The following is a 57,671-nucleotide window of genomic DNA, read 5'->3' as shown; positions in this document are numbered from 1 at the left end:
GTTGGGCATGGGATAACGGTATATACAAAATTCGGATGAAAAATTACAAAAAAAATAAACAAGTAGTTGAGAATCTTCTCATAGAAGATTTTGCAGCAGAAGGAAAATGTATCGGACGCCACAATGGCGCGGTGGTTTTTATCGAAGGCAATGCCGCCCCCGGTGACGTAGTAGATGTAGAAATTCTCAATTTTAAAAAAAAGAAGTTTTACGAAGCAAAAGTCATTCAAACCCACTCGTATTCGGACAAAAGAGCGGAAGCCTTTTGTGATTATTTCGGGACTTGTGGTGGCTGCAAATGGCAACATATCAAATATGAAGAACAACTTCAATTCAAATGGCAGCAAGTAAGCGATCATTTGCACCGTATTGCCAAGGTAGCTCTTCCTCCTATCGAGCCGATTTTACCTTCCGACAAAACTACTTTCTACCGTAATAAATTAGAGTTTACTTTCTCTAATCTGCGCTGGTTTACGCTCAATGAAATCAATTCGGGATCTGAGTTGGAGCGTAATGCTTTGGGCTTTCATATCCCTAAACGCTTCGACCGCATTCTTGACATTGAAAAATGCTATCTCCAACCTGACCCTTCCAACGAAATCCGTAATCAATTGAGAAGCTTTGCACTCCAAAAGGGTTTTCGGTTTTATGACCAAAAAAATAACGTAGGCTTTGTAAGAAACGTAATCTTGCGAACCGCCAATACGGGCGACGTAATGGTAATTGTGCAATTTGCCGAACCTAACCAGTCAGATATTGAGGCTACAATGGCATTTTTGGCCGAGACTTTTCCGCAAATCTCTTCTCTACAATACATCGTCAATACCAAAGGAAACGACTCTTATTATGACCAAGATGTGGTTTTATATGCTGGTAAGCCGTACATTGAGGAGCGTATGGAGGATTTAGTTTTTAGGGTAGGTCCCAAATCATTCTACCAAACCAACTCCGACCAAGCCTATGAATTGTATAAAGTAGCGCGGGAGTTTGCTCAACTGACAGGCCAAGAACACGTATATGACCTTTATACGGGAACAGGAACGATTGCTAATTTTGTGGCCAAACAAGCCAAAGCCGTCGTGGGTGTAGAATACGTTCCTGAGGCGATTGAAGATGCCAAAATCAATTCTGAAATCAATGGCATTCATAATACTAAGTTTTATGCGGGCGATATGAAAAATGTCTTAAATGAAGCATTTATTGCCGAAAACGGCCACCCAGATGTCGTGATTACAGACCCGCCACGCGCAGGTATGGACGAGCCTGTAGTGCGTACGCTTCTGCGTATGGAACCTACGAAAATTGTATATGTAAGCTGTAATTCAGCCACTCAAGCACGCGATTTGGCATGGCTAGATGAAAAATACGCCGTGAAGCGTGTGCGCCCCGTAGACATGTTTCCCCATACGCATCACGTCGAAAATGTGGTGGTGCTCGAGAAAAAATAAACTACAGAAGCTAACCCCGGCAACGTTTGGAACGTTGCCGGGGTTAAAACAACAAATCCCCGACACAATGGTATCGGGGATTAATGTGAATCAAACCTATCGTTATCAAACCTTAAAATTATCTTACTCTCTGTTGAAAATTAAGGCGAACGCTGGCAACGTTCCAAACGTTGCCAGCGTTTAGTTTAAGCGTTTAGTTTAGGGTTTAGTCTAGCCCACTACTGATACATCAACCAAGCCGTAGCCTCACAAGCTTTATTAGCCTTGAAACGAATCCAACGAGCCTGAAAATCTTTACCAAAAGTATGCTCAAAGGTTTCACCGGGTTTTACCGTTACTTCTTTGTAAGTCATCCAAGGACCATGCCCAATCGGTTCTACTTCGATGGTGAAAGTGATTGCTTCGGTAGCTTTATGCGAAAGCTTGAGGCTTTTTTTATCATAGAAACCAATCAAATAAGGGTCTGAAGGTGTATTGGCCGTTACTTGACTATTTTTCCAAGGCCCACCTTGTCCAGTAGGTTTGCCCAATTTCCAAAGATCATCGATAGTTCCTGCCCATACTTTGGCTTTTCCATCAGCTGAGGCAATGATGTGATTGCTGTTGGGGGTTTGAGCATCCAAGCCCGTCAAAACAAACAGCCCTCGATAAGAAGCATAATCGTGAATCGTCAATGAGTGAGACGCCACAGGGCGCATTTTAGCAAAACCATCGGCATTTTCGGCGGGAAGTTCGTAAAAAGTACCGTGTACATTCATCAAGTCACGCTCCGTAGCTACTTCCCGACAAATCCGCAAAGAGGCACTCTTTGTTTTGGCAGTAAATGCCTCATTCCCTTTAGGTAAACGCCAGCGACGCCCTGCATCATCTACTATCAACACAGAAGCCTCATCTATGGTGACTACATCTCTGGGAATCGCAAATTCTTTGCGGATAAACTGAGCCGTAGCAGCGTCTTCTTTACGAATCAGATTGAGCGCACTATCCAATTCATAATAGCCGCTTTCGCTAAATTGTCCATTCACAAAATCTCCGGCCAAAATACCCAATTGACGGCGATTTTTTCCCAAACCATACAAGAGCCCCGCTTTGTAATTGGCACTATTGATATTGCTCAGTCCGTCAAATATTTTGTCTTTAGCAGTAGTAAAACGGCTTTCATCGGTGTAATTAAAATTAACGGTAGCCGTGGTAGCTTTGTTGGTTTTTACCCGAATCCATTCCCCTACTTCAGAGGCCGCAAAAGAAACAGAGGTAGCTTGTCCTGCTTTTACGGAAGCTGTTTTTAAAGATTTCCAACTTCCTTTGCCGTTGGTATCTACTTCAAAAGTAAAAGTCACGTCTTCAGTACCAGCATTGCTCATCCAAGCGATGCGCTGCTTCCAGCCTGCAAACAAAAACGGATCAGAAGCCACATTTGCCTCTACTTTGTCGTTGAGCCAAATCGCACCTTGGGCCGTATTGGGACCTAATTGGTCAGGCATATTAATAGATGTAAACCAGAGATTAGAATTTGATTGCCCCGGCCCTTCGATGTTACCTTTCGCTTTGCGTTTGTTCAAAAACTCCTTTTGAGCCGAGTCGTCACAACCAAACACGAGGCCATTTTGCCAACGGGTATAGTCTCCGATTACTTTCAAATAAGCCGAACGTGGGCGAATGCCTGCGGTGTTTTTAGAAGAAAATGTTTGAGGGAAACGCCAAAACATTCCGTGCATCGTCATCAAGTAGTCAGGGGCTTGGGCTGTACCAATGTCTCTGATACGTGGCCATTCGGTGTTCCACCCATGCGCCCCGTCATAGCTATGACTTGCCTTAGGAAGCCTAAAAAATGCCCATTTGCCACTATCACGTACCGCCAAAAGTACCGAACGGTGGTCCCAACCTGTAGCCCAAATAGGGTCGGTTTCGGGATTTTTGTTGCCATAAATTCCCCCCGGTCCTGTTACCTCTACAAACTGATTGCGACGCACTACTTTCCAATCTTTTCCGTTCCATTCGGCTAAGACACCCGCTTCAATGTCAAATTGTTTCAATGCCTGTGGGCCAGGTTCGCCGTTGTTTGAATATACCATTACTCCCTGCCCCGAATACAAACCCTTCCCATGCGCTCCGGGCAGGAGGGCTCCGTTATGATTGTTGGCGACATCGTTTTCTTTCTTGTTTTTAACGTTTCCGTCTTGGTACAAAAGCTTGGATTCTAAGGTTTTGACATCTACCTCATAAAATCCTTCTTCCATAGTACCATAATAAATCTTGGAAGCCGGCGAAAAAAGGTGGCGAGCATTGCCCGTATGGCGCCCCGGCATTTGGGTATAAGGAATCGTCCGCACGTTTCCGTTGCTACCAATGGCATAAGGGCCAATAAAAAGTTGATTGCTTTCGGCATGAACCATCCGATTGGCAGGCGTGCCGCCGATGCTTTCCGAGCGAATGGTTTTGTGCAAATCAGGGGTGATTTCGTAAAGCTTATCCGAAGACCCAAAGGGTAAATGCGGCCCATAGGTAATGACCCAAAGCTTTCCGGCCCAAGGGACGACTGCACCTGTGCCGCATTCTCCTTCGTTGTTATAATAAGCAAGGTGTGGATAAATACCGCTGATTTGTCGGTAAGATGATTTGGGCTGGGCTTGCGCCAAGCCACAAGCCAAAACGGCCGTTGCCATTCCTACCGTAAGAGATTTGAAGTCTAATTTGTACATATTAAAGATGAGTTATTTAAAAGTAAAATAAGCTGTTCCGACACAATCTTTATCGCTCACCAATCTTACCCATTTAGGGTTAAATGATTCGGGCAAATCAATACTTTTACTTTCTTTTGGATTGACGATTATCGTTTGAAATCTGCGATAATTCCCGTCTCCCACGATATCCGCTTCAAGGTCAAATTTGACTGAAAGGCTGCTATTGTGCCACAAATTCAGCGATTTGTTGTTGAAGTTAAAAGTAAAAAATGGATCCGAAGGTTGACCTTTTTTGATTTCTGAATCTAGCCATACACCGCCTTCTCCTTGCAATTTACCAAAACTCCAAAGGTCGTCAGTCTTGCCAAACCATAGACCCGCCTGGGGTTGACCCGCCAAGGGATTGTTGTCAATGCCGCTATTAAAACGCATGGGAGTGGCTTGATTCCCTCCCAATACCAGCATTCCGCGCCAACTGCAAAAGTCAGGAATGATACGAAGGTGGGAAGAAATAGGCTTGATAGCCCAAAGCTGATTGCCGTAAGTGTGGTATCCAATTTCGTAAAACAATCCGTGGCAATCCATCAAGGCGCGTTCGGTCTCTACTTCGCGGATTCGCATCCATTCGGTACAACTCGTTTCGTCAAAAGTACGGCTTCCCTTAGGCAATCGGTAGCGTTTCCATTCTTTAGTAGAAGGGAAATAGACATTCATCAACACCGAGGCTTTGTCCCAGCCCGTCGCAATCATAGGTTGACCAAAAGAGCCGGCACTCCATACTTCCGTAAAAGCCGTTTTTTCCAGAATTTTCCAAGTGTTTCCGTCCCATTCGGCCAGCCGCCCCGCCGCCCAAGAGCCGTTGTAGTCTTTTTCGTTGTAGCTATTGTTGGTCACTACTACTCTTCCATGTTTGGTAAAACCCGACTTAAAATGGGGTTTTGAACCGACAGGTTCGTCTAGCTCTTTCATAAGATTGAAAAGCTGTTTTGTTTCTAAGGTAGTCACATCCGTTTCAAAAAACTCACCTTCCATCGACAAAAAATAAACCTTTTTGGTGGGTTCTGTCAAGTGTGCCATCGTAGCAGCCAAGCGGTATTTTTTTACGCCTTCAATGAGTCTTACATTGCCAAGTGTATCAACCACATACGGCCCAATGATCAACTGATATGTAGAAGCATGAATGAAACGATTGGCATACGTACCTACGATACTTTCGGCTCGTTTTTTCAATTCCATTTTATCATTGATTTCATACAACCCTGTTCCTGAACCAGTGGGAGTCATATGGGCTACATAAGTAATAATCCACAATCGATTGGCCCAAGGCATCAGGCCTCCCGTACCGGCTTCAGTACGCGGGCTATGATTGGCAACCATCGCTAAGTTTGGAAAGACGCCACTCACTGAAGGCGCATTTTGGGCGTAGGTTTGCAAGGCACAAAACGACCCTACAACAAAATATTTGAAAAAATTTTGTTTCATTTTCTTAAACGATATGGAGAAGGAATAGACAAGTAAAACGAGCCTGCGAAAAGCAGAGGCAGGCTCGCTAAAAAGCAAAATCAATAGCCGTCGTTTTGCTTCATATTGGAATTGATTTGAATCTCAGCCGTAGGAATAGGCCATAAGTACTGCCGGTCGTTCCAAGTAGTAGGAACCAAGTTTTTGATAAGACCTGTTTTTTCCATTTCACTAAAATCAGGAGTACCGTCTTCATCAATTCTAGGCGTACCCGGAAAAAACCACAGATTTTTATCCACCACTTTACTACGTAAATCTACGGGATCGAGCATACCATAAATGGGACGATTGAGGACTTTGCCCGCAATCCGCCAGCGCACAATGTCCATATAGCGAAGCCCTTCAAAGGCCAACTCCATCCGTCGCTCCATGCGCAATTCACGCCGTAGCTCAGCTTGGTTGGTAGTAGTGATAGCAGGGTAAGATGTAGTAGCCGTAAGCGCCACTTTGTAGGCTCTTGCTCTTACAGAGTTGATGGCATCCAATACCGATTTGTCGATTTGATTTTGTTCAATTTTTGCCTCAGCATACATTAAAAGTACATCGGCGTACCGAACGATAATTTGCTCAGGCTCAATCAAACGACCATTGAGCAGCCACGAATCATCGACTCCTTTTTTCCAAATCAATCCGTTAAAAGAAGCAAATTGAGCATTGGCGCGGTTGTCGTTGTTAGTGACTTTGGTATTGGTGCTCAGGCGGGTAACTTGCAGCGCGTTGGGGTGTGGGTCATAGATAAATCCTAAGTGAGGCTGCCCAAACTCAACAATGGTAGCCGTACAACGAGGGTCGCGGTTTTTGAAGGGGTTACGTGGGTCATAAAGCGGCGACTTGTCAATGGTTTTACCATCAATGCAGAGATATGAGCAAAACAAATCCCATGAAGGATTAGCTGCGGCAAACCCGCCTGAATTGCGACTAATAATATCCGAAGTTGGCCCTGTAGTTACTTTTAATTCTAGCGAACGAGGAACGGAAAAAATGACCTCCCGTGAGTTTTTTGTACTTTGCAAAAACAAATTGGCATAGTCCGAATGCAAAACGTATTGGTTTAAGTCCATGCAGGCTTTAGCAGCATCGCTAGCTACTTTATAGTCTTTTTCATAAAGAGCAAAACGCGCTTTCAAAGCCATTGCCACGCCTTTAGTAGCACGCTTTACCGCCGAGGCAGCATAACTCGCGGGCAAATTGGCAATGGCATAATCAAAATCTTCGTAGATTTTGGCACTTACTGTTTTTTTATCGGTACGGCCTTTGGTATAGGCTTCTTCGATGCTGATTACATTGTCACTGTAAACTACATCTCCAAATTTGTTTACTAATTTGGCATATTGGGCCGCACGATGCAGCCGCGCTTCTGCTAAGTACACATCCAATTTTGCTTGGTTTACTTTGGCCTTGGTCTCGGGGCTATTTAAGGCTACAATGGCTCTGTTGGCACGAGCAATGGCTTTATAAGAGTTGCGCCAAAGCGTGGTCGAAAATGCCCATTGGCTCGTCACGGTGCCAGCTTTGACAGGTGTAAGGGTTTGACGATAAAAACCATCATCCGAAATGTAATTGACGCTCGTTCCGTCTTCGTCCCATTGCCAAAACTCAATCCGATAGAGGTCGTTGAGAGCTAGTTGGATTTCGGTTTCGTTGGAATACCACTTTTCAGCCGACGGCTCCGCAAGTGGATAAAGGTCAAGGGAATTTTGGCAGGAAGCTAGCAATAGTATGCTAAGGGCTGCGATATATATATTTTTTTTCATTGCAAATCAAAGGGTTACATTAAAAACCAATCGTAAATCCACCCAATACGGTTGTCACTATCCCAAAACCTTCTGGGTCCCAACCTTTAGGGTATTTGTTGAGAGTAAACACGTCGGTAGCATTGAGATATACCCGAATGTTGTTGGAGAGAATCTTACGCGAAATCCGCTGCGGAATGGTATAGCCCAAGGTGATATTTTTGAGACGAAAATACCCTCCATTAAACAACCAAAAATCAGACATAGCACGGTTCAGTCCCTTATTGGTTTCGGTAAATCTTGGGTATTTAGCAGCTAAGTTTTGTTCAGTTGTATTGTTAGCACTCCAAGTAGCTCCGTCTAAATACACAGGAAATACCCCCCAGTTTTCGGCATTATAATCAGTATAAGGCAACAGCGAAGTATTTTGATAACCAATGCCTTGGAAAGTCAGTCCCAAATCGAAGCCGTTGTAATCTAGCTTGATATTGCCACCATACATCCATTGTGGTTGAGAGTTACCTAACAATACACGGTCATACTCTGGCGAAATTTTACCATCCGGGACACCGTTAGGGCCGCTGATGTCGGTATATTTCATATCACCTACTTTTACGTTGGCGTTGATTTTGGGAGAATTATTGACATCTTCTTGGGTTTGGTAAATTCCTTCTGAACGATAGCCGTACCACTCATCAAACTGACTTCCCAACTTTTTGATACGGTCACCCAAAAATTCGGTTCCGCCCAAATCACCCATAACAGACTTAAATTGAGACAGATTGAACGAGGCCGAGTAGCGCAGCTTGCCGATATTGTCGCTCCAGCCCAAATCCAAATCAATACCTTTGGTAGTCATGACGCCCGTATTTTGGTTAGGATTTTCAAACCCTACAAAAATCGGAATCTGCAATGCCAACAACATATCTTTGGTTTGTTTGTAATACACATCGGTAGTGAAGCGCAACCGATTTTTCAAGAAGTAAGCATCCAAACCCAAGTCGGTAGAAGTGGTCTTTTCCCACGAAATATCTTTGATAGCATACTGCACTTGCGCGGCGGTTTGTTGAGCTACTGGTATGTTGTTTTGGAAAAACAGTGCATTGCTAAAGTTCATGATACCTACCGACGGGTAGTTTCCGATACGTTCGTTGCCAAGATTCCCCCAAGATGCGCGCAGTTTCATAAACGACACCACGTTTTGTCTTTTGAAGAAATCCTCTTCGCTCACTACCCAGCCTGCCGATATCGACGGGAAAGTACCCCAACGGTAGTTAGCATTGAAACGCGACGAGCCGTCGCGGCGTACATTGGCCTGAATCAAGTATTTATCTTTGAAACTATACGTCAAACGTCCAAAATAAGAGCGATAAGCCGTTTCGAATGCCGACCCGAAGTTGTCTCTAAAAGCAGCAGGACCTTGGTTGAGATAGGGATAAGTATCAAACAAATATTGGTCGCGCGAAGCCCCCATAGACTCTCCTTTGAAATAATAGTTTTCGTAACCCGCCAAAACCGTAAAATCATGATTGCCAATGGTTTTTAGATAATTACCCAAAAACTGCGTGGTAATGCTGTAGTTATTTGTGCGGTTTTCGTCCAAACGAGTAGTGATACCGCCTCCAATCAGCGATACGATGTATTGATTCGGGTCGTTGGCAGCATATACATCCACTTGACGATTGAACCGTTTTTGGACATTAAAATCAAAAATAGGCGCGATAATTCCTGAAAACTTCAATCCTTCAACTGGCTTTAAATCAAGGGCTAAACGACCACCAACTTGATTGTAAGTGTTACGATCAGTGCCCCCATATTTTACTTTGGCATACACATTTTCGCCCGCTTTGCCGTCAGCGATCCGCCCGTCGGCCCAGATAGCAGGATAAATAGGTGACGAAATCCGCGTGCGGTACAAAGGGTCATTGGCAGTAGGGTCAAGTGCATTCGTTCTTTTAAAATTAAAATCGACGGTTCCTCCAATAAGTTTATTGATCGTAAAATCATTATTGGAACGAACAAAAATCCGATTATAGTTTTTGTTATCGTAAAAACCACCCACCTTCTCAAATCGAACTGAGGCATTTGATTTTACAAATTTTGAGCCACCCACTACGCTAATGCTGTGAGCTTCTCTAGGTGCTATTTTATTGAGAGTCAATGCCATCCAGTCTGTATCGGGGTATCTGTCAGGGTCAGACAGGTGTTTTTGATTATAATCCGTCAACAAATCTTGGCTAAAAGTAGGAAAGCGATTGGCACCGTTTCCGGCATCGTTCCAGCGGAGTTCGTTGACAAGCTCCATATAGCGCTGCGCTCGCATATAGTCGGGTAGCTGCGTAGGCTTATCAAACCCATTTTCATAGCTATATTGAATAGAAGCTTGGTCTGTTTTAGCTCTTTTGGTAGTAATCAAAATCACCCCAGCCGCCGCGCGCGACCCATAAATAGAAGCCGAGGCTGCATCTTTCAATACAGTCAGGTTTTCGATATCGTTGGGGTTTACTTGGTTAACATCACTTACAGGTACGCCATCCACAATCACCAAAGGGTCGGAGCTACCAATCGTCGTAATCCCCCGAATGCGAATCGTTGCCCCCCCCATAGCTCCACTCGAAGCATTACGCGTCACCATCACACCCGACATAGCCCCTTGCAGTGCTTGTGCCACCTGCGTTTCTTTGCGCTCCTTAAACATATCAGCGCCAACAGTAGACACCGCTCCCGTCAAATCTTTCTTTTTCTGAACACCATAGCCTACCACTACCACTTCTTCCAGCGATTTGGTATCAGGTTTGAGCGAAATATTCAAGGAAGTTTGATTGGCAATACTTACCTCTTGACTCAAATATCCTACAAATGAAAAAACAAGGATGATATTGTCGTCAGGAATCGAAAGGCGGAAGTTTCCATTTCCGTCGGTGTTTGAACCACGCTGCGTGCCTTTTACCAAAATACTCACCCCGGGCAATCCTACGCCCTTTTCGTCCACAACTGTCCCCGTGATATTTCTATCCACATTTCGGAATAGTTCAAGACTTGACGCTTCGCCGTTTGGGACTACTTCTTTTTCATTTTTTACTTTTTTGAGGAGTATCCGATTTTCTATTACTTCATAAGTGACTTCAATCGGCTTGAGGATTTGGTCGAGTACGGCTGAGAGGCGGCGATTGTTGAGACTAACAGTCAGGCGTTGACTAGATTTGATTTTGGTGCTATACACAAACTTAACGTGGGCCTGTTTTTCGATTTCGTTGAGAATTCTACTTAGCTCTAATCCTTCTCCAGATACCGAAATAGGGCGATTGAGCACCTCTTGGGCTTGACTATCGTAAGCCCAAGCAATACTGCCACACAACACAAATAGGAGCAGTTGTGAAAAAGTAATTTTCATGAGCTTCCACCAGATTTTGGGAATTGGTAACGGTTTTTGCATACATTTACTTGTTTTTTGATTGGACAAATTAGAAAACACTCCCCTCCCACAGATTGGCGTTTGTAGAGGGGGTAATCAATGGCCGAAAATGTTCGCAGCATTTTCGGCTTTTTCTTTAACATCCGTCTCCATTAATGAAGACTACTGTACCGCGTTTTTCGTAGGTAGCGTCTATTGATTTACAGATAAGTTCAAGCTGCGTAAACATCGAAAGCCCGTTGAGGTCGGCTGTGATTTTACAATCCTTGGCGCTAGGATTGGCGATCACAAACTCTACTCCATACCGCAACGAAAGCGCATCTAGCACTTCTTGCAAACAGGTTTCTTTAAAAACAAAAGGAAGGTTTACTACCTCAGGTGCTACAATAGGAACTGGATTTTCGACAATGCCGGGTACTATATTTTTGGAAACTACATCGTACAAAACTTTTTGATTGGGGGTCAAAATCACTCCGTTTTTTTCCGATTTTTGGTTGGGTTTTTCGGTATAAACTGACACTTTTCCGGTAGTAACGGACACTTCTATGGTATTGGATTTTTCGTGGTGACTTACCCAAAAACTCGTCCCTAGCACTTCGGTTGTCAAATCTCCGGTATGAACGACAAAGGGCTTTTTTACATCTCGTTTTACTTTGAAGAAGGCCTGTCCTTTGAGATAAACGGTGCGTTTGGTTCGGTTGAAAGTTTTGTCATAAACAATACTGCTATTTTGTTTGAGTAGCACCACTGTACCATCTTCGAGGCGTACCTCTTGTTCTAGTTCTGTTGTATTTTTTACTTCAATACCTGTGTTTTCTACCTTAATTGGTAGAGAGGGTTCTACTGTGCTTGCCACTTGAGGCGGTGGCTCCAACGAATGCCACCACAGCACTCCTACTAGTAAACAAGCCGCCGCTCCCGAAACCCACGTCAGAGGCATTTGGATGATATGACCCAAGGGGCGAATTTGGGCATGAATTTGTCGCCATATTCGCTTTTCAAGGTTTTTACGCTGGTTTTCGGGTACATTCACCGGATACTGAGTAGGTTGGTTTTGAAACCATTCTTCCAAAAAACGCTCTTCTTCTTCGGTCGTTTTTCCTTCCAAGTATCGCTTAGATATATCGTTAAATTCTTGCTGAGTCATTTCTGTATGGGTGTGTTTATAGTCTAGTTGTAAGATTGATAAGACTTCAAGTTTTCTTTTAAAAACTTCAGGGATTTTGTGATATGATACTCCACAGCTTTTTCGCTAAGATTGAGGCTAGTGGCGATTTCCCTGACCGATTGGTTTTCGAAACGACTCCGTTTGAAGACCTCCGCACTTTTTTCGGGCAAAAGATTAAGAATCTTATCTACAGCTTCGGCTAGTTCTACAAAATTGACAATCTCATCGGTCGCATAGTTTTGGTGGATTTCTTGAAATATGAGGTATTCTTGGTACTTACGATAGCTTACTTGCGACTTGATATAATCATACACTTGGTTTTTGATAGCAATGGTGAGATACAAATCCAAATGCCGAATCACGACTTCTGCACGCCGATTCCACACATTTAGAAATACCTCCTGCACTAATTCTTCGGCTTCTTCACGCACGCCTGTTTGATGATACGCTATACCAAAAAGCTTATACCAATACCTACGGTATATCTCTTCAAAGGCAGAAATTTTCCCTTCTCTCAAAAACTCCACCAAACGTGCATCATCCCATTGCTTAATACCCATGCGTTTTCGCTATTTACATGTACAGTAGAACAACTACCTCAAATCCCTAAATAATTTTGAAAAATATTTGAATAATATTGTTTTTGTATACTTAAGACCTTTTTAGAAGGCCAAAAACAAAAAAGGAGGTCACATATAGCAACCTCCTTTGGTGGATGTATCAGGCTGATTTATTGATACACCCTTACATAATCCACTTCCATTTTGGCAGGAAATACCGTTTCATCAATGCCTTTTGCGCCACCCCAATTGCCTCCAACGGCGATATTGAGTAGCAAATAATGTGGCTTATCAAAAGGCCATTCATTCGTAGTTTTGTGTTCGTTTGGAATACTTAAATATACTTTACCGTCAAGCAAGAAATCCATTTTTTCGGACGTCCAGTCGATAGCATAAATGTGAAATTCCGTGTAAGGGTTTTTGATAAAAATCTTTTTTGATTTTTGGGTACCCTTCACGTGGTTGTAGGCTTGCGTATGAATCGTCCCCACCAAAGTATCAGGGTCATAGCCTACGTGCTCCATGATGTCGATTTCACCACATTTAGGCCAACCTACCTGCTTGATGTCGTTGCCAAGCATCCAAATAGCCGGCCAAGTTCCCCGTCCTTTGGGAAGTTTGGCTTTTATCTCAATGCGCCCGTACTTCCACTCACCCTTGTCGCGTGTGACCAAACGAGCAGAAGTATAGTCTCGATTTTCGTGTTTTTGTTTACGAGCCGTAATGGTCAATATACCATTTTTCACGACGGCATTGCTGGTATCGGCTTCGGTATAAAACTGTAGTTCATTATTACCCCAGCCATTGCCGCCTACATCATAGCCCCACTTAGCGGCATTGGGCAATCCTGCATAGTTAAACTCATCTCCCCCCACCAATTTCCACTTTGTTTTGGCAAAAAGCGCATCATGCTTGAGGGCTTTTTCGGGCTCGTCGGTAGTGATATAGTCTATGCCTCTTCCCAAGAAGTAATCAATAAGCGTAGTATCATTGACCGTCCAAGCATTGGTCGTAATCCCTTCTTGTTGGGCTTTGGTAAGCCATTCTTCATCTTTCTGAAATACACTAAAATGGTAATCAGCCCCGCCGATATTGTCGGCTTTGAGCTGCGCTGCCGAGATATTTCCATTCAAATACTGAAGCTTGGCCTTGGTATCTAGCTCTCTTACCTTTTTCAGAATATCATAATCAAAACTGATATAGACCACCCATTTTTGGGCTTTGAGCTTGTGCACGGTTTTTACCACTTTTTCGGCCAAAAGCGCGGCCCGTTCTTTGCCAGCCGGCGATGGTTTGATTTCCGCCACCAGCATGGTTTTCTTTTGTTTTTTACCAGCTTTCAAATATTCTTCCAAAGTAGGCAGCTGTTCGCCGTTTTTGAGTGGCTTTTTGCGTAACTCCGCAAAATCCGTCTGCTCAATGTCCATGCCTTCATAATGAGCGTCATGGTTGATGACGAGTACCTCGTCTTTGGTCATTCGGATATCAAACTCCGAGCCTACACAACCCAGCTTAATAGCCTCTTGAAGTGAAGCGAGGGAGTTTTGAGGGGCACCAGTGTGCTTCCATGCTCCTCGATGCGCCACAATTTTGTTGGAATGAAAGGATTGAGCCCAAGCGATATTGAGACCCAGCATGCTCCACAGGAGGAAAAGAAAAAAAGTTGTTTGTTTATTCATTAGTAATTATTGTTTTTCAAAAATTAGCTTTGTCACGCAGTTGACGTTGTATTGCTTTAAAAGGCACATGATGGCACTTTTTCCCCCTACAAACTTTCACAAAAGTAATATTCAAATTTCGTTATCATTTTCCCCAAATATTTTCTATCCAAACCGTAAAGTAACTTTTAAATAATATCGTCTTTGTATTTCCAAACAAAATAACTTAATTGCCAGCAAAAGCCACGTGAGTACAATTTACTAATGAATATACCCACAAAATACCTTCTTCTTTGCCAGAGAAATTCTGCCTATCTCTCCCTCAGATGGTAAATGTTCTGACTTATTTGCATTACTAGCTATTCAAATTTTACCTCCTTGAAACCGACAGACATTCAAAATCCCGAGTACTTCCACAAGGTAGTGGATTGTCAGTACGCATGTCCTGCGCATACTCCCGTGCCAGAATACATCCGACTGATAGCAGCTGAGCGCTACACCGAAGCGTATATGGTAAACTGGGAATCAAACGTATTTCCAGGTGTACTAGGTCGTACATGCGACCGCCCTTGCGAACCCGCCTGCCGACGCGGCCGCGTAGAAGAAGAGCCTGTGGCTATCTGCCGCCTCAAGCGCGTTGCGGCCGACAACAAAGGCGATGTAAAAAGCATGATGCCCCAAGGCCCTTTTGCGCCCAATGGGAAAAAAATAGCGCTCATTGGTGGAGGCCCTGCTGCGCTCACCGTGGCGCGCGATTTGACACCGCTAGGCTATGAGGTTCATCTTTATGACGACCAAAACAAAGGGGGTGGAATGATGCGTAGTCAAATCCCTTCTTTCCGCTTGCCCGACAGCGTGCTTTCGGAAGAAGTAGGCTTTATCCTTGATTTGGGTATTCATACGCATTTCAATACCCGTGTCGAAAGCTTGAAAGACATCCTGAGCCAAGGTTATGATGCGGTTTTTGTGGGCACAGGAGCACCTAAAGGTAAAGATTTGGCCGATTTGCCGGGTCGTTGGGACGCCCAAGCCAATATTCACATCGGAATTGAATGGCTTGCCAATGTAGCTTTTGAGCATACTAGCAAAATCGGCAAAAAAGTAATTGTATTAGGTGGTGGAAATACCGCTATGGATTGCTGCCGTACTTCTCGCCGCTTGGGTGGTGAAGATGTAAAAGTAGTGGTCAGAAGCCCTCGCAAAGAAATGAAAGCGTCGCCTTGGGAAATCGAAGACGCCCTTCACGAAGATATTCCTATTTTAGAAAATCACGTTCCTAAATCATTCGTATCCGAAAATGGCGTTCTAAAAGGAATGTATTTCGAAAAAGTAGAAGCTATCTACGACAACGGAAAACGGAAACTCGTGCCTACTGGTGAGCCAGATATATTCATAGAAGCGGATGATGTGCTTGTGGCGATTGGTCAAGAAAACTCTTTCCCATGGATTGAACGTGATTTAGGGCTTGAATTCAATAAATGGGGCTTACCCGTATTGGATGAAAAAACCTTCCAATCTACCCTTCCCAAGGTGTTTTTTGGAGGAGATGCCGCTTTAGGTCCCAAAAACGTCATTACGGCCGTAGCCCAAGGTCATCAGGCTGCGGTATCGATTGATTTGTATTGCAACCAACAATCCCTCTACGAACGTCCTTCGCCCTATACCAATCTGATTAGTCAGAAAATGGGGATTCACGAATGGATTTACGACAGCGATGTCACGACCGACATTCGTTATAAAGTACCTCATGCCGACAAAAGTCTGACCCTGAAAGATCGTAAAAAAGAAGTCGAACTGGGTTTTAGCCAAGATACTGGTTTTAAAGAAGCTCAACGCTGCCTCAATTGCGATGTACAGACGGTATTTACCGAAGATAAATGTATCGAATGTGATGCTTGTGCTGACATCTGCCCTACTACTTGTATCACCTTTACGATTAATGGCGAAGAAGACGACCTCCGCTCTCGACTCAATGCCCCCGCTCACAATGTAGAGCAGGAACTGTACGTATCTGATACCTTGAAAACAGGCCGAGTGATGATCAAAGACGAAAACGTGTGTCTCCACTGTGGACTTTGTGCCGAGCGTTGTCCAACTTCGGCTTGGGATATGCAAAAATATTTGTATTCAGTAACAAAAGCTGGCTGCCAAAGCAGCATATTAGAAACCATTTAACCTCTTTGTTTAAAGCATTAAAAAAAAGAGGCATAACCAAGTCTATCAATGCAACAACTTACCGCAATTAACGACTTAGTAGTACGATTTGCCAACGTCAATGGAACTGGTTCGGCAAGTGCCAACAATATGTTTGCAATGTCTATTTTTAGAATGGGCATTCCTGTTACTGCCAAAAATATTTTTCCTTCCAATATCCAAGGTTTACCTACATGGTATGAAGTAAGGGTAAGCGAAAAAGGCTACCTTGGCCGCCGCGAAGGAGTGGACTTACTCGTGTGTGTCAATCCGCAAAGCATGAAGCAAGACATCGCTTCTGTGAAATCAGGAGGTTATTTTATTTATGACAACACCAAAAATCTCCACAAAGACTTTATCCGAGAAGATATCAATTATATCGGTATTCCGATGATTGGTATCTGTATGCGTTTGTACCAAGATGCGCGTCAACGTCAATTGTTCAAAAACATGATTTATGTAGGCGCTTTGGCCGCCCTACTCGACATCGAACTTGACGTAGTGAAGGGCATCATCGCCGACGAATTCAAGAAAAAGCCCAAACTCATCGAGCCAAACGTCCAAGCGATGATGGAAGGGGTAAAATATGTACAAGAAAACTACGATAGCCCACTAGGTCTCCGCGTTGAGCGTCGCGACCTTGTGGGAGATAGCATCGTCATAGACGGCAATACCGCCTGTGGACTCGGAGCAGTGTATGCGGGTGCCACCGTAGCCGGATGGTATCCTATCACGCCGTCGACATCGTTAGTAGAAGCGTTTGCCAAATACGCCAACCGTCTGCGCACCGACCCCGAAACAGGCCTTAAAAAAGTCGCGATTGTACAAGCAGAAGACGAACTAGCCGCCCTTGGGATGGTGCTAGGTGCAAGCTGGAATGGTGCGCGGGCTTTTACGGCAACTAGTGGCCCGGGGGTATCTTTGATGAATGAATTTTTGGGGTTGGCTTATTTTGCCGAAATCCCTGCGGTACTAGTAGATGTACAACGAGGCGGCCCTTCGACAGGGATGCCTACCCGCACCCAGCAGTCAGATTTGTTATTGGCCGCTTATGCCTCGCATGGCGATACCAAGCATGTTTTGCTGATTCCGAGCACGCCTACCGAGTGTTTTAATTTCATGGCAGATGCCTTCGACTTAGCCGAGCGTCTCCAAACTCCCGTCATCGTAATGACGGACTTAGACTTAGGCATGAACGACCACCTCACCGCCCCTCTCAAATGGGACGACTCCCGTCGCTACGACCGAGGTAAGGTCTACACTGCCCAGGATTTGGATGCGTTAAGTGCGATGGGCAAACAATTTGGTCGCTATCTTGATGTAGACGGAGACGGAATTCCTTACCGTACCCTTCCCGCCACGCACCCTACCAAAGGATCGTTTTTTACGCGTGGTACATCGCACGACGAATACGCTCGCTATACCGAGGATGGTGTCAAAAACGCTGAAGTACTCGATCGTCTGCTCAAAAAATGGGACACCGCCAAAGACATCACGCCTAAGCCCGAGTTTTACCAAACTGCCAACCAAAGCAATATTGGAGTGGTATTTTTTGGTACCACCACTTACGCCGCCCTTGAAGCACTCGACTTATTGAAACAGGAGGAAGATATAGTAATCGATGCTATGCGTGCAACGGCCTTTCCGTTTCATGAGTCGGTGGAGCAGTTTATCGAAGCTCACGACCACGTATTTGTGATTGAGCAAAATCGCGATGCACAGTTCCGTACCCTTTTGATTAATGAATTGGAAATCAACCCCAAAAAATTAATCAAAATCCTCAATTATGACGGAATGCCTATTACAGCCGAAGCAATCCGCCGCCAAATTGTGGGCGTCTTGGCTACGGTTTAAGAATGATTTTGGTTGGTTTGCCCTGAAATATTCAAGTCAAACCAACCAAAAATTTGCTTAACGTGAGATAACAACTTTAACTTTTATAACTCAATGACAAAAAAACAAGTAATCAAATACTCACTTCTTTTTGTAGTTTACATTGTTTTATTTGTTTTGATAGTTGTGGGCGACATAGTACCTTCTCGTATTTCAAGGTTTCTGATACCAATCATGTTTGCAATACCAATGATAAGCGTCATCGTACTCACAATCACTGCAAAAAACAAATAAGTCAATACTTTTGTATTTAAGATATGGTGAAAGTAGGATGTAAATTCTTCAATATCAAAAATATCCGTAACCTCCCAACCATAATTTAGACATCACACATTTAAAATGACTTACATAAAACCCAAATTCCGTCATCCCGAAATGCCCAAAAATCGCGTAGGATATGCCAAAAGCGATTATGAAGGGGTAATTTCGACCTTGTGCGCTGGCTGCGGCCACGATTCTATCAGCGGGTCTATTGTGCAGGCTTGTTATGAAATGGATATTGAGCCGCACCGCGTTGCCAAACTGTCGGGTATTGGATGCTCGTCCAAAACTCCCAATTATTTCCTCAACAACTCCCACGGCTTCAACTCCGTGCATGGTCGGATGCCGTCGGTGGCTACGGGTGCCAACATGGCCAATCGCGACTTGATTTATCTAGGAGTATCGGGCGATGGTGATACTGCTTCGATTGGGATGGGGCAGTTTGTACACGCAATTCGTCGCAATCTCAATATGCTTTATATTGTGATGAACAATGGTTGCTATGGACTTACCAAAGGGCAAGATTCTGCCACTGCCGATGCTGGCTCCGTCAGCAAAAGTGGCTCTGTCAATCCCTTTGAAGGTATCGATTTAGTCGGAATGGCACTTGAATTGGGGGCAACTTTTGTAGCAAGAAGCTTTTCGGGCGACAAAACTCAACTTGTACCTCTCATCAAAGCCGCCCTCTCTCACAATGGGTTTGCTCTGATTGATGTCCTTTCGCCTTGTGTAACATTCAACAACAATCCGGGTTCTACCAAATCGTATGACTATGTACGTGACCACATCGAAGCGCTTGCTCAGATTGGTTATGTACCAGAAAAAGAGGAGATTACCGTATCTTACGAAGAAGGTAGTACCGTAGGTGTAGAACTGCATGATGGCTCGGTAGTACACCTTCAAAAATTGGCCGACGGCTGGGATCCACGCGACCGTCAAGCAGCAATGCGGCGCTTGCAGCAGGCCAAGGCTGATGGCGAAATCTTGACCGGATTGGTATATGTAAATCCAGAAAGCAAAGACCTGCACGAAGTAATCAAATCTGACCTTCGTCCTCTCAATAGTCTTAAAGAAGAAGATCTTTGTCCGGGGGCTAGTACATTGGAAATCTTAAACGAAGAGTTTAGATAAAGTTTTATTCCTAACAAAAAAGCCTTTTACTGTACAGTAAAAGGCTTTTTTGTTAGTGGCACACTCTCGCAAATTTACGCTCATTGGTTTCTCCTTCTTTTCCAAACACAATACTAAGTACCAATTCGCGCGTGGTGAGACTACGCACTTTAACATTTTTATACCATGTAGCTCCTCCCAAAATTTGCTCCTGAAGTTTGACTTCTTTTCCGTCAAAATCATACTGAGTGGATAGTTGAGCAGGTGAAGAAGGCGCCACTCCATTGCTCCCCGACAACGCATTTCTTACTTTTACTTCTCCATTAGAAAAGAATTCTACAAGATAAGAATCAGCAGGGGCTTTTTTCCAAGTAGTATCTGCAATAGGTGGGCAGCAACCTCCCAAATAACGAAACTCTGTCAATGTCCATTTCCCCACGAGCGTGGGCTGATCTGAAACACAGGATTCAAGGCTCAACAACTCCTCGCTTGAAGACTTGCATTGCATCCCAATCATGGCAATTAATCCATATAAAATCAGCTTTTTCATAAATATCAATCTCTAAATTTACTGATATTATGACGCCCGCTCTTTCCAAAAGGTTGGAAACTTCTATTCCACAATCCACTTATTTTGGGTATTGTATTTGCCTTCAAACACAATTTTGTAAAGTTGAGAAGGAAGCTTGCTTACATCAATAGATACTCGTTCTTCTTCGACGGGTACTTCGTCCATCAGTAAGTAAGAATCTCTTTTTCCCTCTTCAAAGTGATTGGTAGTAGCCAACCAAATTTTGACTTTTCCTTCTTTCTCCAACGCTTTCCAAGTCGACTCTATGGTATTGCCACTCTTTTTGACATTGGTATTTATCAACGACAACTTCCCCGTCAGGGAAGTGCCGTCTATTTCAAACGCCTGCTCTTTGGGAATATTGATTTGTAAGTGCTGTGCCATGGTAGGCATAATATCTACAATAGCGGGCAAAATTTCCACACCTGTTTTTCCCATAAAATAAGAATTCAGCTGAGGCGTATTGGTGACTATCCACGTGCTTCTTTCTCGGTCCGACTGCCCACCGTGGTTTTTACCCATAGAAGCATCTCTGCCGTGGTCGGTCGTAATAAAAAGCTGCCATTTTTCACCAAAATTTTTCTCGCGATATTGAATAGCATTCCACAATCGCCCCATTTGAGCATCCATCATCTCTACGGCTCGCACAAATTGATCGCTGTCGCCGTAGCGGTGCCCCATATCATCGGTATACTCCAGATATACCCACGACAAATCGGGGCTTTCTTCTTGGATATACCGTGCCGCTTCGTCTACCACTTTTTCATCAATCTTATGAATATATTCTTTCTCAGCATCGTGCGGAAAATGCAGCGTATCGAGTTCGAAGCCATCAAAAAAATAATCAAGTTGCAATTGTCTAGTTTGGGGCAATCTTTCTCCAATAAGCTTGGTGCGGTTGTCGAGCCAAGTCGAAAAAACGGCTGTTTTCTTATGGGGGTATTGCTCTTCAAAAAACCGAAAAATAGTCCAATAATGATAATTGGGGTCTTTGATGTTATTGTCCCACACATTGTGCTTATTGACCCAAGTACCCGTCAAAAGGCTATTATAGCCTACTGCTGAGATAGTGGGTGTTTGCGAATAAGTATTTTTCTTTCCTCCTACATACGCTCTGGTATAGCCTCCTACTTTGGCAATGGCTTGCAAATTAGGTAGTTTCTGTTTTTCAATCACATCCGAGGCAATTCCATCTACAATCACAAACAGCACCTTGTTTTTGGGGTTCTGAGCCCAAATGTCTGTGTAGTTTCCAAGAAGTAGGAATAAAAAGCTAATTTTCAAATTCCAGAATTTCATTTTTTAGGCTTCAGATTCAGAAAGTTCAGAAGTAGATTCATCAGTTGTTTCTGTAGGAGGAGTCAAAAAAAGCCGCGTATTCATTACTTCTTCCATTGTCACATGAAAGAATCGTTCGTGAATATTAAAAGGTTCTTTGTTTTCTTCTTCTCTACACTTGACGTAGTTGCCGTCTTCCAACATATCATAGGCATTGACATTGTCGCGAAGATTATAATCTAGGATATGAATCGCTTCCTGTTTTACTCGGGGATTGACAAAAGCAAAAACGGACTCAATCCGCCGGTCAAACGAACGTACCATCACATCAGCACTGCCGCCATATACTTTGGGATTGTCGTTGTTGTGAAAATAAAAAATTCGCGTATGTTCTAAGAAATCTCCTACAATAGAGCGTACAGTAATATTTTCACTCAATCCCTTACGAGCTGGCCGCAAACAGCAAATTCCCCTGACAATCAACCGAATAGGCACACCTGCTTGAGAGGCTTTATACAGTTCTTCGATGGTTGCTTTATCTTCCAATGAGTTGATTTTAATACAAATTCCACTCGGCAAACCAGCCTGAGCATTGACCGCCTCTTGCTGAATCAGCTTTAGAATTTGCTTACGCATATCACGTGGTGCCGTAATCAAATACTGGTAATCATTGGGTAAAGAATGACCTGTAATTACATTAAAAAACTCCGTAATGTCTCGATTATAGACTTCGTCACAAGTGAGAAGTCCAATATCGGTATATAATTTTGCAGTTTCTTCGTTGTAATTTCCACTTGCTAGATGTGAATAGCTCACCACTCCGTGCTCTTCTGCCCTCACTACTTGCAATAGTTTGGTATGGGTCTTGAAACGACTAATGCCATATATCACAAAGCAACCTGCCTTTTGGAGCCGTTGGGCTTCACGCATGTTGTTTTCTTCGTCAAATCTTGCCTTCACTTCAAACAATACCGAAACGTGTTTGCCATTTTCAGCGGCCTTGAGCAGGGCGGCGGTCACTCGCGATTTTTTGGCCAATCGATAAATGGTAAGTTTTATAGCCAATACCTTGGGATCTTCGGCCGCCTCTTCCAATAATTGCAAAACTGGTTCGAAATTGTTGTAAGGATGATGGAGCATGATATCGCCTTCTTTGATGGTTCCAAAGATATCTTCCACCATTTTTTCATGATCTACTCCTAATGGCGACACTGGTGGCGGTGGCGGTGGTACAAGCTCCGAAAATTCGGGATACTTTATGATTTGCCACAAGCACGTAAAATCCAATAAGTGCTTACATACAAATACATTGTAATCGTCTATTTCCCAACGTTTTTTGACCAGATTGAGCAACCATTCTGAGGTATTTGCTTCAATTTCCATGCGTACCACACGCCCTAGTCGCCGCGTTTTGAGTTTTTGTTTTACTTCATCCAAAAAATCGTTTTCGACATCATCGTTTTCTTCAATCGAAAAATCCCCATTCCTGACGATTCGGAACAAGTGCATATCGATAATCTCTACGTTTCGGTAAAGTTTTTTGAGTTCATAACGGATGATTTCTTCAATGGGTAAAAACAATATCTCACCACTTTTACGCTCTATGGTATAAAACCTTGGCAAATTGGCTGGAATCTGAACAAACGAAATTTTGCGGTTTTCTTCGTCATCTTTTGCTTTTTCGCTAATCTTGGTTACTACCGCAAAAATCAATGTTTTAGCCAATAGTACCGGAAAAGTATGGGTATAGTCAAACAGCATCGGGGTAAGCATCGGATAAATAGTCCGATCAAAGTACTTCCCTACTTCTTTTCTCTCGTCTTCGTCCAAATCTGACCAACGCCCTAGTTTTAGATTATGCTGTTCAAACAAAGGCAACAAATCGTTTTCAAATACGTCGTCTTGCTCCTGGGCAAATCGATGAATAGCCGACAAAAGAGCCTTACGAAATGGGATTTCGCGTAAGCCAGAATAATCGACCCTTTCTTTTCCAAAATCGAGGTAGTTGTACAAGCTACCGACTCGAATCGTAAAAAACTCATCTAAATTAGAGTCTGAAATAGCCAGAAATTTCATACGTTCAAAAAGCGTACGCCGGGTACTACGGGCTTGGTCGAGTACTCGAAAATTAAACTGTAACCAACTCAAATCACGGCTGATAAAATTACTCTGTTCAATAGTCTGGCTTACCCGTTCGGCAGAGCGCGAAAAACGGTCAGTTTCTTCCAAAGGTGGTTGCCCTTCTTTCGGTTCTCGTCGCTCACGGATAAATGAAAAGAGAGAGGAAAATCCTCCTTTTCGATTTTCTGAAGATTGGGAATGGTTGGGCATATATTCGTTGGGTATTTAGGGCGATGATATTTTTTTCAAAATTAAAGCATAAAAAAAATATGCCACTCAATCCAGTGGATGAGTGGCTCAATTTAATAGTTTCTTAACACTAGTTCAACTCGTCTCTACACATCCACGCGAGCGTATTTAGCGTTGCGTTCGATAAACTCACGGCGCGGTGCCACTTCATCCCCCATGAGCATTGAAAATAAGTGATCTGCTTCGGCTGCCGACTCTATGCTCACTTGCTTGAGGCTACGGCGCTCAGGGTCCATAGTGGTACTCCAGAGTTGCTCTGGGTTCATTTCTCCAAGACCTTTATAGCGCTGTATATACACGCTATCTTCTTTACCACCAGCAATTTCTTTGACGGCTTGCTCGCGCTGTGCTTCGGTCCAGCAATAGCGTTCTTCTTTTCCTTTTTTGACCAAATAAAGCGGCGGCTGTGCGATATATACATAGCCATTGTCGATGAGGTCTTTCATATAGCGGAAGAAAAACGTCAAGATAAGGGTACGGATGTGGCTACCGTCCACGTCAGCATCGGTCATGATGATGATTTTGTGATAGCGGAGCTTATCCATGTTGAGCGCGCGCTCATCTCCTTCTTTTCCAAATGCCACGCCCAACGCCGTAATCATATTCTTGATTTCTTCGTTTTCGTAGATTTTGTACTCTTGGGCTTTTTCAACATTCAAGATTTTACCCCGAAGTGGTAAAATAGCCTGATACGCGCGATTACGACCTTGCTTGGCCGAGCCACCCGCAGAGTCTCCCTCCACAAGGTACAATTCACAACCTGCGGGGTCGGTTTCGGAACAGTCAGCCAACTTACCCGGCAATCCTACGCCACCAAGTACGGTTTTGCGCTGTACCATTTCACGGGCTTTACGCGCCGCGATACGCGCCTTGGCCGCCAATATCACCTTATCTACAATCGTACGAGCTTCTTTAGGGTTTTCTTGGAGGAAATTGTCAAGCATTTCGCTCACTACTTGGCTTACCGCTCCCGCTACGTCAGAGTTCCCGAGTTTGGTTTTGGTCTGTCCTTCAAACTGCGGCTCTTGTACTTTCACCGAAATCACCGCCGTAAGCCCTTCGCGGAAGTCATCGCCACTGATTTCGATTTTTTCTTTGGCCAGTATTCCCGTTTTCTCCGCATAGTTTTTCAGAGTACGGGTAAGGGCCATTCTAAAACCAGATACGTGCGTACCTCCTTCGATGGTATTGATGTTATTGACATACGATACCACATTTTCAGAATAAGAAGTGTTATAAATCATCGACACTTCTACTGGCACTGCACCTTTATCATTCTCCATATAAATAGGAGTCGGAATAAGCTTGTCGCGGGTGCTATCAAGATAGGTCACAAACTCTACGAGGCCTCCTTCCGAATGAAATTCTTCGTAGCGAGGCTGACCATTTTCGTCCAAATCACGCATATCTGTTAGCGTCAGCGTGATTCCTTTGTTCAGGAAAGCTAGCTCGCGAATGCGGTTTGCGACTGTGTCATATTTATATTCGGAAACCGTAAAAATGGTATCATCGGGTAAAAAATGTACAAATGTGCCTGTATCATCGGCAACGCCAATTTCACGAACCGGATAAAGCGGCTTTCCGATGCTGTATTCTTGCTCAAAGATTTTGCCTTCGCGGTGCACTTCCACTCGAAGATGTTTGGAAAGGGCATTCACACATGACACACCCACTCCGTGCAGACCACCCGATACCTTATAAGTGTCTTTGTCAAATTTACCACCCGCGTGCAATACAGTCATCACGACTTCCAAAGCCGATTTTTTTTCTTTGGAGTGCATACCCGTCGGAATCCCTCGTCCATTATCTCTTACTGTAATCGAATTGTCAGTATTGATTACTACCTGAACTCGATCACAATACCCCGCCAACGCTTCATCTATCGAGTTGTCTACTACTTCCCAAATCAAATGGTGTAAGCCCTTGATGCCAATGTCTCCGATGTACATTGCAGGGCGTTTTCTCACGGCTTCGAGACCTTCAAGAACTTGGATGTTTTCGGCTGAATAATTGCTTTTGTCTATTTGTTCGGAAATTTCAATTGTTTCGGTTGCCATATTTTAGTTTTGGTAACAAATAGGGTACTTATTTCTGAAAATATTTCAATTTTTTAACGCGTAAAGATACAATAATTTAGCCAAAAATCCTAAATATTGCGCGTTTAAGGTCGTCGATATACCCCTACCGATTGATTGTATACTCCAAACACTAACAAATCATTGACAACTGCCATTGAGCGCAGCTCGCCGTTGATATGAAGGCCCGATTGCACTGCTCCCACAGGAGCGAAAATGTGGCTGCCTTTATTGAAAAATAGCTGTCCTCGGCTGGCATCCATTTTACCGAGACGGATTCGGGCTCTTTCTATGTTTCCTCCTATTATTAAGTCAAGTTTTTGATCTTTGTCTACATCCATCACTTCCAAAGCATATACGGGGGCGTATTGTGCTTCAGTAGGCAAAGCCTTAAATACCAAAGTACCCTTCTCATTCCACAAAATCCCGGTGCGTAGTTCGTCGGCACTCAGCAGAAAGGCGGTTCTCAAAATATCATTTTCCAAAATATCGCTCAGTGTAGCTTTAGAATAGCTTACATAATCAGGAAATTTCTTTTTCAAAAATGGTAATTGATCTAGCAATTCATCACGACTAGCGTAGGGATACTCTTTTTCTTCCTGAAACAACGATACAATGGGTACGATACCGCCATTGCCCGTAAAATCTTTATAGTACAACTTGAGCTTATCACCTGAGGTGACATGGTATTGGGTATTAAGCCCCATATTGCCTACTACAAAATCATCGTCGCCGTCACCATCGAGGTCGGCTTGGAGTAAACTATGTGCCAAAGTAGGCAACAAGGCGTTGGTTTTCGTTTCGTCGGCTATCCATTTATCACCTTGATTGAGATACACCACTGGCTTCATCCATTCGCCTACCAGTAGCAAATCTGGCTTTTTGTCATTATTAAAATCCGAAAATGCCGCCCCAGTAACGAGCGACGAATGCGCAAAAGATCTGATGACAGAAAAATTGCCTCGCCCTTCGTTTCGCAGCAATACCGACGCCTGCGCTTCAGGAAAACGCCCAGGCACGCAATGTGCGCCAATAAACAAATCTTGGTCGCCATCGGCATCAATATCAGCGGCTTTGACTACGGTGGCATTGAGGCGTAAAGCCGACAACTGCCCTCCACGGTGGCGTTTTAATTTTCCGTTTTGATTGAGGTACAAACGAGGCTGTAACAACGAATCAGTGGCCGATAAAGCATAACCTCCACTGACTACCGCCACGTCTAAATCTTTGTCACCATCAGCATCAAAAAGTAAGGCGCATGAAGATTCAAAGGAGGCATCTTTTTCAAACTCAGGCTGCGGGCTTTTCACAAATCCATTGGAATTTTGTAGGTACAAAACATCCGCTTGCCCTTTGGGTGCCCCCACAAAAACATCCAAACGACCGTCTCCGTTGAAATCTCCTTTGGCCAAACAAGGCCCTACGCCCGAAAGCATTTGAGGGAGCAAAGTCTGGATTTTGAAATCATTGATGGCATTGGCAGACAAAACGGACATCAAATCTCCCGTGTAGGTCAAAAAAGAAGAAAGAGCAGGAATACTTTCTTGCCTCGGCATTGATTGCGCATAATCGGCCTGAATTGTTTGATTGACCTGAGGAGCTTTGATGACTTGTGTTTTTTGGTCAGTCCATTTGACTATGAGCGAATCTACTTGCGACACATCTGCCAACCCAAAATGCAAAGGAACATACATAGCAGACTGAAAACCTCTAACGGGCTGAAATTCGAGCGTTTGCGTTCCTTTTTTTGTAAAAACTGTTACTTTAGACCCTATTTTTAAGGCTTCGCTTGGGGCTTTCAAAGCCACGCTGAGATGGTTAGTAGGGCTTTTTTGTTGAGCATTGTTTTGATACACAAAAGCCTTTTCGTTGGTATTGTTCGTCACCAAATCAAGGTCGCCGTCGTTGTCCAAATCTGCGTATATAGCTCCATTTGACTGACTTGGCTGGTCAAAGCCCCAGTCTTTTACTTTGTTGTCAAAACTCCCCTCCCAAGCACCCTCTGCTGATACACCTCGATTTCTGAACACGTAGTTAGGCTCATTGATGGGAGGCATTTTGGCAATGACGTCCATTTGACTCGGCACCTTTCCAGTATTGTTTGATTCCACCTGAATATCAGCCGAATACTTCAAAAACTCCATATTGGTATAGTCACGCGCATAGCCATTGGTCACAAACAAATCCTTGAACCCGTCATTGTCAAAATCCGCAAAAAGTGCCGACCAACTCCAGTCGGTATTGGAAACTCCCGCAAGTTGCCCTATTTCCGAAAACACCGGTATCGCTGCTTTTTCTTGGCTTGCTTTATTTGGATTCACACCCATGTTCAGTTGCAGCATATTGCGCATGGTCTGATGATGAAACCCTGCTCTGAGAAGTGATTGATATTTGTCGTAGTTATCATCGCCTGCCGTAAGCTTGATACGTTCGTTTTGGCTGGGTAGCATATCAAGCGTCACAATATCCGCCCAGCCGTCGTTGTTGATGTCGGCGGCGTCAGTCCCCATCGAATAAAGTGAAGTACTTCCTACCGTTTCTCTAATGCTTTCTTTGAACGTTTTGCCCTCCTGATTGAGATAAAAATAATCGTTTTCGTTGTAGTCGTTGGAGACATACAAATCTAGCCAGCCGTCGTTATTGAAATCAGCTATATTGACACCCAATCCAAAACTCAACATATTGTTAATCAAGCCCATTTCGTGCGACACATCCACGTATTTACCTCCTTCGTTTCGCATCAATTTACTACCATATCGGGGATCAGGCTGCTGCCGATAATCGGCAATCAATTGACTAAATCCGGCGTAATCTTGGATAGAGTGATTGAGCAAAAAACAATCTAAATCACCATCCTTATCGTAGTCAAAAAAGGCCGCCTGTGTGGTATAAGAAGGGTCGTCTAGTCCATATTCGGCGGCTTTTTCGACAAACTTTACACCAGCCTCGGTTTTACCTTGATTGATATACAGTAGATTTTTGCGCAAATTAGGATCTTCGGCTCCTGAGCGACACACGTAAATATCGAGCCAACCGTCATTATTAATATCCACCACCGAAACGCCCGTTTTCCAGCCCGAGTGCTTGATACCTGCCGCATCCGTGACATCTTCAAAAGTGATTCCTTCGTCAGGTTTGGAGGTATTGAGGTAGAGTTTATCGGCCACCATATTGCCCGTAAAATACAAATCCACGAGGCCATCGTTGTTAAAATCCCCGGCCCCTACGCCACCACCGTTGTAGAAGTACCCGTATTTCAAAACGTTGTTTTCGGCATCTTCTTCAACAAAATTGTTGAAAGCTATGCCCGTATCATCGGCATCAAGGCGAGTAAAGAGTGTATCAGAAGAATTTTTACAGGCCGAAACAAGTAGTGTCCCTAAAAGCAACAAAAACGATTTTGGTCGAAACATGTAAGTTAGTGTTCAAGGTCTCGAATGTCATAAAAACCTCCATTTTGAAATTTTTCGTTGCCAAGCGCCTTATCAATAAAGGCCGCCACACTCTCTGGCGAGCGCAACTTACCTTCGGCATACAAAGCCTTAAAACGCTCTACCTCAGCAAACTGCTCAGGAGTGCGCGAACGAATCTCATCTTGCATGGCGGTATTTACGACGCCCGGTGCTAAGTTCCAAACCTTGACAGGATGGTGCAATTGATTGATTTCGAGCGCCAATACCTGCGAGGCCATCAAAAAGCCTGCTTTCGTAGAGCAATATCCACTCCAGCCATAATATTCGTGCTTGGCCGCTCCCGACGAAATGTTGACAACTTCCAAAGGTATATTTTTAGTAACTGCCAAGCCTACAAAGTAATTTTGGAGAATCATGGGTGCGGTCATGTTCAAAAAAATAGTTTTAGCCAAATCTGCCGCTGGCACATGATAAGAGGGTTCTATTTCGCCCAAACGCCCCGCATTGTTAATGAATACAAGAGAGGATGAGGGGTGGTCTTCTACGATTTGTTTCCAGCGTTTCATGGTATTTTCGCAGCCTTCCAAATTGCTCAAATCCTCTTCAATACCGATAAAATTGGCCTTCGACCATGATTCATCGGGCGCAGTACGGGCAGTACCTACCACCAAATCTTGGGACGAATGTGCTAAAAAATGAGTGGCAACCGCCTTGCCAATACCTCGACTACTACCTGTTATAAAAATAATTCTTTTACCCATAGCTTCAATTGAATGGTTTGATAAAGGAGACAAAATAGGGCAAAAACTCCGTTGAATCAACCAATTTTTATTGAAATAACTCCCACAACCCTAAATCGCTCTTGCTGAGTTGTTTGGCAAGTTGGGTAGTCTCGTTGACATCCACTGCTTTTTTAGCCATTTTTAGGTCAATTGTTTTTTTCAAAAAAGCAGTCAAACGATTGTCGGGGTCATAAGGCTCCCCCGAGCCTAGATTTTCGGGCCAAGTTTCGGCTTGGGTCAAAAACAGTTTGGCCTCTTTGTATTTCTTGTTTTTGAACAAGTCAGCAGCATACCTGATATTCAATTCTCTAAAAAGTGCATGAGCGCCCGAAGCACCTTCATTGGGCAAAATAGTAAGCGATTTCATCAAGTCGATGGCTTCCTTGTAGCGTCTTGCGGCCTTGAGAAGTTGGGCGCGTTGCTGTCCCAAAATATATACTTCGTGGTCTTGCTTGGGTAGTTTTGAAAAACTTTCATGAAGCGCCAAAGCTTTAGGCAATTCACCATTAGCCGCATAAAAATCTGAGAGTGTTTTTACCGTACGCCAACTATTAGGGGTCAATTCGTAGGCTTTTTCGAGCGCAGCTTTTGCGTGGATTTTGTCAGTTTTGAGTACTTCAGCTTTATACAGATAGTAGGGAGCAAAATCGGGCATCTCGCCTCCTTCAATTTCAGTAAAATCACTCAAGACTACATTGGGGCGAACGGCAGCCTCCGAAAGATGTAAGTAATAGCGTAATTTCCAATGAGGTTTTTGTGTCAAAGCCCACCGCAAGACGGCGGCGGTCTCGTTACGAAACGGAAAAATTCCTTCAGGAGAGGCCACTATAGCCGCCTCTAATGCCCTCTCTGATTCATTTTTTTGATTTAGTTTATCCCATAAAAAAGCTTTCCAAAGAGCCACCGCTGGGTGAGATGGAGACGACATCAACACGTCAAGGCTCTCGCGGTATAGTCCAAGTTTCTCATACTCAATCGCCACTTCGAGATACGTCTCAAAAGGCAATTCACTACGAATCATCTCAGAGGCAAGTTTCTTGTCTTCGGTCTGTTGCGTAATCTGAGCTATTTCAAAACGCACCCAATGATTGAGCGGGTCGTTTTGTAAAATTTCTTTGGCCTTTTGCAGAGCCAATGTGTGTTTTTGGGTAAGACGCAGTACTATTACTTTTAGTACTTTGGCATCCCAATGATCCGCTTGGCGTTCTAGCACTTGTGGCAATAATTCAGAGGCTTTAGCATAGTCTTTCTCATGGACGGCAATCTTTGCCAAGTGATACAGCGCGGCACCGCGATAGGTAGGGTCGAGCGAAGCAGTGGCAAAACGGTCTTTGGCCGCTACCCATTGTTTCTGACGTTCATAGACAATTCCCGCAATAAAATTTGCTTTGGCATCATAGGCGTTGTTGGCAAGTGTCAGATCTGCCTCCTCTCTTGCTTCCGCCATATCGCCTCTGACATAAGCCAACTCTGCTTTTAAAACTTGCGCGGGCTTAAAAGAGGGGCTTTTTTGCAATAAATGCTGTAGCAGTGAATCCGAATCTATATAGTTACGCTGATTCATCAAGTCTTTAGCGTGTAGATAAATGCCATAATCTGACTTCCAATCAAATGTTTTAGCCGCTTCCAATGGTCGTTCGGTGTTATTGGAATGCCCGTTGGCGAGTATCTCCGTCCCCACTAAGATTTTTAGAGACTCTATATTCCCCGTCCAACGTATCGAATCACGAAATGTTTGGAGGGGTTTTAGGTTTAATTTTTTAGCAAAAATCGCTCTATTTCCTTCCCATACTTTCAACGTATCTTGTACCGACGCAACCGCACAATAATCTATTTTAAGCCAGTTTTCAGCTCCTCTTACATTCATCGAACCACGCGGCGTGGCATGGGTCAACCCTCGCGTTTGTTTGACCGGAAACCAGTACTCCGTCCAACTATCATGCGTGTAAGGCATAAAAGAAAGGTGTTTAAAAGGACTATACATACTGCCTTCAGAAGCTTGATTAAACAAGCGCCCCGACTGCAATTCTACGTATTGGCCGTCGGTATCGGTCAGGAGTTTATCCCAAATCATACCCTGTCGAGACAGACCCCAAATCCATATTTTTTTACCAAGCTTCTCATGGTAAGGCGAATAGCGAACAAAGCCCATGTTGTCGTTGTGCCAAAAACCGCCATAAAAATCGGTCTGTTTTCCAAGGACATGATAAGACTTATAGGAACCAAAGTTGTTTTGTTCATAAAAATTCAGATTACGTCCTACCGAATCACGGGGCCATGTACCTACTTCGCCGTTGTGCCCTACATAATGCGTACCCGGAAATACAAATTCTAAATTGCCAGCGGCTTTGAAGCCCGCATTCAGCCAATGATAATAACTCGTCTCCAAAGGCGTGGCATTGTACCAATGGGACTTAGTGGTAAAATACGCCTTATCTTTCGGGAGGTTGACTTCTACCATCCAGCGCGTTCGAGCCGACCAATCCCAAGCTCCCAAAAAGCAACTAACGCTCCCGTCGGAATTGGTACGGGTAAAATAATCTACAGGAGCCGATACTGTGGGCGCATGTCCGATGTCTCCAAAATTGATTTCTATCCCTCCCGAAGTCCAAGCCCCGCGCATGGCTACATCCCGAAATTTGACGACATGATTGAAATACACAAAAGGAAAATCGGTGGATTTTTCGTAAGCACCCCAAATTTTTCCACCAATTTCGGGCGTGATATACACTTTGATATAATCGTTTTCGAGTTCGATAAACTTCCAATCTTTCATGACGGGCTTATCCGTAAAACCATCAAACCGAAAATAGGGATAGATTTTTCCGGGTTTAGGCACTGGATTAGGATCAGAAAAAGCATACGTTTTGAGGCGTTGAGTGGTTTCTTTGATGGTGGCTTGTTGAGCTGTAGTGGTCACGTTTGCCACCAATAAAAACCCTATTATTAAAATATATTTTTTCAATAAAAAACGTAATGGAATCATGGATAAGAAGCGATTTTGAAGGATAATTATTGAAATAGACTTTTTACAAACATCTCATATGCTGCTTATTAAAGACATTAGAAGGGAAAATGATTTTAAGTATAGATAAAAGAGTTGAAAATCAGGGCTAAAGCCCTTTTGCTATTTTCATATTTTTAACCCCAGCCTAAAGGCATGGAGTTAAAACATAACCTTATATCTGAGCTAATTTTACTTTTTTACTTAAGTAATGATTCTATTTTTTACGCTAGAAACAAACCCAATCAACTGATAATCTACCTTTTACAATTAACAAATCGAAGCAACAATCCGCCACAATTAAGGGTATGAGTTGAAAATCAGGGCTAAAGCCCTTTTGCTATTTTCATATTTTTAACCCCAGCCTAAAGGCAATGAGTTAAAACATAACCTTATATCTGAGCTAATTTTACTTTTTTACTTAAGTAATTGTTCAAAAGATGTAGCTATGAATAAAAACGGGCGAAAATTCGCCCGTTTTTATTCATAAATTATCGATTATTGTTTATCCCACCACAAACGAGTTGTTGATTTATCGGCTCCTCCTAATTTAGAAACCCCCGAATCTACACCCGCTTTGTTGGTGCTGATTTCGCCTGCCACAAAAGGTGCACGACGTACAATCGTGCCTACAGGCACTTCAGGGTCATCTGAGTTGACTTTTGGATAAAGCTTAGGATAACCCGAACGACGATACTCCGCCCATGCTTCAAAACCATACGGGAACAAAGCCAACCATTTTTGGGTCAAAATCTGCTCACGCTGACGAACAGGCGTAGACTCCCATTTAACAGGAATATCGGTCATACCGGGGCTTTTCACTACGTCATTGAGGGCAATGGGCGTCGTAGTACCATTGGTATAAGCAGCTACAGCGGCGGCATCCGTGATTCCCCACTGACTCATCGAAAGGGCAATTCCTTTTTCATACAAGTCTTTGGCAGTACCGCCCATATTCCAGCCATTGAGGGCACCTTCGGCGCGGAGGAAATGAGCCTCCGAAGCAAACATAATGCCCCAAGGCTGCGTAAAACGCGCCGCATCTTGGAAAGCAGGCGCTACGTTTGAATTGGCAGCGGCAGCATTTTCAGGCAATCCTAGCTGTACTTGTGTGTAGCCATTACGCAATCCTTTATAAACGTTTGTTCCTGCCACAGGGCTAAAAAACTTACCGATACGAGGGTCATTGAAACCTTTAAGCGTACTTTCCATGGCGGCACTCATCCGAAACTCATTCCATGCCGTGATTCCTCCCAAAGGATTAGGAGAGTTGGCCGTTACTTTCACAAAAGCATCGTCGGCGTTGGTTTGTAAAGTACCTGCTGCTACCGCCGATTCGGCTTCGGCTTTTGCCAAAGCAGGGTCTACTCTCGACATCCGCAGCGCCAAACGCAAACGCATGGTATTGGCAAACAAAATCCATTTATCAATATTACCATTATAAACTTGGTCGTTGTTGCCCAATACCGTCTTGCCTTTAGATTTTTCGAGCGTAGCTACTGAGGTTTTCAGGGTCGCCAAAAAATCTTTATAAATCGACTCTTGGCTATCATATTCTACGGTTTTGGTACCTCCACCCACTTTTGAGTAAGGAATAGACCCCCAGTAGTCGGTCATTGGCAAATACATTTGTACTTTCCAAATCGAAGCAATCGCGTAGATGTTTGCATCTTCAGCTTGCCCGCCGGGTTTTGTGGCATCCAAAACCACCAAAAGCGGGGGAATCTGCTGACCATAAAAATTTCCCCAAGCGCCATTGAGCCAGTTGCCTACCATGACGTTACGGTCAGAAGGGAAATTGATAGCGACGTTGGCATAGTATTGGGCATGAAGGTCAGCAAACAAGCTTTGCATCAACTGAAAAGGCCCTCTGTCTCCAAACACTCCGCGCCATTGGGCTGCCGCGAAGGCATTGCCTACGGCTGATTTATCAACGGAAGTAAGCTTGGTTTTATCGGTATTGATTTCTTCAAATTTCCCCGTACAGGCATAGAAGCCTACTGAGGCCGCCATCAACATCACAACCGGGATAGCGATTCTTTTTGATATTTTCATTATTTTCTCCATTTGAATGTTAAAAACAATCTTTCTTAAAATGACAAGTTCAAGTTTACCCCAAAAGTACGGGTAGAAGGCAAAGAGAACGACTCCAAGCCTATTGAGGTATTTTGGGCACCAGATGCAAGCTCAGGATCAAAACCTTTGGCTTTGTTCATAAAGAAAAACAAGTTACGTCCTACCAGCGAAACGGCAATTCCTTGGAAAGGTGTTTTCTTGAATAAGCTTGAAGGCAAGTTGTAGCTCAAAGCCATCTCACGCATACGGATATTGGAAGCACTGTATGTAAATACTTCTCCCGCAGGGGTATTGCGCCCGCCTACTTTTACCCAGTAGCGTTCGGCAGTAGTAGCGATATTGTTGGCCGAACCGTCTGATTTTACGCCGGGGAAAGTATAGCTATCACGCCCCGCCAAGGTTTCTTCAGTGACACCGTCTGCATAGATGACCGCATTGGTAAACGACGTCACTACGCCACCCATACGAGCACTGATTAGAAAATTGAGAGAAAGGTTTTTGTAAGAAATTCGGTTGCTCAAACCTCCCGTCCAATCAGGACGAGCATTGCCTAAATACACGGTTGTACCTGAAGTAATTTGGGGCAAGCCGTCGGTTCCTACCAGTATTTGTCCGGCATTGTTACGTACATATCCACGGCTATAGATTTCGCCAAGTGGCCGCCCTTCAATGGCGCGGATATTGTTCATAAAGTCGTTTGTAAGCTGCAACTCTTTCAAATCAGGCGTAAGCTCCACGAGTTTATTAACGTTTTTGGCATAATTCAAATCAATATCCCAACGCAAATTATCGGTTTGTACAGGGGTAGCATTCAATACTAGCTCCACGCCTTTGTTGTTGACCAATCCCGCATTGATAAACTCCGACGACCATCCTGAAGCAGGTGGAATCGCTACTGGAAACAACTGGTTTTTGGAATCACTATTGTACCATCCCAAATCAAAGCCATAACGGTTGTTGAGGAATTTCATTTGTAAACCAAACTCCAAAGCAGTGGTTAGCTCGGGTTTCAAATTAGGGAAAGGTTTTACGCCATCACGTACAATAAACCCATTAGGCCCACCTGCCAAGAAAGTATAGGTTTGATTGAGGAGATATGGACGGGCATCGTTACCTGTTTGAGCATACGAACCGCGTACTTTCATAAACGAAATCGCGTCTGGCAAGGTAATCATATTTGATAAAACCGCCGAAAAACCTACCCCAGGGAAGAAGTATGATTGACTTTCTTTGGGCAATGTAGAAGACCAGTCATTACGTGCCGTAACGGTTACGGTAAGGGCATTTTTGAAAGTCACATCAGCCGTCGCAAATACACCTTGTTTTTCGGTTTCGTTTACGCCACGTGTGGTTTGAGAGTTGCGGGCGTTGCCAGTGATAAACAAGTTTTCGCGGTTGAGCCCGTTATTGATGGTTAATTGGTCAAGCTGACTGCGACGTTGGAGGCTTCCCCCTACAGTAGCATTGACGGCAATTGATTCCGAAAACTTCTTATCATATATAGCAAACAAATCATAGTTTTGCTCGGTGACTTGGCGCCAGCTCGTTTGGTATTCACCATTATCAGCGATTGTGTAGGTATTGGTATACCATTTACCTTCAAATTTATCCACATAGCGGTCTATTCCTCCCCGTGCCATTACTTTCAAAGCTGGGGTGATTTTATAAGTCAAAGATGTAAAACCTGTGATACGATCACGGTTATCCAACGCAATCACCCGATTTTTAATCCAATAAGGATTTTGACCGCCATTAGAGCCGGGATTCCAGTAGTTTTGGCGAAGGCTACCAGTAACAGGGTCAACATACTCAAAATCTTGCGCTTGTGCCAAACTTATATTGCGAGGTATCCGTAAAATATGACGCTGGAGGTTGGCAAAGGCTTCACCCGTTTGCTGCCGGTTGTCAATGCGCTCACTTAAGTAAGTGATTTTGGTATCCAGTGAAAGCTTTTGGCCAATCTGATTAGAAATTCTTAGGTTAAGAATGTTACGCTTGAGTTTGTTGTTGTCCACAATTCCCTTGGCTCCTACGTTTGTATAGGAGAAGTAAGTTTGTGTTTTTTCGCTTCCCCCAGAGAAAGCGAGCGAATTAGAAATCTGCGAACCAGTTGAATAAAAATCCCGGTAATTGTTAGGATTGGGCGTCATGTTGTAAGTTTTCCCAGCATTGGTGGGATTAGGTCCCCACATCGCTACGGGCTGTCCTTCCATTTTTGGACCCCAGCTAAATTCACTCGCACGGTTGTACACGCCTGCGCTACCTTGCCCATATACGTTTTGGAATTTTTGCAAAATCATCGCTTGTTCTGCTTGGAATGAGCTATTGATAGTCACCCCAAAACCTTTTCGTACTGAGCCTTTTTTGGTATTGATAATCAAGGCACCATTAGCAGCGCGGCTCCCATAAAGTGCAGTTGCGGATGCACCATTCAATACGTTGATGGACTCGATGTCGTCAGGGTTGACACTCGAAAGCCCATCGCCCCCGTCACGGCCTCCGTTGGCATTGCCTGGGCTAAAGTTAGAGTTGTCCATCGGTACGCCGTCGATGACAATCAAGGCTTGGTTGTTGCCGGTAATAGAGCGATCGCCCCGCAAGACGACCCTTGAAGAGCCTCCTACGCCCGAAGAGGAGCGGGCAATATCCAAGTTTGCTACCCTTCCCGCAAGAGAGTTGGCGACGTTCAGCTCGCGAGCTTTCGAAATATTGCCCGTCTGAATCGTTTGAGTAGCATAGCTCAAGACTTTTTGGTCTTTGGAAATCCCCAAAGCCGTCACTACTACTTCACCTAAAGTACGTACATCTGGCGCAAGAGAGACTTCAATTGAAGAAGCAGCTCCCAACGCAATTTCTTTGGTTTCGTATCCTACAGAGGATAGAATCAAAGTCCCAGTCGTAGGTACCGAAAGTTTAAAGGTGCCCTCCGCATCCGTATTGGTCCCGCGGCTGGTGCCTTTGAGAAGAACATTGACACCGGGCAGCCCTTGCCCAGCTTCATCTTTGACCACCCCCGACAGCGTTCGGTCTTGGGCTATCAACTGCCCGATGCCGACAAAAATCGCCAACAGGCTGACAAATAGAATTTTAAACATAGATTTGATTGGTTAGTTGGTTATACCAATTGCAAATTATGTTTTATTTTTAAAATAATGTTATTACAAGTATACTATTTTTTAATTTTTTTTAATATGTCATTTATACACTTAAAATTTGTACAAATTTCATATATACATCATAATCCACTCGCGCAAAACTCGATTTACAAAATATTATTTTGCCAAGAAGCACTCAAATGCCTAAACCAGTTTTTATAAAAGATGTTTTCTACATCCTTATTGGTATATCCTTTGGTTTGGAGCACATTTTGGTACAATTGTAAATCTGAAATGGTATCTAAATCATAAGGCGATTGCTCTCTTCCAAACATGCCATCAAGATCAGTTCCAAAAGCAACATGGAGGCTATTTCCGGTCAGTTGGCAGATATGATCCCAATGGTCTACAAGCTTCGCCATCGTAACCCCAAAAGCTTTGGGGTCTGATTGTCGCTGCAAAAACCCAGGTGCCAACATCCACGCATCCAATGCCCCTCCTATCACACCACCCCTTTCTACGATGCGCAAAATTTGCTCGTCTGTCAGTTGGCGCTGATGAGGCACTAAAGCACGACAATTGTGATGACTTGCCCAAATTGGCCCCTTAAACAATTCTAACGCTTCGTCAAAACCCTTGTCGGTGAGATGAGTTACATCCAAAATCATTCCTAAAGAGTCCATTTCTTGCAGGAGGTCTCGCCCAGCGGCAGTGAGGCCATCCGTAGTACCCGTACCAGAAGCATAGCGCCCCGATCCATACCAGGCAGGGCCAATAGCACGCAGCCCATAGGCGTATGCTTTTTCGAGGTAAGAAAGATGAATAAGAGAGTCAGCCCCTTCGAGCGATAAGATAAACCCAACCGGCTTGCTTTCATTGGGGATAGAAGTATCTTCCCATAATGCCATATGAGCTTGTAGCTGTGTAAGGTTGGTAATTTGGGTCATTTCACCCAAATCTACCATAGCTTGATACCACGCCACTTGGGCTTGGGTCATAGCCCAAGCTTGCGCAGGCGAGTACCATCCGTCAAAGGCACTACCTCTTTGGGTCACCCGCGCCAATTGCGTCGCTACTACGAGGCCGATGTTTCCTTTACGCAAATCAGGCAATGACACTGTTCCTTTGCCACGGTCGCGTTTGTCGGTAAGTTGTTTTTCTATTTCACGTTCGCGAAGCTCCTGTACAGAGCAAGTATAATCTCGGTTCCACTCTATGGCATTCATAGCCATGTCTAAGTGGGCATCAATAATCAGCATCAGTTAAGGGTTTGGGGGGATAAAAAGAATAAACTACTTACTAGGACCGCTTTGCACTTGACTCGGGCAAGTTTGTGAAATATAACTTGCCCAGAAATGTATCCCGTAGAGTGTATGGTACTAATCTTCCGGAAAAGGAATAAAGACAAAACCAGCGAAATCGTTTTGGACAACAAACAAGCAGCAAAACTCGTCTGGATGACGGTAATTTTCTTTGAACAACTCTACTGATTCTAAGCCTACTAGCCCTCGTTGAATAAACTCATCAATATAGGATGCTCGATAAGCCCATTCGTTTTCGAGTTCGGTCTTATTGATTAATAATATACCCAAGTCAATCTCTTTCTGAACAGCTACAAAAATAGGATGCTCAGAAAATCCTCTTTTACGGATTTGATATGACGCTTCTTTGAGTTGGTCAGATACCTTCACAAAATCTTGTGAAATCAAGCCTAAAAGTCGTTTGTTAACTTCGGGCGAGTTGGCATCATCCATCAATGTATTTTCGTTACTATGGTTTATCATAGATTTTGAGGTTGAAGTAAAACTTTACATTCTTGCGGCTAGCAAAAGACTCAAATCTTTGTGACGCATACTGAATTTTTTGGCAATGACTGGATTGGTCAGCGTACCGCCGTGAGCATACACCCCCTTGCTAAACCAACGATTGGCATACATCATTTCTTCTATACCGCCCGCAGTACCAGTACGCAAAAGCATCGGCAAAAACACATTGCTCAAGGCAGTGCTAGCCGTGTGAGCTACCCTTGAGGCGATGTTTGGCACACAATAATGAATAACATCATAAAGGCGATAGGTTGGTTCTTTGTGAGTAGTGATGCGAGAAGTTTCGATACAGCCCCCTTGGTCGATAGACACATCAATGATGACCGAGTTTGGTCTCATCCGAGCCACCATCTCTTCGGTCACGATACTTGGGCTGAATCCGTCGCTTGGGCGCAGAGCACCTATTACCACGTCGGCTCGCTGAATAGCCTCCGCAAGCGTATCCGATTCAATAATCGAAGTATAGATATTTTGGCCAATTGCGTACTTCAAACGTTGCAGGCGGTAAATATGTTGGTCAAAAATCTTGATTTCGGCTCCTAGTCCTAAAGCTGTCCGTGCGGCATATTCGGCCACTGTTCCAGCACCTATGATCACAACTTTGGTAGGAGGCACGCCTGTTATCCCTCCCAAAATAATACCTTTTCCTTGATTGGCACTACTCAAATACTCCGCCGCAATGAGCATAACGGTACTACCTGCAATCTCGCTCAAAGAGCGTATGATAGGCTGCCCTCCTGCGGGATCTTCGATGTATTCGTAGCTCACAGCCGTGATTTGCTTTTCGTTGAGATGCTCAAAATACGAACGATCACGGGTAGGTAGGTTTAAGGCTGAAATAACCGTCTGACCATTTTTGAGGTGTACAAATTCTTGCTCAACGATTGGCTCGATTTTCAGAATCAAATCACTTTTAAAAACCTCGTTGGGAGAATATACGATTTGGGCACCTGCTTCACTGTATTCGTTATCAAAAAACTGTGCTCCTTCACCAGCACCTTTTTCTACTACTACTTGGTGACCATTTCGAACCAAAATTGCCACCGCTTCGGGAGTGAGCGCAATACGGTTTTCTTGTAATGAAACCTCTTTGGGAAGCCCAATCAACAGGCTCCGCTGACTCGTTTTCACGGGTGCTAAAGCTTCTTGTGGATAGAGGGCTGTTTTTTTCGCCAATTCACCAAAACCCATCATTTTTTTAGAATCATTTAAACTTTAGATGTCAACGTTATCAGTAACTGTAATTGCCCTTTTTCCGTTCGCCACTTCCTTAATTGTAATCTTTTTGAAACGTGCGGGCAGTAAGTCGGCAATTTTGTCGGGCCATTCGATCAAACACAACGCACCTGAATCCAAGTACTCTTCTACTCCAATATCAAAAGCTTCAACAGCAGATTTTAAGCGGTAGCAATCAAAATGATAAATAGTATCTCCAGCGCTAGTAAGGTACTGATTTACAATCGAAAAAGTGGGACTTTGAATGGTATTTACGACACCCAGTACTTTGCCAATAGCCTTAACTAGGGTGGTTTTTCCGGCTCCCATTTCCCCTTCCAGCAACCAAATACTATCTTCTTTACAAAGCGCTATTACTTCACGAGCGGCACTAGTGATATCCTCCAACTCAAAAGGAGTGATTGAGTACATTTGGTTTGGCATTTCGATTCAGTAATTTACAAAATCAAATGTTTGGTGGTCTATACTTCTGGGCTGTTATTAGCCTTCCAATACACCTTGTTTTTTTAAGTCTTTGGTCAACTGCTCCATCAACAAGCGATGAGCTTCGGGGGTAGGATGTCCATCGTGTTGGAGTTGAAACTCTTTGGAAGGGAATGGAAACAATTTTCGATAATCCAACACCTTAAGCCCTTTCTTTCTCAAAAGCTCCACCATAGGCGAATCTTTGTGCAAAACATCGGGATAAACAATGACATAAAATGGCGCATTATTGAATTGTTTTTTAAACTCTTCCTCTGATTTCTTGATAATATTAGCGGTCAGTTCATAATCTTTAGGACGATAAGCAAAGGGAAAATCCATCGCAAAATGCTGACGTACTTTGCTATGAAAGAGCATCATCCCCACACGATACTTAAGTGGATGTACAAATCGGTAGACACCTGTAGTTTGTAAGGACGACTCATCAACGTCCGGAAAATACCCGTCATACATACCTATCCACCCTGCGGAAGGAATGGCTCGATTGACATGGTCTTCAATATAAGTATAGATGCCAATCCCTTGTTTTTGGGTCACTTGCTTGGTAAGGTCTTGGTGCTGTAATCGCGCCAACATATGTCGAGGTGAGTACCCAAAAAAACCATAGTTGTAAGCTTGATAATTAGGATTATCTTTTTGAAAATAGTAAGTCATGGTTTCGTTGTCAGCCACAGCATCCCCAAAGGTGAAGGAGCATCCAAAGAAAATAGCATAGTTGTTGCGGTTTGTGCTTGTACTATCAGCAAAAGGAGTAACGCGCCTTGATAATGAATCGGCGTGCATGGCAATATCCATGACAGGTTTACCGCCCAATGTTTTGAGCCATCTAAAACGCATATTAGGGATGGGTTTTCGGCCTAAAAACTCGTCAAAAGCATAGCTAGAATCATAGGCAGGGCCTGCATACTGAGGCGCAGGAGTCCCCGAAGAAGGTGCCTGCTGAGCATCATGGATCCAACCTACTACCTTTTCAACTCCTACGATGACTACGATGACCGTAATCAAAGAAACCAATATGTTTTGTAAAAGAGGAGGACCATTTTTTATTAACAAATAAGCAGTAATCAATCCCACTGCCCATGCTACTACCCTAAAACCAATGAGCCTTAAATCATAATCAAACCATATTCCGTCTCCATTTCCTACAAAAAACTCTAGGCCTATCAACGCTAGAAGAAACAAAACAACAAAAGATATGAAGTAGCCGAGACGCGCAAAAAGAGTAGAATTTTTTTGGAAGAAACCCATTCTTTGAAATATTCTAAATTTTAGTCCTCAAAGGTACGACATTTTACCCATAGTTGAAATCCCCCCTAAACGGCAGCAGTGCACAAGTGCGGAAAGAACTTTGGAAAAACCCTCAAAAAAACAACTCCACAAGCAGTAACTTTTATTAGATTCTTTCTTCGTTTGGTAGCTTTGTCTTGCTTCTTTATGTTTTTTGGTTAGGAAGTAAGAAGTGCACTTTTTATATATTGGAGGCATAACACAACTTTTATTAATACCCACATTTTATTTATGCAATCAGAACTAGAAAAGGTTTTAAACGTCGGACTTATTGGTTTCGGACTCTCTGGACGCTACTTCCATGCTCCTTTTTTAAAAGTTAATCCTGGCTTTAAACTTACCAAAGTAGTCACTAGCAACAGTAGCTCAGTGCATGATTTTGATGCCACCGTAGAAGTGGTACAAAGCGCAGAAGAGCTTCTGGCCGATGCCAAGATTGATGTCGTTTTTATCTGTACCCCCAACCACCTTCACTTTCCTTATGCCAAAGCAGCTTTAGAAGCAGGAAAGCACGTAGTGATTGAAAAGCCTTTTGCCAATACAACTGCCGAAGCAGATGTGTTGATTGCTTTAGCTAAAGAAAAAAAATTAGTGGTGACAGCCTATCAAAATCGTCGTTGGGATGCCGACTTTTTGACGATTCAAGCACTTCTCAAAGAAGGAAAACTAGGCAATATCGTCGAATATGAAGGGCATTATGACCGCTATCGCCCCGAAATCGCCCAAGGCACTTGGAAAGAAGTAGCTGCTGCGGGTGCGGGCAATCTTTACAACTTGGGCCCACATATCATCGACCAAGCGCTTGTGCTATTTGGGCCTCCTGAATCCGTAACGGCTACCATTAAAATCATCAGAGAAGGTGGTGAAACTGACGACTATTTTGATATACGACTAGCTTATGCCGACAAAACGGTGATTTTGAAGGCAAGTTTGATGGTCTTTGAAAACAGTCTTCGGTATTTGATTCATGGAAGTACGGGAAGTTTTATAAAATATGGGCTTGATATTCAAGAAGATACCCTTCGCAAAAATATCTTACCAGATACCCAACCTTGGGGCGAAGAGCCTCAAAATCAGTGGGGAACCTTGTATACCCAAAACGGCCCCGAAACTATCCCTAGCATGGCTGGCAACTACATGCCTTTTTATGACAACCTTTATGCGGCTATTGCCAAAGGAGAAGCCATAGAAGTAACACCCCAACAAGCCCGTAATACCACTCGCGTGATTGAATTGGCACTGGAAAGCAATCGTCTCAAACAAACATTAGCTTTCTGATAGCGAAACCCTGCCGATGTTCGGAATATCGGCAGGGTTATTGTTATTTTACCCATTGTCCGAAAACTCGGGATAGAGCATCATTCCTCCGTCTACGTAGAGGGTTTCGCCCGTAATATAATCCGAATCGTCAGAGGCAAGCCAAACCGCCGCTTTGGCTACATCTTCTGGTTGGCCGATTCGTCGATAAGGAATCAAATTCATCAAATCTTTCATGTTTTGCTCCGACGACCACACACTTTTGTTGATAGGGGTCTGAATCGCCCCTGGGCTGATGGCGTTGACCCTGATTTTGAGTGGGGCAAGTTCTTGGGCTATTGATTTCATAAACATCAAAACACCTCCTTTAGAAGCGGCATAATTGACGTGTCCTGCCCACGGAATCATGTCATGCACGGAGCTCATGCAAATGATTTTTCCGATAGCTCGCACGGGTGTTTGCCCTTTGGCTTGCGCCACAAAATGCTTAGCTGCTTCCCTTGCGCACAAAAATTGCCCTGTCAAGTTGATATTAATCACATTTTCCCACTGCTCAAGCGTCATTTCCATGAAAGTAGCATCGTTTTGAATGCCGCTGTTGGCTACCACAATATCTATTTGCCCAAACACAGCAACCGCTTTTTCAAACATTTTGAGGACATCCGCTTCTTTTCCCACATTTGCCTTGACCGCAATCGCATCCCCTCCTTCGGCTTTGATTTGTTTGACTACCTCAAGGGCTTTTTCGCGGCTACTGTTGTAATTGACTACAACATTGGCACCTTCTTGCCCAAACGCAATAGCGATGGCTTTTCCAATGCCCGAACTGGAGCCTGTAATAATTGCAGTTTGATTAGTTAGTTTCATACAGATAAAATCTTGGAGAATAAGTTGTTGGTAATGTTAGGTAATGTTAGGTAATTTTATCTTAAAGTAAAAAATCCCTATCATAATGCGCTAAAAAGTTGTGCCACTTTTAAGGCATTTTAAATTTAATCACCTCACCCTCCATTGTTTCCTTAGGCTTAGAAAGTGCTCAAGTATTTTTTTGTACTAAAAAATATTATTTTTGTTACATAAAAACCATATTTTTCAAGCACATGGAAGCGATTGTTCGATATTTTGAAACCATACCTTCATCACACCGTTCGGCTATTTTGGTCAGTGGAATTACATTTTTTTGGCTTCTTGAAAGCGGGGTACCTCTATTTAGGTTTAGGTATAATAAATGGCGGCACGCCGGAATTAATATTTTTTTTACAATCACTACTATCATTATCAATTTTGCTCTTGCATTTATTTTGCTTAAAGCCAGCGATTGGGCGGTAGCGCACCGTTTTGGCTTGTTACAATGGCTTCCTCCACTCCCTTTATGGGCATTTGCGGTAATTGGATTACTGGTTCTTGACTTGATTGGGGCATGGTTTATTCACTGGACTGAACACAAAGTACGGTGGATGTGGCGTTTTCATCTTATTCACCACACCGATACACAAGTAGACACAACAACCGCCAACCGTCACCATCCCGGCGAAAGTGTTTTTAGATTTATATTTACTACTATGGCGGTATTTGTGGCAGGAGCGCCTATGTGGTTAGTAATGATGTACCAAGCACTTTCGGTGGCCTTGTCGCAGTTTAATCACGCCAATATCCACCTTCCATCTTGGGCTGATAAGATACTGAGCTGGGTGATTGTGACTCCCAATATGCACCATGTTCACCACCATTATGTATTACCTTATACTGACTCCAATTACGGCAATATTTTTTCTATTTGGGATCGGATTTTTGGGACCTTTACCAAATTAGAGCCTTCTCAACTTACCTATGGCATTGATACCCACATGAAACCCGAAGAAAACGACGAATTGGGCAGTTTACTCAAAATTCCGTTTGAAGAATATCGCCCTCCCGTAGGAGCCAAATTTGACTAGTGCGCCTGAATTCATTTACAAAATACTAATTTTTCAAAACCTTTTTGACGTTTTAATCGTACTTAAAGGGTAAGTATTTTTTTGTATTTTTTCATAATAATTCGAATGAATCATATCCAAACAATCAATGCACACATTGAGCCACTTAGACAACAAATCGTAAATCATCGGGTGTATTCTGTAATCGAAACAATCGAGGATTTACGCGTTTTTATGCAATACCACGTCTATGCCGTCTGGGATTTTATGTCGTTGTTGAAAACGCTTCAAAACAATCTTACTTGCATAAGCATACCGTGGTACCCCAAAGGATCGGCAGCGACTCGTTATCTTATCAATGAGATTGTGGTAGGAGAAGAATCTGATGTAGACATGGACGGAAATCGTAAAAGCCATTTTGAGCTTTATTTGGATGCCATGCAACAAGCCGGAGCCAACACAGCTGAAATCACTGCTTTTCTTGAGCATCTTTTGCAAAACCATAACTTGAAAAATGCTTTTGCAGTCGCTCAAACTCCTATCGCTGCCGTTAATTTTGTAGAAAATACATTTGAAGTCATAGATAGCCAAAAACCTTACATACAGGCTGCGGTATTTACTTTTGGCAGGGAAGACCTAATCCCGAACATGTTTGTTTCTATTATCAATGATTTGCACGCCCATTTTCCTTCACAAATTTCCATTTTTAAATATTACCTAGAAAGACACATCGAAGTAGATGGAGATCATCATAGCCACTTAGCCCTAGAAATGACCCAGCAACTTTGCAACGTCAACGAACAATACTGGAACGAAGCCCAAGAAGCGGTGGTAAAATCATTAGAAAAAAGAATTGAGCTTTGGGACGGTGCTTATGAAGAAATAATGGCCAACAAATCGGTTTTGGATGAACATTGACTCTCATTTAATTTCTCCTGCCGAGCCTAAAAACCTCGACAGGAGAAATACTGCAAATTAACTCAAGGCACTACACTAAATTGCTTGGTTGTACTTTTGTCTTGATGCTGTATTTTGAGCCAATAGCTGCCACCCATTCCTTGAATTTGGAGCTGCGAAGATACTCTTTCAAAACCTACTCGCCTTCCCGCTGAATCATAGACCACCAACTCAGCATTTGTCCAGTCTTCTGGCAACTCCACTACAAACACCCCACGATTGGGATTTGGGTACAACTTTATTTCTTTTTCTAGCTCTGGTGCTATACTCAAGGGCTGTAGTATCGTAACCTCCAATGACTGCGAAGTCCGCGAACATCCAGATTTCGTAACCCGAACACTATAACTCCCACTTTCGCCTACGTCCAAAGACGACGCCGTTGCTCCTCCTATCTCTGTTCCTTGCTTCATCCACTGATAGCTAAGGTCGGTACCTTGATTGGCTTTTAAAAGCACTTTGAAAGGTGCATAGACTATGCCTACAGACTCGGTGCTTATGGAGGCTTCAGGTAAAGGTCGCACATTGATAGGTACGCCTATAGAGCGGGCACTCGCCCTACAAGTAGTATCGACCGATTCCACTTGATAGGTACCTGTGCTGGTTATGGTAAGATTGTTTTGAAAACTTCCTTGAAGTGGAAGGCCATTTTTAAGCCATTGGTATTTCAAAGTAGGGCTGTGTAATGCGAGAGAAAGAGAAGTGGTACTACTACCTTCACAAAAATCAGTAGGTCCGTTTATAGTCACATTAGGTGTCGGAATCGTTCGATTTGTCACCTCAACTTGAGGAGAAGTAAAACTAGTACCACACACCGAATCCGATACTACCACTCTATACGTACCTCCCCCAGTGGCTTCAAAAGTCTGTTGCTTAGTAGTGGCGAGTGGTTGGGAATTGCGCTGCCATTGATACTTCAGAAGCCCCAAAGAATCGGTATTGGAGACCAATTCAAATTTTTGGTCTTCGCATACGGTTGTAGCCTTAGTCTTCAAAACTGCATCCAATTTTTTATAACAGGGGCCAGTAACCTTCGTTAAGAGAGTTTGATAAGAAAAATTTTCTTGTTTACCTATATGAGGATTAGGTAACACAGAAACCAAAGTTTGCGGTATCACATATCCTCCATTTTTAGAGGGCAATGCACTACCTACAAAATTAACTTGCTGGTTGGGGTCAGATACTGGCAAATTGATGGGCAACTCCCAGGCTTTTTTTCCTGATTTAGTATATTTAACCAGCTTAAAGGTGTGAGTAAACCCCCAATCCACCAATCTGAGAAATTCTGCGGCATTGGGATTAGTGGTTCTTATAGTCTGAGTCACTAAAATACCTCCGTCTTCATCAAGACTAAGCAATCCAGGTTGATTAGGGATAGACCATGCGATTTGCCCAGCCGGTGTAAAGGCATACAATTTTTCATTGTTTATCCAATAAAAGCCTCCATCCGCTGCCCAAACCAGATTTCCGTCTTTTAAAAGAAAAGTACCATCTTCTGCCAAGAGAAAAGAAGCAGAGAAACGACTATATCCTACAATACGCCCAGAAGGCAATACTTTAATTCTATCGACAAAATTCAAAGTACTCCCTTCTCCTACAGACCACATCAAAGCTCCTGTTGAACTATACTTTGCTATTTTTCCATTTACTTGTTTAGGGTTATAAAGCACAAATCCCCCATCAGGTGTACTTTGAAAATTGAGGTCTCCAATAAAATATTCTGGTAAAGTAATCGGTATCTGGTTTATTTTACGCCCTTGGTCATCCCACTTGGTGATCATATTATCACTAAATACAACCCAGTTGTTTGCGTTGTCAACTCCTATCAATCTAGAGCTACTTAAAGTTTGCCCCATATCAGTTTTTGATTTTTCTCGACCATCTACATCCACTATTACCAATTGCTTAGAAGAAGAAATAAGCTCCGAAAAATTAGCACGATTTCTCACTTCAAGGGTGGTAATATAAGCCGAGACACCATTGTGATGCAGCAGCCGCCCCGACGAGGTCGTTCTATTAAAATCAGTTTCATCTGGATAGCGATAGTACGAGGGCCTTATGGCATATTCCCAAACCACTTTGCCTGCTGTATCAAAACGCCTTAAAATATTGGGGATAGAAGACGCAACTAGCATTCCACCAGAAGGTATCTTACTCACGCTCTGAATAAAGTTGAATGAAGAAGGTGTCTCTATCTCCACTTTGTAGGTATAGTTTTCATCATAAATTATATTTGAGTATTTAGTGTTTTGTGGCTCTTCATAATATACTCCCTGTACAAAACTATTATTGATGAAGTTAGCGTACTCTCCATTGCGTGTATAGTTTACTTCCGCCTTAAAGGTACTATCTCTTCCTATGACACGATATAAAACAGTAGTACTACACTTAGGGACACATTTTCTAAACGGAATCTCTAATACAGTCGAACCGTCAGGAGTTAAATAACTATTAGGATACCAATATCCATCTGGTCGTTCGCATACTACATTACTCCCATATGGTTTTTCCCATACTGTCTGATATCCCAATTGTGCCCAAGAGGGCAAGACAACTACTCCCATCAATAAGATGATACATAATTTTTTCATGGCTTTGGTAAGGTTTTATGGCATAAGTCCAACACTGATTTTTAATCCAAAATTGTAAGGGTTAACTTTTAGTAAACCACTCGTGGTGGTCTTACTGATAATACTATAAGAAGCGGTAGGCTCTACCGTCATCAGTAAGTGTGGCGTAAGTATTTTCTGAAACCCTATCGAAGCATGTCCCCATACATAAGGCTCGGCATTAAGCATATCCACGGCGGTTTCTGCTCCCAAGCCAATAAAATAACGTTTATTACTAAGCAGTCCCCAGTTAAATTGCTTATCGACTCTAATACCCAATAAATGCAATTGTTTATTTTCTACTTCTTCCTCTATCTGACGACTCACCAACGGCTTATTGGGAGTAGTGTTTGTACTAAGAGTGTATTCATTAGTTGCTACTGCATAGGCTGTTTGCTGTCGCATTTGGGTATAACTCAACCCCACCCGCCATGCGCTGTGATTTCTGAGAAGGGTCAGTTCGGTTCCAATCTTCAAGCCCGTACGACTTCCATTGAGTGCCTCTCCCGCATATACTTGTTCGATTTTACCACTTGCCTCCGGCAAAATATACATGCGTTGATAAGTAGCTAAGGGCATCACACTTACAGACCAGAGCCAAAGCGATTTAGGAAGTTGGCTTTTTGAAGGCACGGCAATCGGTGTTTTCAACTCGACTGGTGAATTTTCGATACCATGAATAGCAAGTGACTGCAACTCCAATGATGTATTTGTAGACTCTGATATAGGTGTCGTCTCAAGATGAGAAGCATCCGCGGCTGGAGCCTGTACAGCTTCTACCTCACGTTCGGACATAACTTTTTCGCCAACAGGAGCATTACTTTTCTTGCTTAAGCGATTAAACTCTTGAGTTCTGATGTGCTGTATATCTTGCTGATTTGCGATTTGTGGGACAAACAAATCACTTTTAAGCGTTTGCTTAGATGTCAAAGCGACCGACACCGCCGTAGCGTTATCAGGTTTCATTTGCGCCCATTTACTCTGTACGGGCGCATGACAGACTCCTGCACAAAATACTCCCACCAACACGCCTATGATTGTTTTTGACCAGGGCGAGTGATGTGAATGCTTCGGTAAGGCTTTTTCAATGGTATCCCAAGCATCCGGTCGAGGTTCTGATTCAAAGTTTTTGAATATTCCTCCCAAAAAATCCTTCAACTCATCGTCTTGATTCATACTGGTTTATAGCGTTATTGACCAAAGGCCTACTGCTTTCAATTTTCGTTTTAGAATTTCACGAGCTCTTGCCAATTGTGACTTAGAGGTGCCTTCCGCAATCCCAAGGATTTTAGCGATTTCGGGGTGCGTATATCCGTCAATATAATACATATTTGCCACCATTCGATAGCCGTTTGGCATGGCATTTATTATCTCCAAAATTTCCTCTTGTGAGAGCTTATCATATACTTGGGGAGATACGCTCCAATCATCCAATATCGTTTCATAATCAACTTGTTCGTTTTCACGACGATGCTGACGATAATAATCTATAGCCGTGCGGATAACCGTCGATTTTACCCAATATTCGACGGACTCTACATTTTTGAGATCTCCAATATTGAGAAAAATCTTAATAAAAGCTTCTTGAAAAATATCTTCTGCCTCTGCTAGGGTACGTGCATATCGACGACAGACGCCCATCAAACGCCCCTTATACAGGTTGTAAAAGGCATTTTGGGCCTGACGGTCGTTTCGCTGACAAGCTTTTACCAATTCTATTTCTTTTGCAGAAGCGGCCAAAATTTTATAATTTGAAATGAGTGGATTGATAGGTATTTTTTAATGAACAAAGGACTTCTAAAATGAGTAGGAGGCTGGTAAAAGTTGATGAACGAATAAACCAAAGATTGCCATAATCACAAGTGCCCAAAACAAACCCCCACTTACATTTTTTTGTACTGAAATATCCACTGCCCTTCTCCATCAAAAACTACCACATTGTCTTCTCCATTTACCCTTATTTCAGCCACATATTTTGTGGGTTTAGGTTCACCTATTAGTTGCAATTTACGTCCTTTTGCCCATTGCCAATTGCTCCATTTAGAATCTATGTATTGCCGAGCCGAGGCTGGAAGTTCAGCGGCTGTGATATAACTTGCTTTAGTAGTCGATAGTTGATTAGCTCGCACATCTAAGCTCATCCAGAAAGTCTCTTGTAGCGTATTTGTGGCTCGCATTTTCCATTTGTTTATTTTACCAAATTGCTTTTCTCTAACACTATAGTTCCAAGTCCAGTTGGTTGTTTGAGAGGCTAATTCTTCACTGAGCCGAGAGGGTGTTTCGTTTTGGGTGGCTATCTCATATCCAATTTCTTTTTCGAGCGGCATTATCCATTCTTTTATTTGGCCGTTGGCATCAAGCAGGATTTCAGTCGTAATCAATGAGTTTTTGTCGCGTACTGTATTTGTCACAATAACCCTCGTCGTTTTGTCTTCATATACGTATATAGATACATTGGCACTTGCGTAGTTGTGGGTTTCAAAAAATTGCTTCACAACCGAAGGAATACGAGTATCGTTTTTGAGCTGCTCTACGGTAGTCAGAAACAGCGCCGTTACCCTCCCAGCCCTATCATCAGTAGTATTACTTTCCAAAGCATTGTTGGCATTAAAGCGAAGGCGGCGACGCTGTCCATCTTTCTGTTCTACTTCTACCAAGTGTCCTATTTTGGTTTGTGAGTTTTGCAAAACCACCGCCACCTCTTCTATAAAACCCTCTGGAACAATCCGATACACTTCATCTTTAACGACCTGTGGCAATGTTTGCGGGCTACCGACTAGCTTGTTTTCAAAAAGTATCTCGCCCTCATTGTCAATCAACATAAAGCTACGGTGAGTAGCAACCGGAAAATCTGCTTGCCACACATCTTTACTTACACGCGATAGCAACACATCAGCCATGCCAGGATTAGACACCCTAATCACCTCTACCACGGCCTGCGGCACACCGTCATCATTGGGAGGCGCCGTGCTTTTATCTACCACCGAATCGCAGGATGCTATTCCTAATAAAAAAAACATGTATATATATCGTCGAAAAGACATGCCAGACTTAAGAATCTAAAGGTGTACATCAACAAAGACGATACAACAGACAAAGGGGTTGTATCACGATTAAATTTTTATCATTTACCCTCACATTTATGTTTTTGGGGTATATCCTATCATAAAAAAACGGGGCGACTCCGTAGAATCGCCCCGTTACCAAAATCCATATTTTTTAGGATTACCAGCGCTTTTTGAAATCATTGTCACGACGGAATCCACCTCCGCCACCGCCACGGTTTCCACCGTCACGATTTCCACCGCCAAATCCTCCACCAGTACGAGGACGCTCTTCGCGTGGACGTGCTTCGTTTACGACAAGTACTTTCCCCATAAAATCAAAATCGTTCAATTGTGAAATGGCTTGTTGAGCCTCATCGTCATTAGGCATCTCGACAAATGCGAAACCCCGGCTTTTACCCGTAAATTTGTCCATGATGATACGGGCCGAAGATACTTCTCCAAATTCCTCGAATAACTCGCGTAATTCGTCATCGTTCGCTTTGAACGGGACGTTTGCTACATAAATGTTCATTGTGCTTTGATTTGTAAAACGTTTGGTGCGCTACGTACGGTTTTCGATTTAAACTCCTTCCGGATGGATGACAGATACGCAGCAACGCGGTCGAGAGAAATAGAGAAAGTACCAATAGCGCACAAATATAAAAACTAATTTTTTGATTTTTAACAAGCGAAATAAGGATTTTAGAGTTTTTTTAACCTTGCACGCAACGTAATCGCAACTTTTTGCGTACAGGTATACTGAGAATGTAAGGCTATTATTGTCTACATTCTTTATAATTGAGGAACGCACAGGTGGAAGTCGAGGGGGGCAATTGCCCCCCTCGACTTTTTTTAGTCGGATGTTTTGGATTTAGAGCATTGGATATTAATTTCCCCCTCTCTATCAAACATATCATCCATGAAAACTTTTGTGTTCTTTGCGCTGTCCATGACCGCGCTCTGGTTTCAGTCTCTGGCTCAATCCAAGGCTTATGAATGGCAAACAGCCACAGCAGGAGGCTACGAATATAAGTATGTCAGCAATGACCCACTTCAAGCTCGTTTTTATACCCTTAAAAATGGCCTCACCGTCATCTTAAGTGTCAATAAAAAAGAGCCCCGTATCTTCACTTTTATCGCCACTCGTGCAGGTTCCAACACCGACCCGCGTACCAATACTGGTTTGGCGCATTATTTAGAGCATATGCTGTTTAAAGGGACAAATCGTTTTGGTACATTGGACTGGGAAAAAGAAAAACCTTTACTTGACCAAATCGATGCGCTCTATGAGAAATACAACAAAACTACCGACACCACTGAGCGCAAAAAAATCTATGCAGAAATAGACCGCGTGTCAGGGCAAGCAGCCAAATTTGCAATAGCCAATGAATACGACAAAATGATGTCGTCGATGGGGGCGCAAGGCACCAACGCCTTCACTTCTCACGAAGTAACCGCCTACATGGAAGACCTTCCAGCCAATGCAATCGACCGCTATTTAGCAGTTCAGGCCGAACGCTTTCGTCAGCCTGTATTACGGATTTTTCACACGGAGCTAGAAGCTGTTTATGAAGAAAAAAACCGCTCACTCGACAACGACCCCTGGAAAGTTCAAGAAAAGCTCTATGAAGCGCTGTTTCCTACTCATAATTATGGACAACAAACTACCATAGGTACTATCGAACACCTCAAAAACCCCTCGTTGGTAGAGATTCGTAACTATTATAACAATTATTATGTACCCAACAATATGGCCGTCATTTTTGCGGGGGATTTCAATCCTGACGAGGTCATCAAAAAAATAGATGCGGCCTTGGGATACATGCAACCCAAGCCCGTCAAAGAATACAATCCTGCTCCCGAAGCCCCACTTACGAGTATCCAAGTGCGTGAGGTGTACGGGCCAACTCCCGAAAACATACGCCTTGGCTTTAGATTTCCTTCCATGGTAAATGATTTAAAGGGAATGGCCGTTTCGACGATTTGCGACGAATTGATGTCTAACAGCGGAGCGGGCCTCATCGACCTCAACCTCAACAAACAACAGAAGATTTTAGGAGGTAGCTCTACTATCGATTACCTCAAAGACTATTCAGTATGGATTTTATCCGGGCGCCCTAAACAAGGACAATCTTTGGATGAAGTGAAGAATTTGCTCTTAGGAGAAGTCGAAAAACTCAAAAAAGGAGACTTTGATGAATCGGTTATTCGCTCTATTGTAAACAACTACAAACGTAATGCTATTCAGCAGCTCGAAAGTAATTATAGCCGCGTAAGTCCCTTGCTCGAAGCATTTATTAGTTCGGGGGGAAACAATTGGCTCAACTATTCGAGCCGCTTAGACGCGATGTCGGCCGTGACGAAAGCTGATATTATGGCCTTTGCCAATACTTATTTTAAAGACAATTATGCAGTAGTTTACAAACACAAAGGCCCTGACAAAAATATTGTTAAAGTCGATAAACCTAACATTACGCCCGTTGAGGTCAATCGCGAAGCCCAGTCTCCTTTTTTACAAAAAGTCAACACCATGCAAATGGACGAAATCAAGCCCGTATGGCTCGATTATCAAAAAGATTTTAAGAAAAGTAAAATAGGGGGTGCCGAAGTTCTGTATGTCCAAAATACTGACAATGAGCTTTTTCGTTTAGGCTATCGCTTTCCAATGGGTACTTATCATAGCAAATTGCTCCCGATTGCCACCCAATATTTACAATTTTTGAGTACCGACAAATACAATGCCGAACAAATCAGTAAAGAGTTTTTTAATCTAGCCTGTAATTATAGTATCTCTTCTTCTGGCGAATACACCACGGTACGGCTCTCTGGTTTGCAGGAAAATTTTTCTAAGGGGGTAAAGTTATTAGAATATCTTATCCGAAATTGTAAACCCAACGACGAGGCACTCGAGCAACTAAAAGGGCGATTGGCCAAAGCCCGTGCAGATGCAAAACTCAACAAAGGTGCCATCATGCAAGGACTGATGAGCTATGCTCAGTATGGTTCTCAAAACCCTTATAATAATCAATTGACAAATGAGGAATTAAAAAATCTTACATCGGCACAGTTGCTTGAAGTACTACATAGCTTGTTTGATTTCCCCCACCAAATCATTTATTATGGGCCTCTATCTTTGACGGTGCTTTCTCAAGAAATTAAAACAAGCCACCCACTTGCAGCAAAATTCAAAGCGATTCCAGCCAAAAAAGATTTCAAACAACTTGACCAAACTGCCACCCAAGTGCTTTTTGCAGATTATGACATGGTACAAGCCGAAATCTCTTGGATTCGCAACACCGCTCAGTATAATCCAGTACTTGCTCCTACTGTCGAACTATTTAACAACTATTTTGGCGGTGGCATGGCTTCCATTGTATTTCAAACCCTTCGCGAATCCAAAGCCTTAGCTTACTCGACTTATGGGTATTATGGTACTCCTCAGAAAAAAGGCCAAAAATATACTCTCACCGGCTATATTGGTAGCCAAGCCGATAAGCTCAATGAGGCGATTGCGGGAATGAACGAATTGCTCAATCAACTGCCAGAATCAGAGAAATCGCTCGAAACGGCTAAAATAAACATGAAGAAAACCTTGCAAACCGACCGTATTTTGCAAGACGGCATCATCTATAACTATCTCAGTGCGCAAGAAAAAGGGATAAGTAACGATGAACGAAAACTCATCTATGACCAAATAGACAAACTGACTTTCAAAGACTTAAAGCAATTTGCTGATACAAATTTGGCAAACAAGCCTTATACTTATTGTATAGTAGCCTCTGAGAAAAGAGTCAAAGAAAGCGACTTAACCAAGTATGGTACCGTCAAAAAGCTTTCTTTAGAAGAAATTTTTGGGTATTAAAAACGACTTAGATAAACGCAGGAGGTTTTTGGGTAACGCAGGCAGGGTTCAAAATCCTGCCTGCGTTATTACCTGCGTTTATTCATACTCTGTTATCAAATGCTTTATTGCATTTTCATCTATTTGGCTTTGATGAAATAACTGATAGGCTTCTTTTCCTCCAAACCATTCTAATACATAATCTCTCTTGAGCTTTGTAGGCGCATTACTCAATATACTTCGATAAGAAGAATGAGGATAAATTCTAAAATCATTCACTAATCTGTGTTTTCTGGGATTGTGATGAATATACCATATCAATCTTGTAAAATACGCTTCTGAATCTACCACAATTCTCCGAAAAGGCTCTTCAAAAAGCCCTCCTCTACGATTATTTATTTTATTTAGGGCTTGTGCGTAGCCGTTAAAAAGTTTTGAAAATTGATTGCTGATACAAAAAGAAGCGCCTCTGTCATTGATAAGTCCAAAATCTTTTGCGCCCAGCCTTGCTACGATTTCATTTTCAGAACGAGTTTTTATCAAAAAATGAAAATGATTCTTTAATAAGCAATAAGCGTAGGTTTCGCCAATGGGTTCAATATAATCCGCGTATTTTTGAAGAAAATAACTGTAATTATATTCTTGCTTAAAAATAGTTTCTCCATTGATACCTCGATTATAAATATGATAATAAGTCTCAGTCTCTAACTTTGGTATATTAGCTTTCATACTTTTTGTCGTTAGGACGTATTCTATCTTTTCAAGTCACAACATTACAACAACGCAGACGGGGTTTGAACCCTGCCTGCGTTTATCTCCCTTTGCCATTAATACTTTGGTTATAAATACAATGATAAGTCTCAGTCTCTAACTTTGGTATATTAGCTTTCATGCTTTTTGACTCTTA

The 57,671-nt window shown here is 43.2% G+C and carries 36 protein-coding genes; 8 read left to right on the top strand and 28 right to left on the bottom strand.

Going from position 1 to position 57,671, the window contains the following annotated elements:
- Positions 1 to 35: 35 nt before the first annotated feature.
- Positions 36 to 1,448, top strand: coding sequence for a 23S rRNA (uracil(1939)-C(5))-methyltransferase RlmD (gene rlmD, locus G563_RS0127375; protein WP_028668144.1), 1,413 nt, complete (start codon positions 36 to 38; stop codon positions 1,446 to 1,448).
- 218 nt (positions 1,449 to 1,666) lie between these two features.
- On the opposite strand, the gene G563_RS0127370 is transcribed toward rlmD, so the two are convergent.
- From G563_RS0127370 to G563_RS0127340, 7 genes are all read right to left on the bottom strand, one after another.
- Positions 1,667 to 4,150 carry a hypothetical protein gene (locus G563_RS0127370; protein WP_028668143.1) on the bottom strand — a complete coding sequence of 828 codons (2,484 nt, stop codon included), beginning with the start codon at positions 4,148 to 4,150 and terminating at the stop codon, positions 1,667 to 1,669.
- Positions 4,151 to 4,162: 12 nt separating this feature from the next.
- Positions 4,163 to 5,614, bottom strand: a complete 1,452-nt coding sequence (locus G563_RS0127365; RefSeq protein WP_211235318.1) for a hypothetical protein — start codon at positions 5,612 to 5,614, stop codon at positions 4,163 to 4,165.
- 80 nt (positions 5,615 to 5,694) lie between these two features.
- Positions 5,695 to 7,407 carry a RagB/SusD family nutrient uptake outer membrane protein gene (locus G563_RS0127360; protein WP_028668141.1) on the bottom strand — a complete coding sequence of 571 codons (1,713 nt, stop codon included), beginning with the start codon at positions 7,405 to 7,407 and terminating at the stop codon, positions 5,695 to 5,697.
- A 19-nt stretch (positions 7,408 to 7,426) separates the two neighbouring features.
- Positions 7,427 to 10,822 carry a SusC/RagA family TonB-linked outer membrane protein gene (locus tag G563_RS0127355; protein ID WP_028668140.1) on the bottom strand — a complete coding sequence of 1,132 codons (3,396 nt, stop codon included), beginning with the start codon at positions 10,820 to 10,822 and terminating at the stop codon, positions 7,427 to 7,429.
- Between the two features lie 115 nt (positions 10,823 to 10,937).
- A complete protein-coding gene (locus G563_RS37290; protein ID WP_051211246.1) occupies positions 10,938 to 11,948 on the bottom strand; it encodes a FecR family protein in 1,011 nt (336 codons plus the stop codon).
- A 23-nt stretch (positions 11,949 to 11,971) separates the two neighbouring features.
- Positions 11,972 to 12,529, bottom strand: a complete 558-nt coding sequence (locus G563_RS0127345; protein ID WP_028668139.1) for an RNA polymerase sigma factor — start codon at positions 12,527 to 12,529, stop codon at positions 11,972 to 11,974.
- Between the two features lie 170 nt (positions 12,530 to 12,699).
- Positions 12,700 to 14,208, bottom strand: a complete 1,509-nt coding sequence (locus G563_RS0127340; RefSeq protein WP_028668138.1) for a family 16 glycosylhydrolase — start codon at positions 14,206 to 14,208, stop codon at positions 12,700 to 12,702.
- 357 nt (positions 14,209 to 14,565) lie between these two features.
- On the opposite strand from G563_RS0127340, the gene G563_RS0127335 reads away from it, so the two are divergent.
- The 3 genes from G563_RS0127335 to G563_RS0127320 all read left to right on the top strand — a co-directional run bounded on the left by G563_RS0127335 (position 14,566) and on the right by G563_RS0127320 (position 19,665).
- On the top strand, positions 14,566 to 16,362 hold the full coding sequence (locus tag G563_RS0127335; protein ID WP_028668137.1) for an FAD-dependent oxidoreductase: 1,797 nt from the start codon (positions 14,566 to 14,568) through the stop codon (positions 16,360 to 16,362).
- A 48-nt stretch (positions 16,363 to 16,410) separates the two neighbouring features.
- Positions 16,411 to 18,234 carry a 2-oxoacid:acceptor oxidoreductase subunit alpha gene (locus G563_RS36030; protein ID WP_037328369.1) on the top strand — a complete coding sequence of 608 codons (1,824 nt, stop codon included), beginning with the start codon at positions 16,411 to 16,413 and terminating at the stop codon, positions 18,232 to 18,234.
- Between the two features lie 378 nt (positions 18,235 to 18,612).
- The gene (locus G563_RS0127320) at positions 18,613 to 19,665 is read left to right on the top strand and encodes a 2-oxoacid:ferredoxin oxidoreductase subunit beta (protein WP_028668136.1); all 1,053 of its coding nucleotides are present in this window, start codon (positions 18,613 to 18,615) and stop codon (positions 19,663 to 19,665) included.
- 52 nt (positions 19,666 to 19,717) lie between these two features.
- Here the strand turns inward: G563_RS0127320 and G563_RS0127315 are convergent, their stop codons facing one another.
- The 14 genes from G563_RS0127315 to G563_RS0127250 all read right to left on the bottom strand — a co-directional run bounded on the left by G563_RS0127315 (position 19,718) and on the right by G563_RS0127250 (position 43,101).
- Positions 19,718 to 20,194 (bottom strand): hypothetical protein, encoded by a 477-nt coding sequence (locus tag G563_RS0127315; protein WP_028668135.1) that lies wholly within the window; start codon positions 20,192 to 20,194, stop codon positions 19,718 to 19,720.
- A gap of 63 nt (positions 20,195 to 20,257) precedes the next feature.
- Positions 20,258 to 21,514, bottom strand: coding sequence for an alkaline phosphatase family protein (locus G563_RS0127310; protein WP_028668134.1), 1,257 nt, complete (start codon positions 21,512 to 21,514; stop codon positions 20,258 to 20,260).
- 3 nt (positions 21,515 to 21,517) lie between these two features.
- Positions 21,518 to 23,824: a polyphosphate kinase 1 gene (gene ppk1 / locus G563_RS0127305; RefSeq protein ID WP_028668133.1), complete on the bottom strand. Its 2,307-nt coding sequence runs from the start codon at positions 23,822 to 23,824 to the stop codon at positions 21,518 to 21,520.
- Positions 23,825 to 23,949: 125 nt separating this feature from the next.
- Positions 23,950 to 25,920 carry a DNA topoisomerase (ATP-hydrolyzing) subunit B gene (gene gyrB, locus G563_RS0127300; protein WP_028668132.1) on the bottom strand — a complete coding sequence of 657 codons (1,971 nt, stop codon included), beginning with the start codon at positions 25,918 to 25,920 and terminating at the stop codon, positions 23,950 to 23,952.
- Between the two features lie 104 nt (positions 25,921 to 26,024).
- Positions 26,025 to 29,351 (bottom strand): VCBS repeat-containing protein, encoded by a 3,327-nt coding sequence (locus G563_RS0127295; RefSeq protein WP_037328366.1) that lies wholly within the window; start codon positions 29,349 to 29,351, stop codon positions 26,025 to 26,027.
- 5 nt (positions 29,352 to 29,356) lie between these two features.
- Positions 29,357 to 30,112: an SDR family NAD(P)-dependent oxidoreductase gene (locus G563_RS37285; RefSeq protein WP_051211245.1), complete on the bottom strand. Its 756-nt coding sequence runs from the start codon at positions 30,110 to 30,112 to the stop codon at positions 29,357 to 29,359.
- 67 nt (positions 30,113 to 30,179) lie between these two features.
- Complete coding sequence (locus G563_RS36020) at positions 30,180 to 33,119, bottom strand: DUF5107 domain-containing protein (RefSeq protein ID WP_051211244.1); 2,940 nt, start codon at positions 33,117 to 33,119, stop codon at positions 30,180 to 30,182.
- Between the two features lie 516 nt (positions 33,120 to 33,635).
- Positions 33,636 to 35,192, bottom strand: coding sequence for a SusD/RagB family nutrient-binding outer membrane lipoprotein (locus G563_RS0127280; protein WP_028668130.1), 1,557 nt, complete (start codon positions 35,190 to 35,192; stop codon positions 33,636 to 33,638).
- Positions 35,193 to 35,227: 35 nt separating this feature from the next.
- Positions 35,228 to 38,308: a SusC/RagA family TonB-linked outer membrane protein gene (locus G563_RS0127275; RefSeq protein ID WP_037328365.1), complete on the bottom strand. Its 3,081-nt coding sequence runs from the start codon at positions 38,306 to 38,308 to the stop codon at positions 35,228 to 35,230.
- Between the two features lie 167 nt (positions 38,309 to 38,475).
- The gene (locus G563_RS0127270) at positions 38,476 to 39,567 is read right to left on the bottom strand and encodes a dipeptidase (protein ID WP_028668128.1); all 1,092 of its coding nucleotides are present in this window, start codon (positions 39,565 to 39,567) and stop codon (positions 38,476 to 38,478) included.
- A 120-nt stretch (positions 39,568 to 39,687) separates the two neighbouring features.
- Entirely contained in the window at positions 39,688 to 40,092 is a 405-nt protein-coding gene (locus tag G563_RS0127265; RefSeq protein WP_028668127.1) for a hypothetical protein, read from the bottom strand.
- A 24-nt stretch (positions 40,093 to 40,116) separates the two neighbouring features.
- Positions 40,117 to 41,328: an alanine dehydrogenase gene (locus G563_RS0127260; protein ID WP_028668126.1), complete on the bottom strand. Its 1,212-nt coding sequence runs from the start codon at positions 41,326 to 41,328 to the stop codon at positions 40,117 to 40,119.
- Positions 41,329 to 41,349: 21 nt separating this feature from the next.
- Positions 41,350 to 41,781, bottom strand: a complete 432-nt coding sequence (gene tsaE / locus G563_RS0127255) for a tRNA (adenosine(37)-N6)-threonylcarbamoyltransferase complex ATPase subunit type 1 TsaE (RefSeq protein ID WP_028668125.1) — start codon at positions 41,779 to 41,781, stop codon at positions 41,350 to 41,352.
- A 69-nt stretch (positions 41,782 to 41,850) separates the two neighbouring features.
- Complete coding sequence (locus G563_RS0127250; RefSeq protein WP_028668124.1) at positions 41,851 to 43,101, bottom strand: hypothetical protein; 1,251 nt, start codon at positions 43,099 to 43,101, stop codon at positions 41,851 to 41,853.
- Positions 43,102 to 43,371: 270 nt separating this feature from the next.
- On the opposite strand from G563_RS0127250, the gene G563_RS0127245 reads away from it, so the two are divergent.
- Entirely contained in the window at positions 43,372 to 44,418 is a 1,047-nt protein-coding gene (locus tag G563_RS0127245; protein WP_037328364.1) for an oxidoreductase, read from the top strand.
- A gap of 48 nt (positions 44,419 to 44,466) precedes the next feature.
- Here G563_RS0127245 and G563_RS0127240 read toward each other — a convergent pair whose 3' ends face one another.
- Positions 44,467 to 45,264, bottom strand: coding sequence for an SDR family oxidoreductase (locus G563_RS0127240; protein WP_028668122.1), 798 nt, complete (start codon positions 45,262 to 45,264; stop codon positions 44,467 to 44,469).
- Positions 45,265 to 45,497: 233 nt separating this feature from the next.
- Between G563_RS0127240 and G563_RS0127235 the strand changes: the two genes are divergently transcribed.
- Both G563_RS0127235 and G563_RS0127230 read left to right on the top strand, forming a co-directional pair.
- Complete coding sequence (locus G563_RS0127235; RefSeq protein ID WP_028668121.1) at positions 45,498 to 46,334, top strand: sterol desaturase family protein; 837 nt, start codon at positions 45,498 to 45,500, stop codon at positions 46,332 to 46,334.
- Between the two features lie 105 nt (positions 46,335 to 46,439).
- Positions 46,440 to 47,231 carry a DUF3050 domain-containing protein gene (locus G563_RS0127230; RefSeq protein ID WP_028668120.1) on the top strand — a complete coding sequence of 264 codons (792 nt, stop codon included), beginning with the start codon at positions 46,440 to 46,442 and terminating at the stop codon, positions 47,229 to 47,231.
- 62 nt (positions 47,232 to 47,293) lie between these two features.
- Here G563_RS0127230 and G563_RS0127225 read toward each other — a convergent pair whose 3' ends face one another.
- The 5 genes from G563_RS0127225 to rbp form a co-directional block, all read right to left on the bottom strand.
- On the bottom strand, positions 47,294 to 49,858 hold the full coding sequence (locus G563_RS0127225; protein ID WP_028668119.1) for a T9SS type A sorting domain-containing protein: 2,565 nt from the start codon (positions 49,856 to 49,858) through the stop codon (positions 47,294 to 47,296).
- A gap of 15 nt (positions 49,859 to 49,873) precedes the next feature.
- Positions 49,874 to 51,052, bottom strand: a complete 1,179-nt coding sequence (locus tag G563_RS0127220; protein ID WP_028668118.1) for a hypothetical protein — start codon at positions 51,050 to 51,052, stop codon at positions 49,874 to 49,876.
- Positions 51,053 to 51,058: 6 nt separating this feature from the next.
- Positions 51,059 to 51,616 carry an RNA polymerase sigma factor gene (locus G563_RS0127215; RefSeq protein ID WP_229598577.1) on the bottom strand — a complete coding sequence of 186 codons (558 nt, stop codon included), beginning with the start codon at positions 51,614 to 51,616 and terminating at the stop codon, positions 51,059 to 51,061.
- A gap of 143 nt (positions 51,617 to 51,759) precedes the next feature.
- The gene (locus G563_RS0127210) at positions 51,760 to 52,896 is read right to left on the bottom strand and encodes a hypothetical protein (protein WP_028668116.1); all 1,137 of its coding nucleotides are present in this window, start codon (positions 52,894 to 52,896) and stop codon (positions 51,760 to 51,762) included.
- A gap of 205 nt (positions 52,897 to 53,101) precedes the next feature.
- Positions 53,102 to 53,455 carry an RNA-binding regulator gene (rbp, locus tag G563_RS0127205; RefSeq protein ID WP_028668115.1) on the bottom strand — a complete coding sequence of 118 codons (354 nt, stop codon included), beginning with the start codon at positions 53,453 to 53,455 and terminating at the stop codon, positions 53,102 to 53,104.
- Positions 53,456 to 53,842: 387 nt separating this feature from the next.
- Between rbp and G563_RS0127200 the strand changes: the two genes are divergently transcribed.
- Positions 53,843 to 56,785 (top strand): M16 family metallopeptidase, encoded by a 2,943-nt coding sequence (locus G563_RS0127200; RefSeq protein WP_028668114.1) that lies wholly within the window; start codon positions 53,843 to 53,845, stop codon positions 56,783 to 56,785.
- Positions 56,786 to 56,863: 78 nt separating this feature from the next.
- Here the strand turns inward: G563_RS0127200 and G563_RS0127195 are convergent, their stop codons facing one another.
- Entirely contained in the window at positions 56,864 to 57,493 is a 630-nt protein-coding gene (locus G563_RS0127195) for a hypothetical protein (RefSeq protein WP_028668113.1), read from the bottom strand.
- Between the last annotated feature and the right edge of the window lie 178 nt (positions 57,494 to 57,671).

Origin of the sequence: Runella zeae DSM 19591, from assembly GCF_000423565.1 — a bacterium.
GTDB classification, from domain to species: domain Bacteria; phylum Bacteroidota; class Bacteroidia; order Cytophagales; family Spirosomataceae; genus Runella; species Runella zeae.
Note: the sequence above shows the minus strand (reverse complement) of the source record. Positions and strands in the feature narration are given on the sequence as shown.

What these genes read in the sequence shown, in the direction of transcription:
- rlmD (WP_028668144.1), top strand. Translation starts at nt 36, where the DNA reads ATGAAAAATTACAAAAAAAATAAACAAGTAGTTGAGAATCTTCTCATA.
- G563_RS0127370 (WP_028668143.1), bottom strand. Translation starts at nt 4,150, where the DNA reads ATGTACAAATTAGACTTCAAATCTCTTACGGTAGGAATGGCAACGGCC.
- G563_RS0127365 (WP_211235318.1), bottom strand. Translation starts at nt 5,614, where the DNA reads ATGAAACAAAATTTTTTCAAATATTTTGTTGTAGGGTCGTTTTGTGCC.
- G563_RS0127360 (WP_028668141.1), bottom strand. Translation starts at nt 7,407, where the DNA reads ATGAAAAAAAATATATATATCGCAGCCCTTAGCATACTATTGCTAGCT.
- G563_RS0127355 (WP_028668140.1), bottom strand. Translation starts at nt 10,822, where the DNA reads ATGCAAAAACCGTTACCAATTCCCAAAATCTGGTGGAAGCTCATGAAA.
- G563_RS37290 (WP_051211246.1), bottom strand. Translation starts at nt 11,948, where the DNA reads ATGACTCAGCAAGAATTTAACGATATATCTAAGCGATACTTGGAAGGA.
- G563_RS0127345 (WP_028668139.1), bottom strand. Translation starts at nt 12,529, where the DNA reads ATGGGTATTAAGCAATGGGATGATGCACGTTTGGTGGAGTTTTTGAGA.
- G563_RS0127340 (WP_028668138.1), bottom strand. Translation starts at nt 14,208, where the DNA reads ATGAATAAACAAACAACTTTTTTTCTTTTCCTCCTGTGGAGCATGCTG.
- G563_RS36030 (WP_037328369.1), top strand. Translation starts at nt 16,411, where the DNA reads ATGCAACAACTTACCGCAATTAACGACTTAGTAGTACGATTTGCCAAC.
- G563_RS0127320 (WP_028668136.1), top strand. Translation starts at nt 18,613, where the DNA reads ATGACTTACATAAAACCCAAATTCCGTCATCCCGAAATGCCCAAAAAT.
- G563_RS0127315 (WP_028668135.1), bottom strand. Translation starts at nt 20,194, where the DNA reads ATGAAAAAGCTGATTTTATATGGATTAATTGCCATGATTGGGATGCAA.
- G563_RS0127310 (WP_028668134.1), bottom strand. Translation starts at nt 21,514, where the DNA reads ATGAAATTCTGGAATTTGAAAATTAGCTTTTTATTCCTACTTCTTGGA.
- ppk1 (WP_028668133.1), bottom strand. Translation starts at nt 23,824, where the DNA reads ATGCCCAACCATTCCCAATCTTCAGAAAATCGAAAAGGAGGATTTTCC.
- gyrB (WP_028668132.1), bottom strand. Translation starts at nt 25,920, where the DNA reads ATGGCAACCGAAACAATTGAAATTTCCGAACAAATAGACAAAAGCAAT.
- G563_RS0127295 (WP_037328366.1), bottom strand. Translation starts at nt 29,351, where the DNA reads ATGTTTCGACCAAAATCGTTTTTGTTGCTTTTAGGGACACTACTTGTT.
- G563_RS37285 (WP_051211245.1), bottom strand. Translation starts at nt 30,112, where the DNA reads ATGGGTAAAAGAATTATTTTTATAACAGGTAGTAGTCGAGGTATTGGC.
- G563_RS36020 (WP_051211244.1), bottom strand. Translation starts at nt 33,119, where the DNA reads ATGATTCCATTACGTTTTTTATTGAAAAAATATATTTTAATAATAGGG.
- G563_RS0127280 (WP_028668130.1), bottom strand. Translation starts at nt 35,192, where the DNA reads ATGAAAATATCAAAAAGAATCGCTATCCCGGTTGTGATGTTGATGGCG.
- G563_RS0127275 (WP_037328365.1), bottom strand. Translation starts at nt 38,308, where the DNA reads ATGTTTAAAATTCTATTTGTCAGCCTGTTGGCGATTTTTGTCGGCATC.
- G563_RS0127270 (WP_028668128.1), bottom strand. Translation starts at nt 39,567, where the DNA reads ATGCTGATTATTGATGCCCACTTAGACATGGCTATGAATGCCATAGAG.
- G563_RS0127265 (WP_028668127.1), bottom strand. Translation starts at nt 40,092, where the DNA reads ATGATAAACCATAGTAACGAAAATACATTGATGGATGATGCCAACTCG.
- G563_RS0127260 (WP_028668126.1), bottom strand. Translation starts at nt 41,328, where the DNA reads ATGATGGGTTTTGGTGAATTGGCGAAAAAAACAGCCCTCTATCCACAA.
- tsaE (WP_028668125.1), bottom strand. Translation starts at nt 41,781, where the DNA reads ATGTACTCAATCACTCCTTTTGAGTTGGAGGATATCACTAGTGCCGCT.
- G563_RS0127250 (WP_028668124.1), bottom strand. Translation starts at nt 43,101, where the DNA reads ATGGGTTTCTTCCAAAAAAATTCTACTCTTTTTGCGCGTCTCGGCTAC.
- G563_RS0127245 (WP_037328364.1), top strand. Translation starts at nt 43,372, where the DNA reads ATGCAATCAGAACTAGAAAAGGTTTTAAACGTCGGACTTATTGGTTTC.
- G563_RS0127240 (WP_028668122.1), bottom strand. Translation starts at nt 45,264, where the DNA reads ATGAAACTAACTAATCAAACTGCAATTATTACAGGCTCCAGTTCGGGC.
- G563_RS0127235 (WP_028668121.1), top strand. Translation starts at nt 45,498, where the DNA reads ATGGAAGCGATTGTTCGATATTTTGAAACCATACCTTCATCACACCGT.
- G563_RS0127230 (WP_028668120.1), top strand. Translation starts at nt 46,440, where the DNA reads ATGAATCATATCCAAACAATCAATGCACACATTGAGCCACTTAGACAA.
- G563_RS0127225 (WP_028668119.1), bottom strand. Translation starts at nt 49,858, where the DNA reads ATGAAAAAATTATGTATCATCTTATTGATGGGAGTAGTTGTCTTGCCC.
- G563_RS0127220 (WP_028668118.1), bottom strand. Translation starts at nt 51,052, where the DNA reads ATGAATCAAGACGATGAGTTGAAGGATTTTTTGGGAGGAATATTCAAA.
- G563_RS0127210 (WP_028668116.1), bottom strand. Translation starts at nt 52,896, where the DNA reads ATGTTTTTTTTATTAGGAATAGCATCCTGCGATTCGGTGGTAGATAAA.
- rbp (WP_028668115.1), bottom strand. Translation starts at nt 53,455, where the DNA reads ATGAACATTTATGTAGCAAACGTCCCGTTCAAAGCGAACGATGACGAA.
- G563_RS0127200 (WP_028668114.1), top strand. Translation starts at nt 53,843, where the DNA reads ATGAAAACTTTTGTGTTCTTTGCGCTGTCCATGACCGCGCTCTGGTTT.
- G563_RS0127195 (WP_028668113.1), bottom strand. Translation starts at nt 57,493, where the DNA reads ATGAAAGCTAATATACCAAAGTTAGAGACTGAGACTTATTATCATATT.